Origin of the sequence: Sphaerisporangium perillae (assembly GCF_023276435.1) — a bacterium.
In the GTDB taxonomy this organism is placed as follows: Bacteria; Actinomycetota; Actinomycetes; order Streptosporangiales; family Streptosporangiaceae; genus Sphaerisporangium; species Sphaerisporangium perillae.
This window is the reverse complement of record NZ_JALLPO010000032.1, coordinates 1-56,489: the sequence shown is the minus strand read 5'-3', so window position 1 is coordinate 56,489 and position 56,489 is coordinate 1. Positions and strand designations below refer to the sequence as shown.

Below are 56,489 nucleotides of genomic sequence, written 5' to 3'. Positions count from 1 at the left end.
CGGCGCCCTCCTGGTCAGGTGATGGGGCTGGAGGACAACGGGACGACGCCCATGACGACTCCTCAAGAGATCGACACCAGTGCTATGCCCGACGAGGTCTGCACAGAATCTACATAACTCATGTGAGGCGTCAAGTGTCTGTAACAGGTCAAGACATTGACCATGCCCTGAACAGGGACGAAAGACGACAACCAGGGGATGCGGGCCACAGAAGGCCGACAATCAACCTACGCATCGATGGGTAATCGTCGTGAATACTGTACAACGGGACGGCAGGACCCGGTCGCGTCTTCGGCGGCCTTGGCATGTCGGGCAGCGAGGCGCCGCACGTACGCCTTGAGGGGGCGACTTGGAGCAGGCGCATCATCCTCGATGAGTCGGACCCTTCCTCAATATACTACTTTTATCTTCCGATACACGATGGATGTGTGGCATGTTTAAGGGGTGCGTGTGCATCGAGATGAGGAGTGCCGAGGAGTCCGGGTGGGTCACCAGAGGGGTCGCGGACGCTGCGGGAGGGTGCGATGACCCGGACCAGTGTCGAGTCCGGCAGCGAGCCTGCTGTCCTGCCGGACCACTGCGGGGTGGTGGGTGGCGGGCGGATGGGGGCCGGCTCGGTGTCCTGCTCGGGCTCTAGGCGATCCGCATGGTCGAGTCGGGCGTCGCCTCGGCTGAGGACATCGATGCGGCGATGACGCTGGGCTGCGGCCACCCGACCGGTCCGCTGCGGCTGACCGACCTGGTGGGCCTGGACGTGCGGCTGAGCATCGCGCGGTACCTCGAACGCGAGCTGGGCAGCCGGTTCGCACCACCGGATCTGCTGGTACGGCTCGTCCAGCAGGGCCATCTGGGGCGCAAGACAGGCAAGGGCTTCTACGACTGGAGTCAGACATGAACATCGCGAGGCTGCCGAGCTATCTGGAAGGCGTGTGGCGTACCGGTTCCGGCGAGGGGACCCCGGTCGCCGACGCGGTGACCGGGGAAACCGTCACCCGGGTCACCAGCGAGGGGCTCGATCTGGCCGCAGCCGTGGCGTACGCGCGCCGTACCGGTCTGGCCGGGCTTGGTGAGCTGACCTTCCCGCAGCGGGCCGCCGCGATCAAAGCCGCAGCCCTGGCGTTGCAGGAGCGCAGGCAGGAGCTGTACGAGCTGTCGGCGCGGGCGGGCGCGACGCAGCGCGACGCCGTGGTCGACGTGGACGGCGGCATCGGCACCGCGCTGGTGTACGCCAGCCTGGGCCGCAAGGGCCTGCCCGAGCACACGCTGATCGTCGAGGACGACCCGGTGGCACTGGGCAAGGGCGGCACGTTCGCGGGCCGGCACATCCTCACCACCCCGCACGGGATCTGCCTGCAGATCAACGCGTTCAACTTCCCGGTCTGGGGCATGCTGGAGAAGCTGGCGCCCGCGCTGCTCGCCGGGCTGCCCACCATCGTCAAGCCCGCGACGCCGACCGCGTACATCGCGGCACATGCCGTGCGCCTCATCGTCGAGTCGGGGGCATTGCCGCCTGGGGCTGTCCAGCTCGTCAGCGGGAGTGTCCCCGGCCTGCTGGATCTGCTGGGCGGGCAGGACCACATCGGGTTCACCGGGTCGGCGGCCACGGCGGACCGGCTGCGCTCCGACCCGGCGGTGACGCGGCGTTCGGCGCGGTTCAACGCCGAGGCCGACTCGCTGAACTGCTCGGTGCTCGGCCCGGACGCGGTGCCGGGCCGGCCGGAGTTCGAGTTGTTCGCCGACGCCCTGGTCACCGAGATGACGGTCAAGGCGGGGCAGAAGTGCACCGCGATCCGCCGGGCGTTCGTGCCGGCGGGTCTCATCGACGCGGTGTGTGAGGCGGTCCAGGCCAGGCTGGCGAAGGTCGTCGTGGGCGCGCCAGGCGCCGACGGTGTGACGATGGGGGCGCTGGTCGGCCTCGCGCAGCGTGCGGAGGTCCGGGGCGCGGCCGGGCGGCTGGCCGCGGCGGGTTCGATCGTGTACGGCGACCCACGCAAGGTCGAGGTGGTGGGCGCCGACGCCGAGCGCGGGGCGTTTTTGTCGCCGCTGCTGGTGCGCGTGGATGACGTGGCCCGTCCCGAGCCCCACCAGGTGGAGGCGTTCGGGCCGGTGAGCACGCTCATGCCCTACGGCGACGTCTCAGACCTGCTCGACCTGGTCGCCCGCGGCGCGGGGTCGCTGGCCGGCTCGGTCGTCTCCTACGACCGTGACTTCGTCCGGCAGGTGGTGCTCGGTGCGGCCGCCCACCACGGCCGAATCCTGGTGCTCGACCGCGACAGCGCGGCCGAGTCCACCGGTCACGGCATCCCGATGCCGCAACTGGTCCACGGCGGGCCCGGCCGCGCGGGCGGCGGCCAGGAGGAGGGCGGGCTGCGCGCCGTCTACGCCCACCTGCAGCGCACCGCATTACAGGGCGGACCGGCGACCCTCGACTCGATCATTCGGTAACGCAGACCTTCACGACCAGGAGAGCAGTGATGAGCATCGACTCCCGCACCGGCACGGCCCCTTTGGTGCCGGAGTACGAGTACGGCAAGTTCGCCGGCTGGATCGCCCCGCCCACGACCGGCATCAACGACCAGCCGGTCGAATTCGACTACGTACACCTGGCCGAGGAGGGGCTGGTCTGACCCGGTGTCAGTGGCGGGCGGCGGCGTCGGTGTCCATGCGGTCCCACTCGGCCTGGGCGCGCCGGTGCCACCGGTTGCGCAGGTTGTGGAAGACCGCCGCCGCCCGCGGCCCCGGCCAGTCGTGATCGAGCAGCTCGGCCGACAGATCGGGGTCGAGGAACGGGAAGCGCCGCCACTCCTGGATGAGCAGCACCTTGTTGACGAACGCCTCACGGTCGGCGGCGACCGTCAGCCGCTCGAACTGTTCGATGAAGCCCAGGTATCGCTTCTCCATGTCGCCGAGGTCCCATGCGTCGGCGATCAGCTTGGCGGTGTCGCCGATGTCTGCCGAGGGACCGGTCCAGGCGTACGCGCGGTCGTCGAGGCCGAGTTCCCGGATGACCTGCCGCACCGCGGCCTGCTTGGCGGCGTCGGGTGTCACCCACAGGCCGGGGGAGGGCGAGCCGAGACCGAGCCAGGTGAGCCTTGTGCGCAGCCGATGGCGTAACTGGCGCTGGGTCTCCGGCACCGCGGCGGTGAGGACCAGCCAGCGGCCGTCCCAGTCGTGCGGCTCGCGCATGAAGCGGTAGATGCGCTCGGTACCCTCGCGCAGCAGCCGGTTCCCGGCCGAGGTGAGGTTCCAGCGCACCTTGCGGCCGTACCGGACCGGCTCCAGCAGACCCTCGGCCGCGGCACGCGACAGTGCCTGGCGGGCCGACTTCTCCTCTACGCCCAGGGCGCCCAGCGCCTCGACCACGGTGCCCGTCCACACCTGGCCGCCGCGCGGCAGCACGAACTCGCCCAGGACCGTCAGCAGCAGCGAGCGGGCACTGGCGGATGCCCTCTCACGGGGGCGTTCCGCGACCTGGGCCGCCTCATCGCCGCTGTCCGTGCGCGGTTCGCGCGAGACCACCTGGCCCTCCCCCCGTTCGACATCTTCCTGACGCACATTTTGCCAGTTCGGGCATGCTCGCCGGTACACCACCCACCTTTGGGCACCTCCTGCGACAGTCCGACATAAATGCTACAAAAACTTGACGCTACATCCATAGGGCGTTGAGTATTGGGGGCCAAGGTCCCATGTTCACCGGAGCACACTTTGACTGTCACCGCTGAAACCCCCCATGGTCCGCTTCGCGACCTCACCAGATCGCTACCGCCACTGGACCCTTCAGGTGGACGTGCCGGTGGCCACCGTCACCCTGCGCGTGGACGAGCACGGCGGGCTCGTGCCCGGCTGCGAGCTGAAGATGAGCTCCTACGACCCGGGTGTGGACATCGAGGTGTCAGGCGAACAGCCGCGATTTCGAAAGCAGGTCAGCGATCATGCTGGAAGCGCAGGGCGTGAGTGTGCGCTACGGGCAAAGCGCGCCCGCGCTGCGATCACTGGACCTCCGGGCCGCGCCGGGCGAGGTCACGGCCGTCGTCGGCGGCAACGGCGCCGGCAAGTCGACGCTCATGAAGGCGATCTCCGGGATCCTCGCCTTCGACTCCGCCCGCGTGGTGGCGGGCGAGATCCGGTTCTGCGACGAGCCGATCCAGCGGTTGAGCCCGACGGCCCGCGTACGCCGCGGCATCGCCCATGTGCCCGAAGGACGCCGGGTGTTCGCCGATCTGAGTGTGGAGGAGAACCTGCGGGCGGGCGCGGCCACCGTCAAAGGACGCGTTCAGGACCGCCTCGACGAGGCGTACGAGATGTTCGACGTCCTGGCCGAGCGGCGCCGTCAGCGGGCGGTCCTACTGTCCGGTGGAGAGCAGCAGATGCTCGCCATCGCCCGAGGCCTGATGAGCGGGCCTCGCCTGCTGCTGCTGGACGAGCCTTCGCTGGGGCTCGCCCCCAAGGTCGTCGAGCGGATCGCGGAGATCATCCTGCGGATCCGCGATCGTGGAACGGCCGTCCTGGTGGTGGAGCAGAACGCGGCCATGGCACTCTCGGTCGCCGATCAGGGGTTCGTACTGGAGCAGGGACGGGTGGTGCTGTCGGGCAGCGGGCGCGAGTTACGGGCGACGGACGAGGTGCAGCAGCTCTATCTGGGCGGTTCGGGAACGGCCGACGAACTGTTGCAGTTCGCCGACCGGGCACCTCTCGCGCGGTGGTCGGCGTGAACGTCCTTAGACTGCAGCGAATCTCCCTCCGCTTCGGCGGCGTCCGGGCCCTCGACGACCTGAGCTTCACCGTGGAACCTGGAACCGTCCACGCGCTCATAGGTCCCAATGGCGCGGGCAAGTCCTCCTGCTTCAACGTCATCAGCGGGCACTATCACCCGGACGACGGATCGGTCTCCTTCGGCGACGAGGACATCACCCAGCTCTCCCCGCACCAGATCGCCCGCCGAGGAGTCGGCCGCGCCTTCCAGAACATCGCCCTGTCCGCCCACGAGACGGTTCTCGACAACCTCATGGTGGCCCGTCACCGGCTGACCCGGTCGGGCTTCGTCGCCACCTCACTCGGCCTGCCGCGTGTGCGCCACGAGGAGCGGCGGCATCGGGAGCGGGTCATGGAGATCGCCCGGTTCGTGGGACTCGGCGAGAAGTTCGACCGGCCCGCCGGGGCGCTGGCCTACGGCGACCGCAAGCGCGTCGAGCTGGCCCGGGCCCTGAGCAGCGAGCCGGAACTGCTGCTGCTCGACGAGCCCGCCGCGGGCATGCCCACCCACGAGAAGTGGGAGATCGCCCACCTGGTGGTCAGCGTGCGCGACGCCCTCGGCATCTCGGTGCTGCTGGTCGAGCATGACATGCCCATGGTGATGGCCATCGCCGACAGAGTCACCGTCCTGGATTTCGGCCGCCGCATCGCCGATGGGACACCGACCGAGGTGCAGCGCTCTCCGGAGGTCATCGCCGCCTACCTCGGCTCCTCCCCCGGCCCCGAAGAACCTGAGAACGCCGCCGCCCGGCGTACGCGGAGTGAGACGTCGTGAAAGCACTGCAGTTGCTGCTCCTGGGCCTGTCGCTGGGCTCGATCTACTCGCTCATCGCCCTGGGATTCGTGGCGATCTACAAGGGCACCAAAGTGATCAACATGGCGCACGGCTCGATCCTGCTGACGGGTGCGTATGTCGTCGCCATGCTCTCGCCCCATGTCGGCTTCCTGGCGGCCGCGGCGGCGGGCGTCGTGGCGGCGGCCGTCGGCGCGATCGTCGTCGAACGGCTGGTCTCCGCGGCCAGGACCACCGATCACCTGGTGCTGACGACCCTCACCATCGGGGTGGACGTCCTGCTGGCCACCGAGCTCACCCACCGTATCGGCTCCAGCGTCCTCACCATGGGCGACCCCTGGAAGGACCGGCAAACCGAGATCATGGGGACGGTGCTGCCACAGGCGCGGATCGGCGCGACCGCGGTCAGCGTCCTCATCATCGCCGCCTTCTTCCTGGTCTTCCACAAGACGAACTTCGGCGTGCGGATGCGGGCCTCGGCCGACGACCCGCGAACTGCGGCGCTGATGGGCATCGACCAGCGCCGAGTCGCCCTGGCCTCGTGGGCCATAGGCGGTGGCCTGGCATGCGTGGCAGGGATCTTCCTCGCCGCTTTCCCCAACCCGGGGCTGGACCAGACCGCCGGGCTGATCGCGCTCAACGCCATCCCCGCCATCATCATCGGCGGCCTCGACTCGACCGAGGGCGCCGTGCTGGGAGGCCTGATCGTCGGCGTGACCCAGACGCTCGTCGACGGCAACGCCTCCTCCCTGCATTTCCTCGGCGAGGGCTTTGGCACCGTCGCGCCTTACGTCGTGATGCTGCTGGTCCTGCTCTGGCGCCCATCCGGGCTTTTGGGCTCGAAGGAGCTGAACCGTGTCTGAGACGGCCACCGACCTCCTGCCCGGCGAGCCGAAACCGGCCCGCCGGCCCGTGCTGAACACATCTGGCCGAGTCGAACGCTTGCGGAAAATCGCGCTCTGGCTGTCCTTGTTGCCCTTGGCGGCCGTCCCGCTCTACCTGGACGGGTCCTGGCTCATCATCGGGATCCTGGGCATGGCCACCGCGATCGGCGCGATCGGCCTGACCCTCTTGGTGGGCACCGCTGGTCAGCTTTCCCTGGCTCACTCCTTCTTCGTGGCGGTCGGGGCGTACGCGTACGCCTACGCGGCGGGCGATCCGGCGGGAGGCGGCGTCGAAGGTCTTGGCCTGCCGAGCGCTCTTGCCGCCCTGATCGCGATCGTGGCCTCGGGGCTGGCCGGGTTGCTGTTCAGCCCGGTGTCGGCCCGGCTCAAGGGGGTCTATCTGGGAGTCGCCTCGCTCGCGCTGGTCTTCATCGGCGATCACGTGCTCAAGAACGCGACTCCCGTCACCGGCGGATACAACGGCCGGGAGGTGGCACCGCTGAGCGTCGGGGGCTTTGAGCTGAGCGGCGGCTCACCTGATCTGTGGGTGCTGGGCGTCCCGTACGGTGGCCGCGAACGGCTCTGGTACCTGGCCCTGGCCGTGCTGGTGCTGGCCGTGGTGGCGGCGAGCAGGATCGCCCGCAACCGGCCCGGCCGTGCTCTGCAGCTGATGCGGGACAACCCCGCCGCGGCTGGCTCCATGGGGGTGCCGGTGCAGCGCTACAAGGCGGCGGTCTTCACGTACTCGTCGGTGTTCGCCGGGACCGCAGGCGTGCTGACCGCCCTGGCGTTCGAGTTCATCGTGCCGCAGTACTTCACCCTCGAGCTGTCCATCAGCTACCTGACGATGACCATCATCGGCGGGCTCGGCTCCGTCGCCGGCGCCGTCGCGGGCGGCCTGTTCGTCACCGCGCTGCCCCTGCTGCTGGAGCGCTTCACCGGGTCGCTCGGTTTCCTGGCCGCTCCCGGATCCGGCGGGCTCGACGCCGCCATGCTCTCCCGCTTCGCCTTCGGTGCGCTCCTCGTTCTGGTCCTGATCTGCGAACCCGGCGGGCTGGCCGTGCTCAGCCGCCGCCTCCGTCGCCGCTCCTGATCTCTCACGCCCGGTCTTCCTCAGGCCAGGCCCCGCCCCCCAGCCGCCTCCGATGGCGTCTTCGAAAGGTCACTGTCATGTTCATCTCACCTGTCCTGCGCAGACTGGTCGCCGCCACAGTGCTCGCGCTGGCGGCCACCGCGTGCTCCACCCGCGCCCCCGGTGCCGAGACCAGTACAGCCGGCAGTGGTGCCGTCACCGTGAAAACCGGGCCGGGGGTCACGGCCGACACCATCACCCTCGGCGCGCTCAGCGACCTGTCCAACGTCTTCGGTCCGCAGGGCAAGACCCTGGTGCAGGGCAACGAGCTGTACTTCAAACAGCAGAACGCCAAGGGCGGCATCTGCGGACGCCAGGTGAAGCTGGAAGTCCGCGACCACGCCTACAACGTCCAGACGTCGGTCTCGCAGTTCTCCGCCCTCGAGCCCAAGGTCCTGGGCTTCGTTCAACTCCTCGGGTCACCGATGGTCGCGGCGCTGTCGCCCAAAATCGCCAGCACGAAGGCGGTCACGCTGGCGACCACCTGGTCGACGGTCTGGCTGAAGAAGGACGGACTGGTGGTGACAGGGAGTTCCTATCCTGTCGACATCATCAACGGGCTGCAGTACCTGCTCGACGGGGGCCTGATCAAGAAGGGCGACACGATCGGCCACGTCTACTTCGAAGGCGACTACGGCTCCAATGCCCTCCTCGGGTCCCAGCACGCCGCCGACGCACTCGGTCTCACGGTCAAGCCGGTCCAGGTCACGCCAACGGTGACAGACCTGACCGCCCAGTTCAACGAACTGCGCTCCGGCGGCACCGACCTCGCCGCGATCCTGGTGAGCGCCGGCCCCCGTCAGACGGCGTCCCTCGCCGGGCTGGCCTCCAGTTCCGGGCTCGATGTCCCGATCCTCGTCAACGGGCCGGGCTTCGATCCCGCGCTGCTCGACACACCGGTGGGAGACGCGCTGACCAAGCACTTGTACGTCAGCTCATCCTACGAGCCGTTCTCGGGCAAGAGCAGCGCAGCGCAGGCCATCGCCAAGGACTACGCCACCGCCTACCCGGACGGCAAGCCGACGATGGTCGTCAATTACGGATACGCCGCCGCCAGCGTAATGGGGCAGGCCCTGGACGCCGCATGTAAGAAGGGCGACCTGACCCGGGAAGGGCTGGCGTCGGCCATGCGGTCCCTCACCTCAGTGCAGACCGGCGTGATGCCGACGATGAATCTCTCCGACAACTCCAAGTACCCCTCAACCAGCTCCTACATCAGCCGCGTCGACGCCAAGGTCCCCGGCGGTCTCGTCGTGGCCAAGGAACCCTTCACCTCGCCCGTCGCCGAGACCTTCGCCGGCTGAGAAGACGGTGGCCGGTCCGACCGCCTCACTACCGGAGGGAACACGGCCACCGCCCAAACGACAGCGCCACCCTGGCCGCGCTGGCCTCGATCATCCCCGACCACATCCCGGAACGACAGCGAGCGCAGGTCTCCGGCCTGGTGGGCATGATGACCTCGGTCGCCATGGTCGCCGGCGCGTTCGTCGCCCAGGCCGTGGCGGGGACGCGCTGCTCACAGGCCGGCGCCGGTGACGGCGCTGCCGACGTGGGCGGCCGCCCGCCTGCTCGTCCGTGATAACCGCCGTGGCTGCCTCCTCGACCTTCGCGTATCCGAGGGTCGAGGAGGCAGCCGGATCGTGGTCTTGCCGGCGCCGGGGGTGCCGGTGAGGATGTAGCGCTTCATCGTCGTCTTGTTGCCTTTCTGATCGCACGTCGGAATGATCTGGTCGTGAGGCGTGGGGATCTGACCGAGTCACAGTGGGCGGTGCTGGAACCGTTGCTGCCAGGGGCAAGAAAGCGGATCGGCCACCGAAGTGGGCCGCCAAAGGCTCGGCCTGCGCAAGGTCTGCAGCTGGGACGTGGTAGCCGAGCTGTTCCAGGTAAGCCGCCGCACCAGCGGCAACGCCAGGATGTGGGTACGTCCGCTGCTGGAGCAGGACGGATACGCCATCACCCGTTCCGCGACGCGCTACTCCAGCGCCGCCGAACTCCCCACCGCCGTCACAGGCATCGAGGGTACTTCGGACACGCCATAACCATCATGTTGAATATTTACACCCGCCGAGCACTGGCAGCATCTGCGCACCACTAACCCGATCGAGTCCACCTTCGCCACGGTCCGGCACCGCGTCAAGGTCACCAAAGGGCCCGGGTCCCGAGCCGCCGGCCTGGCCATGGCCTTCAAAACTCATCGAGTCCGCCCAGGCCCGCTGGCGCGCGGTCAACGCACCCCACCTCGTCGCCATCGTCCGCGCCGGAGCCCGCTTCGAACGAGGCGTCCTCGTCGAACGCGAGCCGGCGACCGCAGCCTGACGTGCGGTGCTAAACAGAGACACCGTGAGAGAGGCAGCAATGGACCAAGGCACCCGCGGCGAGCTCATCAGTCGGCTGGCCGAGGCGATCAGGTCCGTCACGACCGCGCACCCGCTGCGGGTCGCCATCGACGGGCCGCCCGCCGCCGGCAAGACCACGCTGGCCGACGAGCTCGCCGTCGTCCTGCGCGCCCAGAACCGCGACGTCATCCGCGCGACCATCGACGACTTCCTCTTCCCCCGTGCACAGCGCTACCGACGCGGCCAGTACTCGGCCGAAGGCTGCTACTTCGACGCCCACGACCACGCCGCGCTGTGCCGGGTCCTGCTCGATCCGCTGGGCCCAGGCGGAGACCGAAGGTTCCAACACGCGGTCTACGACAGAGACACCGACACCCCATCGTCCCTGCCGGCCACGACCGCCCCCGCAGACGCCGTACTGCTCTTCGACGGCGTCTTCCTCCTGCGCCCAGAACTCATCGACCGGTGGGACCTGCGCATCTTCGTGTCCGTCCCATTCGAGCAGACGGTAGATCGCGCCCGGGACCGAGGCACAGCGCTGGCCGGATCCACCGCCGACACCGCCGAAATCGAACGGTCCTGGCGCAACCGCTATATCCCCTCCCAACAGCTCTACTTCGCCACAGCCCGCCCAACCGACCACGCCGACATCATCGTGTACAACGATCAGCTCCAACGGCCGACCTGGGAAGTCCGACCACACTCATCGATACACAGGATTTGACAATTGCTCCGTGGTGACCTCACCGATGATGAGTGGGCCTTGGTCGAGCCGTATCTGCCGCTGGGCGAGCGGGGGCCGATCCCGGATCTGCGGCGGCAGTTTGGCATTGCGGGCGTCCGATTTCGTGTGCTCCGCCTGTGCCGGAAGAAGGCCCCGGCCGATGAAAAGACGCGAAAGCCCATACCGTATTCTGTATCCGGCTTATGTTGATCTCTACTTGTCACCACGCCGGGGGCGACTCGTGCATGTTCTGCTGGTAGAGGATGATGAGCCCCTCGCAGAAGCACTGCGGGACGGTCTGGGCCGGTTCGGCTACCGGGTGGACTGGGTCGGCACCGGACGCGCCGCACTGGCCGCCGCACCGGTGGAAATGGTACTCCTCGACCTCGGTCTCCCCGACGGCGACGGCCTCGACGTTTGCCGCGCGCTGCGTCGCCGGGGCGACGTGCCGATCATTGTGATCAGTGGCCGTACCGACGAGACCGAGAGGATCGTCGGGCTTGAGATGGGCGCCGACGACTATGTCACCAAGCCGTTCGGCCTGCGCGAGGTGATCGCCCGCATGCGCGCGGTGGCGCGGCGCACCCGCGCCGGCGACGCATGGCCCCACGCGGCCGGGACCGGCCCAGGGGGGAACGGCGTCGGCCGCCCCGCCGTGCCCGGCGTCGACCGGCGCGGCAGGCTGGGCATCGACCGCCGCGCCCGCCGCGTGTACGTCGACGACCGTGAGATCCCGGTCACGCCCAAGGAGTACGACCTGCTGGCGTTCCTCGCCGAGGACGACGGGGCGCTGCTGACCAGGGAGACCATCATGCGGGCCGTGTGGGACGCCAACTGGTTCGGCCCCACCAAGACGCTGGACGCGCACGTCGGCGCGCTGCGCCGCAAGCTCGGCGACGTGGCGCGCATCGAAACCGTCCGCGGCGTCGGGTTCCGCCTGGTCGTCACGCCATGACCCGGGCGGGCGGCGCTGATGCGGACACTCGCCCGGGTACCTGTCCCTCTCGGTCAGTCACCCGGCGGCATAAGCGAAGAGTGGTGGCTGACGATCAGCCACTTGCCCTCGATGCGCTCGTAGACGAATGTGTAGCGCGCTTGCACGGTCTCCCTGACGCCCTGGGCGTTCTTAAGGGAGAACGCGTAGGTGCCGCTGTTGACCGCGCTCCGGTCGCCGAGGATCTCGATGATCGACTGCTTGACCGTGGCGTGCGGCTCCTTGGCGAGGAAGCCCGTGAAGTAGTCGATCATCCCCGCGTGGTCGGTCCGGACCTGGGCCGACAGGGTGGGCAGCAGTACGCCCTTGGGCGCGTACAGGTCGGCCACGCGGGCGGGGTCACGGGTTAGCAGCGTGTCGGCCCACGTGTTCAGCAGGGCGGCCACACTCGCCTTGGTTGGACGGCCGAACTCGGCGGCGTACGACCCGGCGGCGGACTGGGTGCGGACCGTCCCCTGCGTGCGCGTCTCGGCGCTCGCGGCGGTGCCGGCCAGAGGCGTAAGGGTCAGCAGGACCGTCAGGCCGGCCAGGCCGGCACGGCGGGCGGGGGGGAGCTTTGCCCACTTCGTAGAAGACATGGGTATCCCTGGGGGTGGGGCGCGGTGGATGGTCGTCCCCACCCTTGATCACCACGCCCAGCGTCCGGAAAGGACAAATACAGCAGAAGCATAATCTTCCCCCAAGAACTGGCTACCCGCCCCAGCCGCCTCACGGGCGGGCGCACCACACCCCCGCCCGCTCTACCACCCGGCGACACGCCCTCGGGCCGCTCAGCTCCTTCTCGGCGCGCACTATGTCGCCCACGGTCGGGGCGCGCCACACCAATCGCAGCCCGGCACCAATACCTCGGCTACCTCGGCTACCTCGGCTACCTCGGCTACCTCTGCAGCACGGCTTGCAGCGCGCGGCGGATGACGTCGTCGGCGTCGGCGGCTTTCAAAGACTCCAGCAACTCGAGCAGGGCAGACTGGTCCAGAGCCATCGTGTGGTGTCCTTCGCGAGAATCTTTGGTCGGATCTCGCTGACCGTCACACGATGGCTCGCCGCATGTCCGGGGCTTGCTTCAACAGGCTGGAGTTACACCACCGGACGGCTGCTCGTCGGTGTGGCCGGCGTAGCGGTGGGGCGCCCAGCCGGCGATCACCTTGGTCGTCAGGCCTGCACCGAGGCGTGTGTAGAACCGCTGGGCGGCCTCGTTGTCGCGGTGGACCTCCCACCGGATGACCAGCTGCTCCGGTGCGGCAAGGCGCGCCACTTCGGTCATCAGCATCTGGCCGACCCCGCCGTTGCGTGCCTGTGGGCGCACGTACAGGTCATCAAGCCCGAGGATGTCCCGGCAGGCCCAGAGGTTGAGGTGGCGCACAACGGACACGTACCCGACCGGCCGGCCGTCGTCGCATTCAGCGAGGAGCACGATGACGTCCTCACGGGAAAGCAGTTCGCGCCACCGGTTGACAGTCACAGCGACGTGCTGCAGCTGATCCTGATGTTCGGCCAGTTCCCGCAGGAGGGTCAGGACGGTGGTGGCGTCTTCCGGGCCGACGCGGCGGATGGTAACCGGTGGCGTGGGTCTGGTCATGGCGAGCTCCTCTATAGGTACAGGTGATTCGGTGCCGGTGATGTGGTCATGGGGTGGCGGCCAGTGCGGCGTGCCGGGGTAGCCGCCCAGTTGGGGAACGGGGCGGGCGGTGGCAGCCGTCGGTGCGGGGGTGTGCTCGGCATCGACGGCTGCCACAGGCCCGGTGGTGCGCCGTTCAATTAGGACGTGGCGATCGCGGTCAGCACGTCGAGCTTCGCGGCGCGGCGGGCGGGCAGCAGCCCGGCAAGTAGTCCGGCGAGGGCGGCCACGGCCACGACGAGCAGGAGTCGACCGGGGGGCACTACCAGGGCGAGCTCGGCCGTGCGCCCCAGGGCGGCTACTGTGCCGGCGGCGAAGGCGATGCCCAGGCTGACGCCGAGAGCGATCGCCAGGCCTGCGACGAGGACCGCTTCACCGCGGATCATCCAGCGCAGTTGGCCGCTGGTCATGCCAACGGCGCGCAGCAGCCCGATCTCGCGGGTCCGCTCGATGATGGACAGCGCGAGGGTGTTGGTGATGCCCATCAGGGCGATCAGGATGGTGAGCATCAGCAGGGCGGTCACCAGCCCGAGGACCTGGTCGATCATGAGGGTCCGTCCGGCGACGGCGGCGGCCTGGTCGCGCAGTTGCGCGGTCGGGGCGTCGGCGAGGGCTGCGTTGATCGCCTTTTTGGCGGCGGCGTCGCTCACCCCATCGGCGACCTTGACGAAGACGCTGGCGTCGACGTTCTCTTTGTAGTGCCGAGAGAAGGTGTCCAGCGAGATCACGTAGTTGGTGGACAGGGCTTGGGCGTCACGATCGCGCAGCAGGCCGACCACCGGAAGGCGCTGTGTCCCGGTGCGGGAGAACGTCATCGGCAGGCTGTCGCCGATGGCAAGGTGACGCTCCCGGGCGACCCGCTCGGCCAGGATGATGCCCCCGCCGGAGATGGCGTTCAGGTTGCCGGCGACCATGTGCAGCGAGGTGACCCGCGGCAAGGTCACCGGGTCGACGGCTGTGAGGGCATCGGTGGCCTGACCGTCCTTCCAGTGGCCATAGCGCAGGCGGGACGCTACAGCCACCTCGGGCAGTTCGCTGACATGGTGGTGCACGTGGTTCGGCAGGCCGCCGAGCATCTCGTTGCGGGCGCTCTCGATGACGTAGTCGGCGGAGATCACCTCGGTGTAGGTCTGCTGGACCGAGTCCTTGATGGAGGTGGCGAGCACTGTCATGAAGCTGATGAGAGCGAGGCCGAATGCGAGGGCCAGGGCGGTCGCGGCCGTGCGTCGCGGGGCCCGGGCGGCGGACTCGCGTGCCAGCCGGCCGGGGACTCCGGCAGCGTCCAGCGGTCGCCCCATGATCCGGGCCAGGCCCGGGGTGAGCGCCGGTCCCAGCAGGGTGAGTCCCACGACGCCGCTCAGGGCCGCGGCGCCGACCAGGGCCAGTGAGCCGGTCCCGGCGAGGACGGCGATCAGGGCTGTGACGCCGAGCGCGGTCACGATCCACCCGGTCACGGTTCGGATCCGCCCGCTGGGTGCGGCAGCAGACCTCATCGCCTCGACCGGTGCCACCGCGGCGGCACGGCGCGCCGGCCCGATCGCGGAGACGATCGTCACACCGACGCCGATGGCGAAGGCGACGATCGCGGTACGGGGTGCCACAACCAGGCCGCCGTCGGGAAGGGCGATGCCGAAGGCGCCGGCGAGGTTTCGCAGCCCGGCCGCGGTGGCGACGCCGAGTCCGGTTCCCGCGACCGAAGCAGTGACGCCGACCAGCAGCGCCTCCCCGAGCACGGACCCGAGAACCTGGGCGCCGGTCGCACCGGCGGCGCGCAGGACAGCGAGTTCACGGGTGCGCTGGGTGATGACGATCGAGAACGTGTTGGCGATGAGGAACGCGCCGACGAGCAGGGCCGCCGCCGCCAGGGCGAACAGCATCATCTGGAGGTAGTCGACCTGGGTCTTCGCCGCGGCTGCGCTTGACGCGGCGATGTCCCGGCTGGCGGACACCTCGTATCCGGGCCCGAGCACGGCGGAGACACGGCCTCGCAGTTGCTGGGTGTCGACGCCGTCCGCGGCGACGACGGCGACCTCGGACACGTCGCCACCCAGCTTGAGCAGGCGCTGCGCCGTGGGCAGGTTGACCAGGCCGACCGTGCTGTTGGGCAGCCCGGGGCCGTCGCCGAATCCGGCCAGCCCGACAATCCGCAGGCTCGTGGTCTGTTCCGCCCGTACGGTTACCGTGTCACCCAGGTCGATGTGGCGCCGGAGGGCGGTCTCGGCGTCGACGACCAACTCGTCGTCCGTCACCGGCGGATGGCCTGCGCGCAGGCTGAACGCCCCGACGGGGGCGGGCTCCCAGGAGGCGAGCACCGACGCACCCGACGGGACGATCGCCTTCCCGCCGACGCTGAGCAGCCCCTGGCCACGCACCAGGGGGCGGGCGGTCGCCACGCCGGGCACCGCACGGATCCGGTCGACGATCGTGGCGGGCAGCGGGTCACGCTCGACCTCGACGCCCATGGCCGAGTCGAAGGCGGCGGCGTCGCGGACGGTCAGGTCGACACCGGCGGTAGCCGTACGGAACTGGTCATCGAGCAGCCGCTGGGAGGTGTCGGTGAGTATCAGGCTGCCGGTCACGAAGGTGACCCCGAGGACGACAGCGAGCAGGGTCAGCGCCAGACGGGCGCGGCGCGCGAGAGTGTTGCGGATGGTCAGGCGCCACATCGAGATCACTTCTTCTTCCGGAGTGCGGGCGCGTCGAGGCTCGCCATGCGGGACAGGATGGTCGGGACGGTCGGCTCGGGGAGGTCGTCGACGACGCGCCCGTCGGCGAGGAACACCACGCGGTCGGCGTACGCTGCGGCGTTCGGGTCATGGGTGACCATCACGATGGTCTGGGCGAGCTCGTGGGCGGCGTGGCGCAGGAAGCCCAGCAGCGCTTCGCCGGCGCGGGAGTCGAGGTTGCCGGTCGGCTCGTCGGCGAACACGATCTCTGGCCGGGGAGCCAGGGCACGGGCCACCGCGACCCGCTGCTGCTGCCCACCCGACAGTTCGGTGGGGCGGTGGCGCAACCGGTCGGCCAGTCCGAGGGTGGCGACGAGCTCGTCGATCCAGGCCTGATCGGGCTGTCGTCCCGCGAGGGTCAGCGGCAGGACGATGTTCTCCACCGCGGACAGTGTCGGCACCAGATTGAAGCTCTGGAAGACGAAGCCGATGCGCTCGCGGCGCAGCAGCGTACGCTGCCGCTCGCCAAGCCGGCTCAGATCGGTGTCACCGAGCAGCACCTGTCCCGCGTCGACCGTGTCGAGGCCGGCCAGGGCGTGCATCAGGGTGGACTTTCCGGAGCCGGATGGCCCCATCACGGCGGTGAACCGTCCGGCTGGGATCGACAGGCTGGCGCCGTCCAGGGCGCGGACGGCCGTGTCGCCACGGCCGTAGATCTTGACGACGTCGCGCGCCTGCGCGGCGACGGCGGAGCGGGTCTGGGGAGGTTGGGTCGGCGCGATGCTGATGGTCATGAGGGGCTCCTGTTGGAAAGGGAGTGTCGGGCAGGGAGTGCCGGGGTCGCGGGCGGGACAGGTCAACGGGGATCCGGCCAGTCGCGTCGATGAGAGCTCCGGTGTCGCAGGCCGGTAACGGCGCGGGACCGGCGGGCAGCGGTGGTGGTGAGCCGGTGGTGCTCGGCGTCGCGCAACAGCTCGGCGTGCCTCAGCTGGATCAGCTTCAGGATGAGCATGGAGTGCACGGCGACCTCCTCGGTTGGAATTGGTGTCACAGCAGGAGCGTCGTCGGTCGGGCTGTCGGTGTGCTGGCCGGCCGCTGACCGTGGTGGCGCCGCCTGGCGGTCTCCGGACAGTGGGCGGACAGAGGACCGCCAGTGGGGCCGGACAACCTGCTCATATGGCAGAGGGGGGCCGTCAGGAGGCGGACGCGGGGGCAATGGGCACGGTGAACGTTTCCGTGCCGGCCATGCTGTGCCGAAGGTGTGTTCGTGTCGTCAGCCGTCGTGTCAGGGATGTACCGGGCGTCGTGTGGCTTGAAGTCGACGCGGCACGTGGTCTCGTGCAGGTCCGGGGGAATGTGGATCCGCAGGCGATCCTGGCCGCGCTGAGGTCGGCGGGCTTCGGCGTGGACGAGGCACCGGCCGTCGGCGACTGACCCCGTGTCCAGGTGCGCGCCCCCAGGTGACGCGCGGCTACGGAATGGCTGGAGTGGCCGTGGATTCCACGGTCATGGCTGTACGGCGTGCTCGCTCGCCTCGTCAGGAAGACCCGCGGTTTCGGCGCACTCGGCCATGAGCGACCACAGCCGGGCTCTGGCCCAGGGGAACTCACGCTCCTCCAGCAGTGCCAGTGCCCGGCGGCACTCGTCCGCGGCGAGCGTGGCGTCGCCGTGCGTGAGGGCGATGCGCGCTCGACCCCACGCCGCCCATGCCTGGCAGCGTGGATTGCGCGCACGGCGTGCGATCTGGTCCGCCTCGGCGAGCACGGCTGTCACTCCGTCCTCACCCATGTCGAGCCGCGTGTGGGCCAGGTGAACGAGGGCGAAGGCCAGTCCGTGCAGGGAACCCAGGTGGCGAGCCTCGTCGATGGACTCACGCAGAACGGTGAGGGCGTCCGGATGATGGCCGGCCTCGCGCAGGGCGACGCCGAGGTGCGCAAGGATCGCGCTGCCTATGATCCGGTCGCCTGTGGGGCGGGTCAGGTCAAGGCTGTGCCGCCATTGCGTGGCCGAGGTGTCGAACTCGCCCAGGCGCAGGCTCAGGAGGGCATCGAGGTAGTGGGTCATGGCCCGCCACCATCCACCGTCGGAGTCGCCCAGTTCGTCGCGGCTGTCCGCGACCATGAGACGGTACTGGCCGGCGTCTCCGCCGTACTGACCCACCCAGGCCACCACTAGCCGCGAGATCGCGGCGTTGCGGCTGTCGCCGATCTCCTCGAAGAGCGCGAGGCTCTCCAGGGCGGCGGCACGTGACTGCGGAGTGGGGTAATAGACGCTGAGCAGCCCAATGCCCTGCAGCGCACGGGCTCGGGCAGCGGGCGGCCCTCCGCCGGCCTCCAGGAGGGCGGTCAGCGCCCGCGTTCCCTCGTAGCGCAGTCCGTAGTTCCAGAACCACACGAGCGCGCCCATCAACCGGAGCCCGGTCTCGACGTCGGCATGGGCCCGATCGAGGGAGTGGTCCACCGCGGCGCGCAGGTTGTCATGCTCCTCGGTCAGGCGCGCCCAGGAGAGGCATCCGGAGCGGACGTGGGGGCCGTGCTCCTCCGCCAGCCGTACGTAGTGATCGAGAAAGCGGTCGCGGCACGCCGCGACCTCGCCGGCCTCCTCGAGTCGGGTCCATGCGTACTCGCGCACGCTGACGAGCAGCCGGAACCGCCCGGTGGCCGGGTCCGGCACCACGAGCGAGCGGTCGACCAGCCGGAACAGCAGGTCGAGCACCTCACCGCGCTCGATACCGGCGAAGCTGCACACCTCCTCGGCGGCGATAAGCGTCCAGCCACCCCGGAACACGGCGAGGCGGCGCAACAGACGGCGCTCGGCGTCAGACAGCAGGTCGTGGCTCCAGTCGAGCGTGGCGCGCAGCGTACGGTGACGCGCCTCGCTGGTGCGTGGTCCCGCGGTCAGCAGCGAGAACCTGTCCCGCAGCCGCGCCGCGATGTCGGCCACCGACAGTGCCTTCACCCTCGCCGCGGCCAACTCGATGGCCAGCGGCATGCCGTCGAGCCCGCGGCAGATGGACGCCACCACCGGCGCGGTCTCGGGGTCCAGGACGAAGGAGGGGCGCACCGCGCGAGCGCGGTCGAGGAATAGCCGCACCGCCGGCGTGTCGGGGATCGCCGCGGCATCGTCGGTCTCCCCGGGTACGGCAAGAGGGCTCACGGCCACCTGGATCTCGCCGGGGACGGCCAGTGCCTCCCGGCTGGTCGCCAGGACCCTCAGGTGGGGGCAGGACTCAACCAGCCGCTCCACCAGGCCGGCGACGTCGTCGATGACGTGCTCGCAGTTGTCGACCACGAGCAGGGCACGGCTGCGTGCGAGATGCTCGACCACGGCTTCGGCCGAAGCCGCGCCCGGCCCTCCGGTCATCAGACCGAGCTGAGCGGCGAAGGCCTCCGCGACATCCGCACCGGCCTCCAGCGGCGCCAGGCGGATCAGGCGAACGTGGTCGGCGAGTGTCTCGTCTGCTCGGCGCGCGACCTCCAAAGCCAGGGTGGTCTTGCCGACTCCACCTGGGCCGGTCAACGTCACCGCCCGCGCCTCGCGCAACCGCTGCAGCGCCGTCTCCAGGTCGTCGTGGCGGCCGATCACCGACGACAGCCGCTGGGGCAGCCTGTCGCCGCGTCGAGTCGCCGCCGCTCCGTCGGCCGGCACATCGGCCTGCCGTACGGATGACGGCTCGGCGGCGGCCCGTACGGGACGGTCGGATGGCCGGGGCGGCACCTGCTGGCGGAGGATGGCCTCGGCGAGCGCCTGGAGCTCCGGTGACGGGTCGATCCCGAGCTCGTCAGCCAGGTGGCGACGCAGCGCATGGTACGCGGCGAGCGCCTCCGCCTGACGTCCGCTGCGGTACAGAGCGAGCATCAGCAGGCGGTGCAGCCGCTCGCGCAGCGGGTTGTTCGCCACCGACCGCTCGAGATCGGCGACCGCTTCGGTGTGCCGGCCGGCTTCCAGCAGGAGTTCGAGCCGGTCTTCGACCGCACCCAGCCGCAGTTCTTCCAGGCGAGCGCTCTCGGTCAGCGCCCATTCTGTCCCTCCGACGTCGGCCAGCGCGGGGCCTCGCCACAGCCGCAGCGCCTCGTCTAGGTGCTCCAGCGCCGGGGCTACCCGGCCGGTGGAGGCGGCTTCGCGTGCCTGGCGCACCAGATGTTCGAACCAGTGGGCGTCGACGGACTCCGCCGGTACGGCGAGCTGGTAGCCCGGGGCCCGGGTGACGAGGACGTCACCGCCGATGCCGGCGGCCACGAGCGCGCGGCGGAGCTTGGACACCCGGATCTGCAGCGCGTTCGTGGCGTCGGACGGCAGGTGCTCGCCCCAGAGCGCGTCGGTCAAGCCGTCGACCGACACGACGCGACCTGAAGCGAGAACCAGCCGGGCCAGCAGGGCCCGCACGGACGGCGGTAGCGCGGCCGCGGCTCTGCCGGGCGCCAGCACCTCGACGGGCCCGAGGACCCGGAACGTCACGGCCGCCACATCTGGTCGGTGGGCGAGACCGCTGTGTGACATGTTGCTCCTCGTCAGTGCCCGGCTACGAAACTCGGGCCTTCCATGATGCCGAGGAGCCGCGCTTTACGGCCTCATGGTAGGTGTCCGTGGACATCATGACACCCGTGCGACCGGGGCCGCAGCGGTCAGCCGTTGGGCCAGAGCTTCCGCGTCTCTCCCGACCCATCCGAGGACCGCCGAGCCCCGATTACGTTGCCAGGGCAGTCCGAGGAAGTACAGGCCCGGCCAGGTCGTGACCCCCTCGTGATGCACCGGCGCGCCCAGGTCGTCCAGAACAGGCACCTGCAGCCACGGGTAGTCGGGGCGGAACCCGGTCGCCCACACGACGGCGTCCGGGCTGTGGCGGCTCCCGTCGGCGAGGATGACGTCCGGCCCGTCGGCGTCCATCGCGCGGTCCAGCCGGTTCACCCGCCGCATCAGCCGTTTCAGGTCGGTCCCGATGATCGTGCCGTCCGCCTTGAGGCGGCGTCCGATACGGCTGTCGCCGCTGACGCTCATCGTGCCGAGCCGGGAGAACCACCAGAAGATGTCCCGGCCCAGCCACCGCTGCGGCAGTGCCCAGCCGAGCGCGGAGGCCGACAACGAGACCCGCCGTCCATGATCCGCCAGTTCCTCGGCGATCTGCACGCCGGTGTTGCCGGCGCCGACGACAAAGATGTCGCCGGCGGGAAGTTGGGCCGGATCGCGGTAGCGGCTGCTGTGCAGCTGCACCACCTGCGGTGACAGCTTCCGTGCGAAGTTCGGTGTCCGCGGTGTGTGGAACGCGCCGGCCGCGACCACGACCTGGCTCGCGTTGAACGATCCGGTCGACGTCTCGACGGTGAATCCCGCCGGTCGGCAAGGCCGTACGGAGGTCACGTGACAGTTCAGACGCATCGGGAGGTCGAAGTGCGCCGCGTACCCTTCGAGGTAGTCGGCGGCCTCATCCTTGCCCGGGTGCCCGTCCGGGTCTCCCGGGAACGGCAGGCCCGGCAGGGCGTCGTATCGGCGCGGCGTGAACAGCGTCAGGGAGTCCCAGCGCTGCCGCCACGCCTCGCCCACCCGGGGATGGGCGTCGACGATGGCGAAACGGTGACCGGAGCGCCGCAGGTAGTAGCCGAGCGCCAGCCCGGCCTGCCCGCCTCCGATGATCAGTGTGTCCAGTGTGGTGTTCATTGCTCGGCTCCTCACGCCGGTGGGGCTCAGGCGGCCTCGTAGCCGGCCTCGGCGATGGCCGACCGGACCGCGGACGGATCGGCGGCGCCGGTGACCGTCACGGTCTTGGTCGTGAGGTCGACGTCCACGGCGCTGACGCCGGGGACCTCGCCGACGGACCCTGTGATGGCGTTCACGCAGTGGCCGCAGCTGATGTCAGGGACGGACAGGACGAGCTGGTTCACGGGATTGCTCCTTGTCGCCGACGGCGGGCCGCCGAATGCGGCCCGCCGGGAATGAGAGCAGCCTGCGCGGTGGTGCTGTCCGCTGCCTGTCCCCGGATCGCGGCAGGAGGATCGGATCGCGGCGCGTGCGTGAGCTTCGAACAGCGAACAGGCAGCGGCGGGAAAGTGACGGCTGGGAGTTTCGCGTCAACGGCCCGCGCCGCGGGCCCTGTCGACGAGGAGCTGAGCGATGGCGACAGCGACGACGGCTTCATGCACGCTGGATATCGGCGGCATGACCTGCGCGTCCTGCGTACGGCGGGTGGAGAGGGCCCTCACCGCGGTCGAGGGCGTCGAGGTGGCCGAGGTGAACCTCGCGACCGAGGTCGCCGCCGTCACCTACGACCCCGCCCGCGTCTCGGTCGAGACGCTGACGGACGCGGTCGGCAAGGCCGGATACACCGCCACCCTCCACAGTGAGCCGGGCACCGGTGAGAGGCCGTCGCCGCCCGCGGCCGTCGATGCCGACAGCGGAGGCCGCGACCGTGAGATCACCGACATGAAGCGGACATGGCAGGTCACCCTCGCCATCGGGCTGTCGATGATGGTGCTGATGTACCTGCCGCTGTCCATCGACGCGATGGACTGGCTGATGCCGCTGCTGCTGGTCGTCGCCACGGTCGTGCAATTCTGGGCGGGCCGGCCCTTCTACCGCGCGGCCTGGGCGGCGGGGCGCCACGGCGCGGTCAACATGAACACGCTCGTCGCCATGGGCACCACCGTGGCGTACGGCTACAGCGCGTTCGTCACCTTGTGGCCGGCCGTGGCCGAACGGTTCGGTTTGCCACTGCACGTGTACTTCGAGATCTCCGTCGTGGTCATCGCGCTCGTCCTGACGGGCCGGTGGATGGAAGCCCGTGCCAAGGGGCAGACGGCCACGGCGATCAAGACACTGATGGGTCTGCAGCCGAAGACCGCCCGTGTCCTGCGCGGGGACGCCGAGGTCGAGATCCCGGTCGAGGACGTCACCGCCGGCGACCCCATCCGTGTGCGCCCCGGCGAGAAGATCCCCGTCGACGGCGTCGTCGCCGACGGCGCCTCGACGGTCGACGAAAGCATGCTCACCGGCGAGAGCCAGCCGGTGAGCAAGGGCGTCGGCGACGTGCTGATCGGGTCGACCCTCAACCGCACCGGCTCGGTGGTCATGCGGGCCACCGCGGTGGGCAAGGACACCACCCTGGCCCAGATCGTCCGGCTCGTGGAAGACGCGCAGGGTTCGAAGGCGCCGATGCAGCGGCTGGCTGACACGGTGTCCGGCTGGTTCGTCCCCGCCGTCATCGGTATCGCCGCACTCACCTTCGCAGCCTGGGCCCTCTTCGGCCCCGACCAGGGACGGCTCACGTTCGGCATCGGCACGGCGATAGCCGTACTGATCATCGCGTGCCCCTGCGCGCTCGGCCTGGCCACACCCACGGCGATCATGGTGGGCACCGGGAAGGCCGCCGAGCTCGGGATCCTGATCTCCGGAGGCGTCGCGCTGGAGCAGGCCCGCCGGGTGACCACCGTCGTGCTGGACAAGACCGGCACCATCACCCGCGGCCACCCAGGCGTCACCCACGTCACGACCATCGCCGGGATGGACGCCGACGACCTCCTCGCGTATGCCGCTGCCGCCGAGACAGGGTCAGAGCATCCCCTCGGGGAGGCGATCGTCGCGCAGGCCCGAGGCCGCGGGCTCGACGTCCGCACCGTGGAGTCCTTCGTCGCCGTGCCCGGCCACGGTGTCGAGGCGCGCGTCGACGGCCGCGCCGTCCTCATCGGCAACGCCGCGCTGATGCGACGCCACGACGTCGGCACGGCCGGTATGACAGCGGCGGCTGACACGGTGGCGGCCCAGGGGGCGACCCCCATGTACGTCGCCCTCGATGGACTTCTCGCCGGCATGATCGGCGTGGCCGACACCGTCAAGCCCGAGTCTCGTGAAGCCGTCGAACAGCTCCAGGCGCTCGGCCTCGAGGTGTGGATGCTGACCGGCGACAACCAGGTCACCGCGGACGTCGTCGGCCGTCAGGTCGGCATCGACAGGGTCATCGCCGACGTGCGACCTGAGGACAAGGCCGCCCGCGTCGCCGCCCTTCAGAACAGTGGCGCCGTCGTCGCCATGGTCGGCGACGGGATCAACGACGCACCGGCGCTCGCGACAGCCGACCTCGGCATCGCGATCGGTACCGGAACCGATGTCGCCATCGCCGCCTCGGACATCACGCTTGTCGGCGGTGACCTGCGCGGGATCGTCTCGGCGATCGCCCTGTCCCGGCGCACCGTGACAACGATCAAACAGGGCCTGGTCTGGGCGTTCGCCTACAACGTGCTGCTGATCCCGGTCGCCGCCGGCCTGCTCTACCCGATCAACGGCGTCCTCCTCGACCCCTCCCTCGCCGCTGCCGCCATGGCCATGAGCTCGGTCAGCGTCGTCACCAACGCCCTGCGCCTTCGCCGCTTCCGGCGGACCGGCACCGCCGAGATGCTGCGCCCGCCGCTGCGCACCAGAATCGCGGACTCCGCCTACCTCACGGGCATCGCCGCTCTCGCGGTGTGCGTCGGCGCGGGCTTCACCGCGCTGAGCCGTACCGAGGGCGCCCAGCGCGGCATGAACGGCGTCCTCGCCTGGGTGGAGGGGACCGGAATGCCGATGCGCCCGGCCATGAGCGTCATGATGACCGCCGACACCCAACCTCGGCACGCCGACGACGCCGGCGTGAAGGTCGGCATCCAGCTTCCCCACGACGTCACCCCTGGGAAGCCGGCCACCGTCCGCATCCGCGTGACGCACGCCTCAACCGGCCGTCTCGTCGACGACATCGGGCGCAGCCACGAGGCCTGGATGCACTTCATCGCCACGAGGGACGACCTGGGTACCTTCGCGCACATTCACCCGCGACCGGACGGCCGGCCGGGTGAGTTCTCCACCCAGCTGACGTTCCCCACCGCGGGCCGGTACGTCGTTCACACCGAGTTCAGGCGGCGAGGCGAGATGACAGACGTCATCGAACGCCAGGAGGTCGTGGTCGGGGACCCGGCGCAGGTGACCCACGAGAAGCCGGCGCTGTCCCCACGGGAACAGGTCGTCGACGGTGTCCGCGTCACGCTCAGCGGCGACGCCGAGGCCGGGACGATGAGCCGCTTCACCTACCGCTTCACCGACGCCGCGACCGGCAGGCCCGTCGACGACCTCAGGCCGTACCTGGCCGCCGCCGGCCACGTGGTGGTCATGCCGCTTGATGGGAGTGGCTTCGCCCACGAGCACGCGGAGGTCGAAGATGACCAGGGCCGGCCCCTCTTCGCCCTGCCAGGCCAGACCTTCGGGCCCGAACTCGAACTGCACGCCGACTTCCCCCACCCTGGCCACTACCGGCTATGGGGACAGTTCCGCGACGCGAACGGGCACGTCCTCACGACAACCTTCACCGTCGAGGCTCGATAGAAAGCCGCGGCGTTGGCAACGAGGCGGCCTGCAGCCCGCTGGCGTACTGCGCCGCGAGATCAGGCCCGCGCGGCCTGCAGCGGCGGCTACCTGACCGGGTCGTCCGTGTGGCGCCAGGCCGCCACGCTGCGCGCCGCCCAGGTGACGCGTGTGGCCACCTCGGTGGCTAGTCGCTGGGCCGCCGGGGCCGCCGGGCCGCCGCCGACGTGGACGGTGACGGCGTGCACGCCGCGCACCCCGTGTGGATAGGGCGTCGCGCACGCCTCGTCCTGCCACTGCCCGGCCGACGTGCGGCAGCGCACGCGCAGCTCGTGCCGGCCGGGTGTGGCGTGCCAGGTGGCGTGCCAGGGCCGCCACGCGTCCGGACCGAGGTCGATCCCGAGGACGGCGTCTTGCCACGGCCCGCCGTCGGCCTGCACCTGCACGGCGTCCACGCTCACGGTCGGCGCCCAGGCGTAGCCGCGGACGGTGACCGTCCCGGGATCGACCCGCTGGTGCTGCGCGGGCACGTCGATCCGGGAGGCGGGGTGCACCGGATAGGTGCCGTCCCGCCATCCGCGTGCCCCCCAGTAGGACGGCGGCGGGATGGCGGTCACGGTCAGCCGCCGCAGCCACTTGACGTTGCCGTCCTGGCCGTGCCGGCCGGGGATGAGCAGCCGGGCGGGGCTGCCGTGCTCACGGGGCAGCGGCTGCCCGGCCATGCCGACGGCGAGGAAGCCGCGCCTGCGGGCTGTCTCGATGGGCAGGACGTTGCGGTAGCCGTCGACGGCCTCGGCGACCAGCCACGCGTCGTCGCCGGCGACGCCGGCCCGGTCGAGCAGGGCGCCGACGCCGACGCCGGTCCATCGGGCGCAGCCCATCCGGGAGCCGCCGACCGTGTTGTGGACGCAGATCATCATCAGGTCACGCTCCTCTAGGGGCAGCTGCAGCAGCTCTCGTAGCGTCAGGGACAGCGGCGTGGGCACGTCGCCGTCCACGGTCAGCCGCCAGGTGTCGAGGTCGACGCGCGGCTCGGGCACGGTGATGTCGATGACGCACAGCTGTCCGGGGGCCGCCAGCAGCGGGGCCAGCCCCGGTTGCGGTGCGGTGGCCTCGGCCGGGAGCGGCGGCAGCGGCCGCGCGGGCGTCGGCAGTTGGACGCGGCCGCGGAGGGCGGCGTCGCGCCGGCGGGCGAGCCGGTCGGCCACCACCACCGCGCCGGTGGCGGCTGCGGCGGCGGCGAGCAGGGTGCGCACGCGCACGGGCAGTGGAGCGACCGCCGTCGTCGAGATGAGGACCCCGGCGAGGGTCGCGGCGGCGGTGTCGCGGGCGGAGGCGTCGCGGCGCCGCAGGGCGAGGTACCCGCCCAGTGCGTGTGGTGCGCCGGCCGCGGCGACGCCCAGCAGCGGACGCCGCTCGGCCAGTCGGCCGCCGATGGCCGCGGCGAGACCGCTGGCCGTGGCCGCAAGGATGGCTAGCCCGGGCTTGTCGGCCCGCCCGACCAGGGCGACCCCGCCGTCGATGAGCATGGCCGGAGAGTGGTCGACGAGGGCGCGGGCCAGTCCCGAGGACGGCGACCGGCCCCGGCGGGTCGCCGACGCGGTCAGCTCTCCTGCGGCCGCGGCCAGCAGCCCGGCGAGGAAGCCGGCTCGGCGGCCGCCGCCGACCGGCGCGGAGCGGTGCCGCCGGGACGTGCGCCGGGAGGTCGTGACGAAGGCGTCGCTCATCGGGCGCTCCCGTGGGCCGCGGCGTGGTGGGCGTGCGAGTACTCGTCGCGGCGCCACAGCATCAGACCGAGCATGCACTGCCAGAGCGAGTGAAGGGCGACCATGCCGACGGTCATCGTCACGACCATCTCCAGAAAGTGGCGGACGAACGGACGCCAGCCGCTGCGGCGAGGGTTGCCGGGGCAGTCGGTTTCGGCCGGGTGGTGGGTGGTGCTGGTCATCGGGTGCTCCTCGGATGGGGGACGTTCGGTCGGATACGGAGCAGCGTCGCGGTAGGGGTCACGGGCCGACGGTCAGCAGCGCGGCCGCGATGATCAGATCCGAGACCAGGCAGGTCTCGGCGTACCAGCGGGGGACCACCCGGTTGGCGCGGTGGTGGGCGATGTCCCAGGCGGCGTGGGCGAGCCAGCCAGCGGCCAGCACGTAGCGGGCCACTGTCGGGTCGGTGGCGACCGCGGCGATCGCGATCGCGCCGAAGCCGAGCACGGCGGCGGTCTGCAAGCTCAGCAGCCGCCGGGAGGCGAGGTCGCCGCGGGCGGTGCCCCAGGTGAGGTAGATGACTGCGGCGAGCAGGACGCACCAGGCACTGACGTAGGTCTGCACCCGTTCGGGCAGCGGCGCCAGCACCGAAAGGCTCGCGGCAGTGGCGGCGACGCCGGCCCCGGTCGCCCAGCGTCGGACGAACGCGCCGGACAGGCCGGCACGTCGATCGGTGGCGGCCGTGGTGTCTGGGGTGGTGGCGGTGCTGGTCATGAGGGGACTCCCATCGGGCCGGGCTTGGTCTGCACCGGACGTTAGGAGCGGGGCACCGGCGTCACGCCGGGAAAATCGCCAGGTTCTGCGCCGCAGATGCGGTCTGCGGTGGCTAGTCGAGTTGCAGCGCGGCGAGCCCGGCGCGAGAGGTGACGCCGAGTTTGCTGAACACGTTCCGCAGGTGGAAGTCGACGGTGCGCGGGCTCAGGAACAGCTGGGCGGCGGCGTCGCGGTTGGACAGCCCCTGCCGGACAAGGGTGGCCACCTGCCGCTCCTGCGGCGTCAGCTCGGTCGCGGTGGACGGGGCGCGGCGGCGGGCGGTTTCGCCGGAGGCCCGCAGCTCCTGCGCGGCGCGGTCGGCCCACCGGGCGGCGCCGAGCTCGTCGAAGAGCGCCAGGGCGGTGCGCAGGTGCTCGCGAGAGTCGACGCGTCGCCGGGCGCGGCGGAGGTACTCGCCGAAGGCCAGCTCGGTGCGGGCCCGGTTCGGCAGGCGCGGGGACTCGGCGTGCGCGGCGAGGGCGCGCCGGAAGTGCGCCTCGGCGTCGGTGCCGTCGGCAAGCAGGGCGTGACCGTGTTCGGTGACGGCGACCGCCGAGGCCGCGCCGGTTCCCGCGGCGAACTCCTCCAGCTCGCCCAGCCAGGTGCGGGCGAGATCCTGGTGCCCGCCGCGGACGGCAGTCTCGAGCCGGTCGAGCGCGGCCAGGCGGCGCAGCCCCGGCTGGCTGATCTGCTCCAGATGATGCAGCGCGGTCGCGGGCGGCGCGGCGGCGCGCAGCCCGCGCGCCCAGTGCGCGAGGTCGACGACGAGGGGGTCGGTGATCCCGACCGGATACGCCTCCCGGATCGCGGTGACCTCGGTGAGGTGGCGGTCGGCGGCGTCGTCCCCGCGCAGGGCCGCCAGCACGGCGAGCTCGGCGGTCGGCAGCGCGGTCAGACCGGCATGGCCGGTGCTCGCGGCCAGCGGGAGCGCTTCGGCGGCGGCGCCCGCGGCCTTCGACCAGGCACCGGTCGCGATCTGGAAGAGCACGCCGCGGGTCTGCGCGTGTTCGGCCATGCTCAGGGCCCCGGCGCGGCGGGCGGCGGTCAGCTGCTGGTCGTGCAGCCGCAGCCCGCGCGCGTCGTCGTCGAGGTACATCGCCGCGATGCCGAGGTTGGGCTGCAGGACGTGGTCGCCGGCGAGGGGGTCGCCGGCGAGGGGGTCGCCGTCGGTCAGGGTGAACGCGCACCGAATGCGCTGCGCGGCGTCGGCCCAGTCCCGGCGGGCGACGGCGACGAATCCGTGCAGCAGGTGGAAGGCGGCCAGCACCCGAGCGGGCGCGTCCGAAGGAGGCTCGGTCATCAGCGCCGCCGGGTCGACGGTGCGCGTGGAGTGCGCACCGAACGCCGACAGCGACGCGGCCAGCATGGCCAGCTGGTGCGCTAGCGCCTCGTCGACGCTGGCGGCGACCTGGGCGGCCTGCAGGATGAGGTCGTAACCGTCGTTGAGCGACCGGGTGTTCCACTCGATCTGTCCCTGCAGGGTCAGCAGCTGTGCGCGAAGCAGGGGGTTGGCCGCGTCTACCGTCGCGGCCGCCGCAAGCGCCGCCGCCCGTGACGGGTGCGCGCCCAGCCAGCTGGACGACGCCGCGGAGTACAGCCGATGAGCCCGCGACTCCCCGGCCGCGGTGAGCTCCGCAGCGCGGGCCCAGGCCGCGGCCGCCGCCTCGTGGCCGCCGCGGCCTGCGGCGCGCTCGGCGACCGCGTCGAGCGCCGCGACGACCGTGTCGTCCGGCCGGTCGGCGGCGGCGGCCAGATGCCACGCCCGCCGGTCGGCATCGGCGCCCAGCGCGTCGGCCAGCGCGCGGTGCACGGCCCGCCGCTGGGCGCTGGTGGCCGCCCGGTAGACCGCGGAGCGCACCAGCGGGTGGTAGAGGGAGAGCACGTCGCCGTCGACGTGCAGCAGACCGGCCCGCTCCACCTCGTCGAGGGCGTCGTCGCCGACGTCGAGGCGCTCGGCAGCGTCCCGCACCACGGTCAGCCGGGCGGTGTCGTCGGCTGCGGTGACCAGCAGGAACCGCTGCGCAGGCTCGTGCAGCCGCCGATAGCGGTCCAGGAACGCGCGCTCGACACCGCCGGTGAGTGGCAGTTGCGCGGGCAACGGCTCCCGGCCGGCCAGCTGCTCGCCGGTCAGGACACCCGCCAGCTCCGCCAGCGCGAGCGGGTTCCCGCCGGTGCCGGCCACCAGCCGGTCCCGCACCGCGGGATCGACGTCGCCAGCTGCGTACGCGCGCAGCAGGGCGTCCGCGACGTCGCCGCTCACCCCGCCCAGAGCGATCACCGGCAGGTCCTCGCTGTCGAACCGGCGCTCGCTCCCGTCACGGGCGGCGAACAGCAGCGCGACCCGTTCGGCCTGTAGCCGGCGGGCCACGAACATCAGTGCGGCCGCCGACGCGTCGTCGAGCCAGTGCGCATCGTCGATGACGGCCAGCACCGGAGAGTCCTCCGCGGCGTCGGCGAGCAGGCTTAGCGTGCCGAGGAAGGTTAGGAACCGGTCGCCCTCGCCCTCGGCCTCGCCGAGCGCGGCGCGCAGCGCGGCCCGCTGGGGGGCGGGCAGCGTCTCGAACCGGGTGCGCAGCGGCCACAGCAGCCGCTGTAGCGCCGCGAACGCCAGCGGGGACTCCGACTCCACACCCTGGGTGCGCAGCACCCGCATGTCGGTGGCGGTGCCGACGGCATCAGCCAGCAGGGTCGACTTGCCGGACCCGGCCACACCGCGAACCACCAGCGCGCCCCCGTTCGAATGGCGCGCCGCGTCGAGCAGCGCGGCGATCGCCGCGCGTTCGGTGTCTCGTCCGGCCAGCACGCGCCTGACTGTACTTACCACCGACGACAAGGTCGAGGATCGCATCCAGGTGAAATCACCGGCGCGAGTGATCTCCCCGGCGGCGAATGGTGGGAGTCACACCCACCCCTGGGACCCTCGAGGAGAAGATATGTCCGCCCATCCCGTCCCCGCCGTCCACTCGGCGGCGCAGGCCCACCGGCACGCGCACCAGCCGCCGCACCCGCATGGCAACGAGCCGCCCGCTCCGGCCGGGGAGGAGCCGCGCCGGCCGTGGACCGTCTTCGCGCTGATGATCGCCGCCCAGTTCATGGTCATCCTCGACGTCTCCGTGGTGAACGTCGCGCTGCCCAGCATCAGCCGCGGACTGCGCCTGAGCGCCGCGGACTACCAGTGGGCGATCAGCGCCTACGTGCTGCTCAGCGGCGGCCTGCTGCTGCTCGGCGGGCGCATCGCAGACCTGCTGGACCGGCGGCGGGCGTTCCTCGCCGGCGTCGGCCTGTTCATCGCCGCCTCCCTGGTTAGCGGGCTCGCGCAGACACCGCTGACGCTCATCGCCGCCCGCGCCGCGCAGGGGGCCGGCGCCGCGCTGCTCACCCCCGCCGCGCTGTCGATCATCATGACCACGTACGCCGGACGGCAGCGGCAGACCGCGCTCGCCATTTGGGGCGCGATCGGCAGCACCGGCATCGCCGCCGGCGTGCTCTTCGGCGGCGCGCTGACCAGCGCCCTGGGCTGGCGCGCCGTGTTCTTCATCAACGTGCCGATCGGCGCCGCGGTCCTGATCGCCACCGTCCGGACGGTCACCCGCGGCGTGTGGCAGCAGCGGGCGCTGCGCCGGCTCGACCTGCCCGGCGCCCTGACCCTGGTGAGCGGGCTACTGTCGCTGGTGTTCGGCATCGAAGCCACCCACTCGGCCGGCTGGACGGCGCCGCGCACCTGGATCGCGCTCGCCGCCGCCGCAGCTCTGCTGGCCACCTTCGCCCGTCTCGAGCGCCGCAGCGGCAACCCGCTGGTGCCGCCGTCGACCTGGCGGATCCGGTCGCTGGTCTCCGCCTCGGCGGTGATGGCCGGCGTCACCGGCGTCGTCGTCGGCGCAATCTTCCTGTCCTCGCTGTACCTGCAGGCCATCGTCGGCGCCTCCCCGGTCATCGCCGGGCTGGAGTTCCTGCCGCTGGCCGCCGCGATCACCCTCGCCGCCACCGCAGCGTCCAAGCTCATCGGCCGGCTCGGCGCCCGCCCGCTGATCCTCGGCGGCCTGGTCGTCATGACCGCCGGCGTGCTGCTGCTGGCCGCGAACGCAGGCGGCACCTCCTACGTGGCCGACGTGCTGCCCGGCTTCCTGCTCGTCGGCGCTGGGGTCGGCCCGATGTTCGTCGCTATCTCCATCGCCGCGATGAGTGACGTGCCCGCCGACCGGTCGGGGCTCGCCTCCGGGCTGATGATGACCGGCCACGAGATCGGCGCTGCGCTCGGCGTCGCCGGGCTCACCGCCGTCGCTGGCGAGCTGGCCACGCACGCCGGCCTCATCACCGGCTACGCCCGCGCATTCGACGCCACTGCCGGCATCCTCGCCGCCCTGTTCGTGCTGACCCTGCTCGCCGTCCCCGGCGGCAAAGCCCAGCCCGGCTCCGCCGGGCACGGCCACGGCGGCCACCACTGACCCCGATCCCGGCGAAAAACTGGCGAAATCGCCGGCCCGAACACCCCGCCGCCGTGGCGACCTTCCTATCGACCGACGCACCAGCCTTCGAGGAGTTCCCATGCTGTCCGGCACGCCCCGCGCCTTCATCGGCTCGACCACCTTCCAGGTGACCGGCATGACCTGCGCCCACTGCCAGCGCGCGGTCACCGAGGAGATCTCCCGCATCGACGGCGTCGAGTCTGTGACCGTCGATCTGCCCAGCGGCACCGTCACCGTCACCGCCGCCCGGCCGGTCGACCGTGCCGACATCGCCCAGGCGATCGACGAGGCCGGTTACACCCTCGTCCCGTGACGGCCGGACCCGCGTGCTCCCGCACGCGGGCGGACCTCCTGCTTGCAGAAGGAGAGCGCGCATGGCTTGGGTGGAGAAACGCGGGCCTTGGTATCGGGTTCGCTGGCGTGACGGCGAGGGTGGGGTGCACACCACTCCCGACAAGTTCCGTACGAAGAAGGAGGCGCTGGCCAGCGCGGAGGAGATCGACACCGATCAACGCCGTGGGCTGTTCATCGATCCTGTTGCCGGTCGGACCACGCTGGCTGAGTGGGTGGCCCAGTGGAGGCAGGCTCATCGGGTCGCTCCCTCGACCAAGGCCAAGTACGACCAATACCTGGACAACCACATCCTGCCGGCGTTCGGCGAGGTCGGCTTGGACGGGATCCGGCGGATCGTGGTCAAGCAGTGGGCCAACCAGCTGGCCGACCGGTACGCCCCCTCCACCGTCGGCGGGATCGTCACGTTGTTGTCGGTGACCCTGACCGCGGCGGTCGAGGAACGCATGCTGGCCATCAACCCGGTTCAAGGATTACGCCTGAGCAGTTCCCACCACACCGCGCAGGCGGGCAGATCGCGGCGTCGGCGGCCAGTGCCTGATGGGGGGCAGGTCAAGCAGATCGCGGAGCGGATTCGGCGTGAGCATGGACTCAACGCGTATGTGATCGCGGCCGCGTTCACCGGGATGCGGTGGGGTGAGCTGGCCGGCCTGGCCAAGGGCAACTGTCATGTCGCACAAGGGTTCTTGCTCGTTGATCCCGATCGGGGTGGGTCGCGCCGACGGTGGCCGTCGTCGAGAAACGGTGACATGCGGCGGACAACGCGCGCACATTCGGCGCCAATCGTGGTTCGTCATGAACGAGCCACGCACGATCCCACCTCGGCCCCGTGACCGGCTGTATGCCGCGGTCACGCTGGTGCTCGCCGTGCTCCTGCTGCCCGCGGCGTTCGTCCGGCATCCCGGCCGTGCCTGCGAACTGGCCTGCCGCTGGGCGTTGCGGATGCGATTCCCCGCCGAGGACCTCACCGGGCTCACCGACGGCGCCCTGGCGGCGTTCACCGCGGCGCGCACCCAGGCGCTCTGGCGTCACGGCCAGCTCATCGGCCTCACCTCGGGATACCGCGATCCCCATGTCCAGCAACGGATGTTCGACGAGGAGGTGCGCCGCTCCGGCTCCCCAGCGTTGGCGCGCATGCTCGTGCTGCCACCGGCGGAATCCTGCCACGTCAAGGGCATCGCGTTGGACGTGCGCCCCCATGAAGGCGCGCGCTGGCTGGAGGAACACGGCGCCCGCTACGACCTGTACCGCATCTACGACAACGAGTGGTGGCACTTCGAGTACCGCCCAGACAGCGGCGGCAGGCCGCCACGACGACGGCCCCACCCCGGCGTGGGCTACGTCAGCGAGTACACGGACCAGCTATAGCCCAGTCCGGGTCCGCCCATGGGTGCGATTCGGGGAAGTTGAACCGGTAATCCGGCCAGCGCACCCCAGGGTTCGGGCCCGGGTAGTCGACAGCGGTATCGACCGGGCGTTGGGAAAGGGGTCCTTGAAGTGTGATCCTTTCTGAGTGATGGAGAGCCCGCGTCGAGGCTGACGTACTCACCAGGCAGCCTCCAAGGACGGCTCGTGTTGATCGATTCCGGGTTCCACGACGGCGCCAGCAGGCAGCCGCCGGAGACCGCGCGGTCCACTGGCCAGATCGGCAACCTGCCCACGAGCGATCCATCCCGCTCGACACCCGGCCGCGCCGCCGCCAGACGGCCCAAGGCCACCCGCGCCAGCGCCACGATCGCCGCCAGCGCGTCGCGCAACGGGGTGCCGGCGGTGGACTACCTGGCGGGTCGGGGTGGAGACGTTCCTCGATGACACGGGCGACATCAAACGCACCGCGGCGAGCCTGCGCATCCACCATGCGAGCCTGCACCACCGGCTGTGCAGGATCGAGGAGATCGCCGCTGTCGAGCTGTCCAGCGGGGACGACCGGCTCGCTCTGCATCTGGGACTGAAGGTCGCCAGGCTCATCGAGTTGAGATGACGGCGGTCGGCGCGGCCGTGACACAACGATGACACGGCGCTGACGAGGCGGGGATACGGTCGGCGGACAGTGGATGGGGTTCACCGGCGCCTGTTCCCTAGCGGTGGGTCCGGCTGTCTCCGTGCCACTGAGGAAGGCTGATTGATCGTGACTGAACGCGTACGCGTGGCTGTGCTGGCGGGTGGGCCATCCGCAGAGCATGAGGTGTCGCTACAGTCGGCGCAGGCTGTGCTCAATGCTCTGCCGAGGGATCTGTACGAGCCCGTCGCCGTCATCATCGACCGGCAGGGCAGGTGGCCGGTGGAACTGCGACGCGATCTGGCGGACGTGGTCTTCCCCGTGCTGCACGGGCCGTTCGGCGAGGACGGCGTCGTCCAGGGTCACCTGGAGACGTTGGGCATCCCGTACGTGGGCTGCGGCGTCATGGCCTCTGCCGTGGCCATGAACAAGGTCGCGATGCGGCGCACGTTCTTGGCAGAGGACATTCCGGTCACCCCACATGTGTGGTTCACCGAGCACGAATGGGGCACCACCACCGACTCCTGGGGTCTGGTGAAGTCGCTCGACTGGCCGATGTACGTCAAACCGGCCAACATGGGCTCCTCCATCGGCATCTCACGTGTCACCTCCATGGAGGAGCTGCGCGCGGGCGTAGATCTGGCGCTGGCCTACGACCGGGTGGTCATCGTCGAGCAGGGCGTGACCGCGCGCGAGGTCATCTGCGGCGTGCTCGGCGGCTATGACACGCCGGATGCTTCGGTGCCCGGCGAGCTCATCGTGCCCGGCGACTGGCTCGACTATGAGGCCAAGTACCTCAGCCAGGCCGAGATCGCCATCATCCCTGCCGTGCTGCCAGAACGGGTGGCCGAGGACGTGCGCGAGCTGGCCCTGCGCGCCTTCCGGGCGATCGGTGGCTACGGCCTGTCCCGTGTCGACTTCCTCTATGAGGAGGACACGGGACGCCTGTACGTGCTGGAGATCAACACCATGCCCGGCTTCACCTCCCGTTCCGTCTACGCCAGGGCGTGGGCCGAAAGCGGTGTCCCGTACCCGGACCTGCTGCGCCGCCTCATCGACCTCGCGTTCGCCAGGAGCGGCTCATGATCCCCATGACGCTGAATAAGATCGCGCAGGTCGTCGGCGCAAGCCTGTATGACGTGCGCGACCCGCAGGCGCTGGTGACGGCGCCCTCGGCGGTCGACTCCCGCGAGGTGGTGCCTGGCGGCCTGTTCGCCGCGACGGTCGGCGCCCGTGTTGACGGTCACGACTACGCGGCCGGTGCCATCGCGGGCGGCGCCGTCGCCGTGCTGGCCTCAAGGCCCGTCGGCGTGCCCGCCCTCGTGGTCGAGGACGTCCAGCTCGCGATCGGCCTGCTGGCCAGGCACCTGCTCGAACACATCGGCCCGACCGTGATCGGCCTGACCGGCTCCGTGGGCAAGACCACGACCAAGGACCTGCTGGCCCAGGTGCTCGAACGGCACGCCGCGACGGTCGCCACCGACAGGTCGTTCAACAACGAGCTCGGGCTGCCGCTCACCGTACTGCGTGCCGATGCCACCACCCGATACCTGGTGCTGGAAATGGGTGCAGGCCGGAAGGGCGACCTGACGTACCTGGCCGGGCTCGCACCGCCCCAGGTCGGGCTGGTGCTCAATGTCGGCACCGCACATGTGGAGCGTATGGGAGTCGGGCCGGCCGACGTGGCCGAGGCCAAGGGCGAGCTGGTCGAGGCACTTCCGGCGGACGGGTTCGCACTGCTCAACGCCGACGACCGGTACGTCATGGGCATGGCCGGCCGCACCAGGGCCCAGATCCTGTTGTACGGCGGGTCGGCGGAGGCGCAGGTGCGAGCCGAAGATGTGCGGATGGCCGACCGCGCTCGACCCGCGTTCGAGTTGGTGACGCCCTCCGGCCGCGCCCCGGTCGAGCTCGACCTCATAGGCGAGCACCAGGTGAGCAACGCCTTGGCCGCCGCCGCCGTCGCCACCGCGCTCGGCCTGGGCGTCGCCGAGATCGCCGATGGGCTGAACGCCGCACGGCGGCGCTCCGCGGGCCGGCTGGAGATCGTCGAACGACCTGACGGCGTCACCATCGTCGACGACGCCTACAACGCCAGCCCCGAATCCATGCGGGCCGGGCTGCGGGCGGTGAAGTCCCTGGCCGGCACCCGTCGTACCGTCGCCGTGCTCGGCGCGATGGGGCAGCAGGCGGACGCCTCCCGCGCCCGGCACGCGGAGATGGGCCGGCTCGTCGCCGCCCTCCGCTTCGACGTGCTGATCGCGGTCGGAGCAGGGGATCCGCTCGCGATGGCGGAGGCAGCGCAGTCCTCGAACCAGGGCGTGGCCGTCCACACCGCCGAGGACGTGGCCGGGGCCCTCAGGCTGGCCACCGCGCTTCTCGAACCGGGAGACGTGGTGTTCGTCAAGGCCTCCAGCGAGATCGGGCTCGGTGCCTGCGCCCGTGCGCTGGCCGGCGCCTGACCGTTGGCGCATCGCCGAGGGGCCGAGCGGATCAGGCAAGTCCATGCTGATGCACTGCCTGGCCGGACTCGACCAGGCCAGTGGCGGCACCGTCGCCGTGGCTGGCACCGACCAGCCTGCCGGCACAAGCTATCGAAACGGAGTTCCATGCGCACTATCGGTCTCATCGGCGGGTTGAGCTGGGAATCGACGGTGATCTACTACCAGATCATCAACCAGCGAGTACGCGAGCGACTCGGCGGCAGCCATTCCGCCAACAGCCTCATCTGGTCGGTCGACTACACGACCGTCGAGGACCTCATCTTCGCCGACCGCTGGGACGAGGTGAGTACGCTGCTGGCCGATGCCGGCAGGAAACTGGAGGATCTCGGCGCCGAGGTCCTGCTCGTCTGCAGCAACACTTTCAGCCGGGTGAGCGACGACGTGGCGCGGGCCGCGAGCGTGCCCGTGCTGCACATCGCCGACGCCGTGGGCGCGGAGGTCCGCGCCAGGGGGATGCGCAAGGTCGGTCTGCTGGGCACTCGCTTCACCATGGAGCAGCCCTTCTACCGGGATCGGCTGGCCGCCCACGGCTTCGACGTGGTCGTCCCGCGGCGCGAGCAGCGGGAACTGGTCCATCGCGTGATCTTCGACGAGCTGGTGCGCGGGGTGCTCCGGGGATCCTCCAGGGACGCGTACGCCCAGATCATCGCCGATCTCGCAGCCGATGGAGCCGAAGGCGTCATCCTCGGCTGCACGGAGATCGAGCTCCTGATCACTGAGAAGAACACCGCCATCCCGCTACTGCCGAGCGCTCGGCTGCACGCGGAGGCGGCGGCCGGCTTCGCGCTGGCCGGCTGACGCACCCTCGGTCGCGTTACCGCCAGCCGCACGTTCCACTCAATCTCCCCAAGACCACGGCGATCTGCCCAAAGTAGAGGATGGGTCTCTACCGTTACTCCGGGCACTTCTGGGGGCCGACGCTCTGCCCAGCACCGACGACGGTGACCTGGGCAGGGTTTACCGGCGCCGTGGCGGCGGCCGTGCACACGATCTGCTCGACGGCCAGTGTGGACAGTTCGCCGGCCGGAGTGGACAGGGTCACCACCAAGTGGCCGGCCGGCTTGGCGGTCACCGAGAACGGGCCGGCTTCGGGCGGGACGTCGGTGGTGAGTCCGTGCGCCTTTTCCCTCGCGGTGGGTCCGGCTGCCAGCAGCGCGAGCGTGTCCGCCTTGAACAGTGGGCGACCACCGGGCCCGGGTCGCGTCACCGCGTTGAGTCGGCCGTTCTTCACCAGGTAGAGGGTGATCGTCGTGGTCGGTGCGACGGCTCCGCTCGGCGGGTCGCCGGCGACGATGACGTCGCTGGGTTGCACGCCGCAGCCGGCCACGGTGACGAGCGATACGAGGCCCGCGGCGAGCACGCGGCGGGCGAGCCCGGTCCTCACTCGGGGCCTCCGTCCGGATCGTGTGCCCGGCGTGGCAGGCGCAGCGTGAAGATGGCGCCGCCGTCCGAGGCGTTGGTGACGGTGAGGTCGCCTCGGTGCAGGCGCGCGTTCTCCCGCGCGATGGCGAGGCCGAGGCCGCTGCCCTCGGACCTGGCCCTGGCCGCGCTGGCCTTGTAGAACCGGTCGAACACGTGCGGCAGCACCGCTTCGTCCAGCCCCGGTCCGTGGTCGCGGACCTCGAGAGCGATCCAGTGCGGGTCGGCGGAAAGCCGTACCGACATCGGTGGCTCGCCGTGCCGCAGGGCGTTGCCGACCAGGTTCGCGAGGATGACGTCCACTCGGCGCGGGTCCAGCCGTGCCGTCACCGCGGGTGGAAGCTCGGTGTGCACCGACTCCGACCAGCCCCGGGCACGCAGGGTCGAGCGCACCAGCTCGGCCACGTCGACCTCGTTCAGCACGAGGGCCGCGACGCCGGAGTCGAACCTGCTGATCTCGATGAGGTCGTTCACCAGCCCGGTGAGGTTGAGCGTCTCCTGGCTGACCAGCCTGGCGGCCCTGCCGGCGGGCTCGGGCAGCCCGGCCGCCTCCTCGTCGAGGACGTCGGCGACCGCGGCGAGCGCGGCCAGCGGGGTGCGCAGCTCGTGGGACACGTCGGCCACGAACCGGCGGGCATCGGCCTCCATCTCGCGGAGCTGCTTGACGAGCCGTTCCAGCTCCGCAGCGGTGTTGTTGAACGTGCGCGCCACGTCGGCCAGCTCATCGGAGCCGCGCACCGCGATCCTGGTCCGCATCTCGCCCTGGCCCAGCAGGCGTGCCGCCCGGCCGAGCTCGCGCACCGGGCCCAGCACGCCACGGGTGGCCAGCAACGCCAGGACGACCGCGAACGCCAGGGCCGCCCCGCCGATGGGCCAGGCGCGTGCGGCGAGCGCGTCGATGCTGCGCTGTTCGGGAAGCAGGCTGCGCGCGGTGTAGACCTCGATGCCGGACACCCGCGTCGTCCGGTCCTGCTCGGTGATCAGCAACGGCGTGCCGATGATCAGGTTGGGCTCGCCCTGCCACACCACACGTTGCCACGCGGTACGGCCGCCGGCCACCACCTGCCGCAACTCCGGTGAGATCACCCCGAGGTCCAAGATCCGGGCCCTCCCGTCCGGCCTCCAGCGCCCCGGCGCCGGGGGCGGGGGCGGGGGGACCGGCGAGTGCATCTCGCGGTAGACGGCAACCGCAAAGCTATTCTGGTCGGCCGCGGCCGCGGCGATCTCGCCGAGCTCGTCCGGGCCCGGCGCCGCGCTCCGCAACGGGTAGAGCGCCTTCAGGCGGCTGGTCATCGCCTGCACCGCGGCATCCTGGGTCCTCTGCAGGATGGCGTTGCGGGCCTCGACATAGATCCCGCCGGTCACCGCCGCCGCGGTGACCACGCACAGCAGTGCGAAGGCGAACAACAGCCGGGCACGCAGCCCCAGGCTCGGCCGAGGTGTCACCGGCGGCTCACACCGGCCCGAACCGGTACCCGAACCCACGCACCGTCTGCACGTAGACGGGCGCCGCCGAGTCGTCCTCGATCTTCGCGCGCAACCGCTGCACGCACGCGTCCACCAGACGCGAGTCGCCGAAATACCCGTGCTCCCACACCGATTCCAGCAGCTGCTGGCGGCTGTGCACCCGGCCCGGCGTGCCGGAGAGCTCGAGCAGCAGGCGCAGCTCGGTCGGGGCGAGGTCCACCGGCACGCCGCGTTTGGCGACCACGATCCCGGCCCGATCGATGGTCAGGTCCCCGTGCCGCTCCAGCTCCGCCTGGTCCCGGCCGATCCGCCGGAGCACGGCGCCAATGCGTGCCTCGAGCACCCTGGGCTGCACCGGCTTGACCACGTAGTCGTCGGCGCCCGCCTCCAACCCGGCCACCACGTCCATGTCATCGCCGCGCGCGGTCAGCATGATGATCGGTACCTGGCCGGCGGCCCGGATGCGGCGGCAGACCTCGAACCCGTCCATGCCAGGCAACATCAGATCGAGCACGACGACGTCGGGAAGGTCCGTACGCAGCCGGTCCAGCCCCTGCTCGCCGGACTCCACCGCGCGCACCCGGTGCCCATGCCGGGTCAGGGCCAGCTCAAGACCCTCCCGCACGGCCGGGTCATCCTCGATCAACAACACTCGCGACACGCCCCCGAGTTTCACAGCACGCCCCCGTAACTCGTCCGCCGGTCAACCCCATCCACTGTCGGCCGGCCGTGTGCCCGCCTCGTCTTCGCCGTGTCATGGTTGTGTCACGGCCTTGCCGACGGTCGCGCCGACGGTGGCCGCCGTCGACAAACGGTGACATGCGGCGGACAACGCGCGCACATTCGGCGCCAATCGTAGTTCGTCATGAACGAGCCACGCACGATCCCTCGGCCCCGTGACCGGCTGTGCGCCGTGCTCCTGCTGCCCGCGGCGTTCGTTCGCCATCCCGGCCGTGCCCGCGAACTGGCCTGCCGCTGGGCGTTGGGGATGCGCTTCCCCGCCGAGGACCTACGCACGATCCAAGCGGGCGCGAGAAGCGCGCCCCGGTCTCCCGGAGGTGAAGAGCCCTTGCCGTCTGGTCTTTCTCCCACTACGCGGGTGCTCGGCGTCGCCATATCCGCGGTCCTCGCCGCCGGGGGCTGGCTGGTCGACAGCGGCGCGCAGGCCCGGCCGGCGTTGTTGTCGAGCTCCAGGCCGGCGCACCGCCGCCCTGGACGCGGCCGGATGCCGCTGGCAGCCGATCCTTCAACAGCCACCGGGGCAAGCCTCCCTGCACACCGAGCCCCTGGGCGTTAGCTTCACCTTTCGCAGCGACGCCGGGCTGCTTGTCGCCGCTGCAGTCATCATCGAGTGGCGTGAGCGGCGCAGCCAATCCGGCCAGGCTGCCGAGCCGGACCGGTCGGCCGGTTGGCTGGCCGGGCAGGTCCGCCAGCAGTGGGAACACGAGGCGGTGTTGCGCCGCCTGCACGACCCGATGCCGCTGCAGGTGCGCTGGTGCTCAACCCGGCGGCCGGTGGCCGCTGACCGCGCTCTGGTTCGACGGCCCGGCGGGGGCGGGCTGGGATCTGCTGCCGCTGCGCGGGGAGGCCGCCGAGATCGTGGACGCCTTCCTGCGGCTGCCGCATGGGAGGCTGGTAGTGCTGGGCGAGCCGGGCGCGGGCAAGAGCGTGCTGGCGGTGCTGCTCACGTTGGGTCTGCTCCAGCACCGCCAGATCCTCTCGCCCGAGGAGCGTGAGCGGGCGCCAGTGCCGGTCCTGCTGCCCATGGCTTCCTGGAACCCCCAGGCCGAAGGCTTGGAGCTGTTCCTGGCCCGCCGTTTGGGGCAGGAGTACCCGCGGCTGCGGCGGCAGGCCGGCGAGGGCGAGCCGGATCTCTCCGCGGCGCTGGTGGCTGACCGACGGATCCTGCCCATCCTGGACGGCTTGGACGAGCTGCCCACACCGCTGCATGCGCGCGCGGTTGGGGAGCTCAACGCCTACGCCGGCACCGGGCAGGGCCTGGTGGTGACCTGCCGCAGCCGTGAATACGAGCAGGCCATCAGCACACGCGGGGCGGAGCTGGCCCGGGCGGCCGTGGTCGAGCTCCAGCCGGTCGCGCTTGAGCAGGTCATCGCGTTCCTGTCGCAACCGGCGATCGCCCGGCCCCGCTGGAAGCCGGCGGGAAAGGCCAAAGCCCAAGTCCGGCGACAAGCGCGGCAGCGGCGTTTCCTACGGAATCCTCGGCATCGACCGGCTGTCGGGTGGCCGGTTCGGTCAACCCGAGGCCGACCCCGTCGCGAGGCCTCCGCTTTTCGTCATCTCGGTGAAGGCGGGAAGCCCCGCCGCCGAGCACGGTGTGCGGCCGGGTGACGAGATCGTCTCGATCGACGGACTGGGCCCGTTCGTGAACGACAAGGTCTCCTCCCACATCCTCGCCTTGATCTACGAGGAGCGCCCGCAGACCCGGACCTGGCGGCTGAAGCTACGGCGCCCGTCCACCGGCCGCACCCGGACGGAAACGATCAAGCCAGGCCGCGTCAATGAGACTCCCGAGTCTCGCCGGGCCGTCTCCAAAAGGCTGCTGACCGGCGACGTCGCCTACAACAAGCTGCCCGAGTTCGGCCGTGACGCAGCGGATCACGTCACGACAGCCGTCAACGGCCTGCGCGACGGCAGGACGTTGCACGGGGTCATCCTCGACCTGCGCGGCAACGGAGGCGGCGACCCGGAGCAGGTCACAAGACTGCTGGGGGCCTTCGCCCACGGCAAGACCACGAGCTACTTCTGCGACGTGCACGGCAACTGCACCACCGGCCACACCGACGACACCGTCCCGCTGCTCAACCTGCCCCTGGTCGTGCTCACCGACCGCGGCTGCGGCTCGGCCTGCGAGGACTTCAGCACCGCGGTCAAGGATCTCAAACTGGGTCCACTGGTCGGCACCCGCACCGCGGGCGAGGTCGCCGGTCCCTCGGGCCCCCTGCTGCTGGACGACAACAGCCTGCTGATCCTGCCTCCCAAGCACTACTTCGGGACCAACAAGGAGATCATCGACACGATCGGCGTCGCCCCTGACCACTACGTCCCGATGACGGCCGACGCCCTGTCCGCCGGGAAGGATCCCGCTCTCGCGAAGGCGCTGAGCCTGCTATGACCAGGACACTGTGACAAGAACGCCGGCCCCCGGCGTCAGGGGCCCACGATCTCTTCTGGGTGCAGGGTGGCGAGCGTCTGCAGGGCGCGTAGGAAACCTTGCCGGTCTTCGGGGGAAAGGCGGGCCAGCAGGCGTTCTTCGTTGCGCTGAAACTGGAACACCCCGGGGACGACTACTCATATGGCATGTTCTACCTGTCTCGATGGCGCTGGGCGTGGGCTGGGGCATCAACCTCGCGGTCGCTGAGTACGTCATCCGCCGGCGGATCAGCAGCCGCCGAACCAGCAGGGCGAGGACGAAGGTGGCGGCCTGATGGCCCAGTCGCCCAGACGACAGCCGCCGGCCTGCTACCAGCTTCGGGTCGACGGGCACCTCGACCACCACTGGTCTGCCTGGTTCGACGACCTCACCCTGACCCACGAAAGCGACGGCACGACCAGCCTTAGCGGTCTCGTCTCGGACCGCCCGCCGGGGATGGAGACGGTGAGGCCGATGCCGTCTCCGAAGATCTCAGCGGGGGGAACGCCGGACTCAGGTTAGGGCGTCTTGGGGATGCTGGCAGTTGCCGCTTCGACCTGTCGGCGCCGGTAGCTTTTCGCCTTGGACTTGTTACCGCAGGTGGCCATGTTGCACCAACGTCCGGTCTTGTTGCGGGCGTGGTCGTAGAACGCCCACTGACAGTCCGGATTGCTGCAGACCTTGAGGCGCTCCCAGCAAGGCGTCCCTGCGTGCTCGGCTACAGCAGCGACGATGCGGGCGAGTGCGCGAGGGACTCCGCTGCGGGTGGAAACCAGCTTGATGACCAGGTCCGGTGAGATCTCGACCTGCAAGGGGGCAGCCGACTGGGCGGCCATGTTGAACGCCGCCGCAGCGGCCGAGGCCCGACTTGGGTCGGACCTGTCTCGTAGTACGGCGCGGATCGCCTCCCGCAGCCTGACGGCTTTCGCGACGTCGGCCTGGTCGACCGTTTCGCCTGCGCGGAGAAGCTCATGTGATTGGAGCCATGTCGCCAGATGGGTGGCTTCGTCAAGTTCGTCGAACTCTGCTTCAAGATCTCGGGTGTTCATGAAGAGGCGAAGCACCTCCAAGCCCTCAGGGGCCACATCGGGCTTGCCGTTTTGCTCTCTCGTCACCATTCACATCTTTTAACTGGTCGCTGTCGTCACCGTTCTCGCTACTTGACAGGTTACCCCATATCGATAGAAGCTCAAGGCGACGGGAAGTGATCCGGCCATGCGGCTCAAGTTCAACGCAGACGGAACCGAAGAGCACACGGTGCGGCGACGCCGGTATGGCGTGGGCTTGAACGCGAGAGCGCTCCGATCCACCACACGAGCTCGGTCGGACCGAGCGCCTCGGATGACTGGTCCCAATCAGTCGGCGCGTGCGGTGTTCGGGGTGTCTCTCATCTTGGCCTCGGCCACCTGCTTCGGCGCTATGGCGATCTTCGCGAAGGTCGCCTACGCAAGCGGCGCCGATGTCCACGGGGTGTTGCTGGTGCGTTTCGGCGTTGCCGCTGTCGCCCTGCTGGCCCTGATGGCCCTCACATCGTCGTCATGGCCGCGCGGGCGTGATCTTCAACTTCTGGTGGCGATGGGGGCAGTCGGCTATGTCGGGCAGTCCCTGACCTACTTCACCGCGCTGACCCGGATACCCGCTGGGCTGGTGGCCGTGCTCTTCTACACCTATCCGGTGCTGGTGGCGATCTCCGCCGCCGTTCTCGGCCGCCGCATGCCAACCATGGTCATCCTCGCCGCCTCTGGCGCGGCGACCTTGGGCGTCGCCCTTGTCGCCGGACCGAGGTTGGAGGGCGATCTGCTCGGCATCGTTCTTGCCGTCGCCGCCGCGGTCATCTACACCGGGTACATCCTGGCGGGCGGCCGGCTGTCAGGCGGCACCGGACCGCTCGCGTCGACCACCATCGTCTGCCTGGCAGCGACGTTCGTCTACGGCGGCGCCTGGCTCGCCCATACCCCATCGTTCCCAAGCGGGGTCACGGGTTGGTCGGCAGCGGTGGCGACCGCCGTGGTCTCCACGGTCATCGCTATCGTGGCCTTTTTCGCCGGTCTCCGTCTGCTGGGCGCCGCTCCATCGGCAGCGGTTTCCAGCGCCGAGCCGGTGGTCACGAGCGTGCTGGCGTTCCTTGTGTTCGGGGAACGCCTGACGTCGCTGCAGGTCTTCGGTGCCGCACTCGTGTGCGCGTCGGTTCTGGGGGTTGCCGCTACGAGCGGGCGCACCTCGGCGCCGCCTCCACCGTCCCAGCCTGACCTCGGCTCGCTCGGGGGACAGAACCGCCCGGCCGCTTCTGCCGGCGCGAGTTGACCATCGGTTCATCGGGCGACCGAGCAGCACACCCACACAGGGCGCCACTTCGCCATGCCGAATCATGCCAACGGAAGAAGATGACATGCCCGCCGTCCTCGAACGTTCTGTCGCCAGATACGACCCCATTGGAATCACCGGAACCGGCGCCTACCTCCCCTCGAGCGTTTTGACCAACGCCGAGCTTTCGGATCGGATGGCCATCAACCCCGACTGGATCGAGGACCGTACCGGAGTATACGAACGGCGCGTCGCCGCTGCCGGCGAAGCGACATCGGACCTGGCCTCGGTCGCCGCACGACGTGCCATGCGCGCCGCCGGAATCGGGGCGGACGAAGTAGATCTGATCATCGTGGCGACCTCGACACCGGACAAGCCGATGCCGGCGACCGCATGCATCGTGCAGGCGAACCTCGGTCTCGGCCATTGCCCGGCGTTCGACGTCGATGCCGTCTGCACGGGGTTTGTATACGCGTTGGAGGTTGCCCGCTCGATGATGTCGGCCGATCCACGGCTTCGTCACGCGGTGGTCATCGGCGCTGACATCTACTCACGCATCCTCGACTACACCGACCGCCGCACCGCGAGCCTGTTCGGAGACGGAGCGGGCGCGGTCATCCTGTCGCGGGTACCCGCCGAGTTCGGCATCAAGGATGTCGAGCTTGGTGCGGACGGATCCAAGGCTGACTACGTGAGCGTTCCCGCAGGCGGCAGTCGTGCACCCGCCACCGCCGAGACCCTGGATTCCGGTGACCACTTCTTCAAAATGGACGGCCGAGCGGTACGCAAGTTCGCTGAGAACATCTTCGAGTTGGCGATCGACGGGGTGCTCGATCGGTGCGAGATGACCGTAGGCGAGCTCGACCTGGTTGTGCCCCATCAGGCGAATGTGCGTCTTCTCGAAGACTGCGCGAAGAAGTCAGGGCTACACGCTCCTCACCGCCGCCGAGCTGGTCGAAGCGCTCTACCGGGGCCTGGCCGGCAACTGCGGGATCTGCGGGATCTGCGGGTGGGGCATCCGTTGACGACGCAGGCTGCGCGCCCGGTGGCGTCGGCGAGTATGTCTTATAGCTATGGGACAACTGACGTTTTATCCGCCGATTGAGCCGTACGAGACCGGGATGCTCGAGGTGGGCGACGGGAACGAGATCTATTGGGAGGTCTGCGGCAACCCCGGCGGCAAACCTGTCGTCTTTCTCCACGGCGGTCCCGGCGGCGGGTTGCTGCCGAGGCAACGGCGGTTCTTCGATCCCGAGGCGTACCGGATCGTCCTGTTCGACCAGCGCAACTGCGGGCGCAGTCGGCCGCATGCGGCGGACCCTGGGGTGTCGCTGGAGGCCAACACGACGTGGCACCTCGTGGCGGACATCGAGCGGCTCAGGCAGCGGCTCGGCGTCGAGCGCTGGCAGGTGTTCGGCGGCTCATGGGGGACGACGCTGGCGCTGGCCTACGCGCGGCGGTACCCGAAGCGTGTGAGCGAGCTGGTGCTGCGCGGCATCTACTTGGCGAGCAAGGCTGATGACGCGTGGGCGTTCACCGGCACCGGGGTGGCCCGGCTGTTCCCACGAGAGTGGGCGGCCTTTCGCGACTTCATCCCGGAGGCGGAGCGGGACGACTTGGTCGCCGCTTACCATCGCAGGTTGTTCGACCCGGACCCGGAGGTGCACGTCCCGGCCGCGCGGGCGTGGGCAGCCTGGGAGTTGTCGGCGAACACGCTGCTCCCTGTCTCGCCACCACCTCTGGACGACCGGGAGCTGGTGGGCTTCTCACGCATCGAGGCGCACTACTTCAGCCAGGGGTGTTTCCTGCAAGAGGGTGAGCTGCTCGACGTGGCTGCGATCAGGCACATCCCGGGCGTGATCGTGAACGGTCGCTATGACATGAAGACGCCGCCGGACGCGGCGTGGGACCTGCATCTGGCCTGGCCGGAGGCGGAGCTGCGGATCGTCGAGGATGCCGGCCACGCGGGCGCCGAGCCCCGTACGCTGCACGAGCTCATCGCGGCCACCGACGGTTACCGGGACAGCTGGCCCGCCTCCTGACCCGCGAAGACGAGGTCGGCCGCTGAGCTTCTGGTCACCATCCGAACAGAAAGGATTGGCCATGCGTATGCGTGCGCACCGAGGCTGCGCCGCCCTGGCCTGGTACCCGCAACCCACGATCACGAGCCAGCCGCCAAGCACTACGTGATCGTGAACCGGACTACGGGGCGTTCCCACGTGGTCATCGCAGGCCAAGATCCCGGTTCGGGCCGGAAGGGATCGCCCGTCCGCCCATGATGGTCGAGGAGCGGCGACCTGGCTTCTGAGCACGGCGAGTTGATGTCGGAGTACCGGGATCTCTGCGTCTTTAGACGCCTGTGATCGGGCGAGCAGCGCGATCCAGCCGAATACCCGTAAGACGACGATCAAGTACAGCAGGCGCAGAGCCATCCTGCGGTCCTGCCGGAGCCGAGCAATCGAGCACAGGCTCGTCATGCGGAGGTCTGCTTCGGCCTGGTCTCTTCGCCGTCGCTGTTGGCTTCGGCTCGGGTGACCCTGCCATCGGCGTGCACCAGTAGCCGCCGCACCGCCGGATATGCCTCGTGCGCTTCCGTCGCTTGAGGCCGGCGGCCCGGGTGATCGGCGTCATCCGCTGTACCTGGTTTCGGTGACCCCGATGGCCCGGATCCAGCTCACGATCGCCTGCCACTCGGCCCCGTACCCGACCGCCCCAGAAGGTGGAACGACCCGCCTATGCGAGCGCGGTCAGCTCGGCGACCTCTTCGTCCGACAGCTCGACCAAAGCGGCGGCGAGGTTGTCCTCCAGGTGCGAGACCTTTGACGTGCCAGGGATCGGCAGCATCACCGGGGACTTGTGCAGCAGCCATGCCAGGGCCAGCTGCGCGGGTGTGGCACTGTGCTCCTTGGCGGCCGTGTCCAGCAGGCTGCCGGGCCGTGCCAGCTCCCCGAGGGCCAGCGGGAACCACGGGATGAACCCGAGGCCCTCCGCCGTGCAGTACTCCAGGACCTCCTCCGACTGCCGGTTGGTGAGGTTGTAGAGGTTCTGCACACTCACCACCTCGGTCAGCTCCCTGGCCCGCTTGATCTCGGCCACGCTCACCTCGGACAGACCGATGTGGCGGATCTTGCCCTCGGAGCGCAGTTCCTCCAGCACGCCGAGCTGATCCTCGACGGGGACCTGCGCGTCGATGCGGTGGAGCTGGTAGAGGTCGATGCGCTCCAGCTTGAGACGGCGCAGGCTCATCTCGACGCACTGCCGCAGGTATTCCGGGCGTCCCACCGGCGCCCAGATGTCCGGGCCGGGCCTGGTCAGCCCGCCCTTGGTGGCGATGACAAGATCCTCCGGGTATGGATGCAGCGCCTCGGCGATCAGGGTCTCGCTGACATACGGCCCATAGGAGTCGGCGGTGTCGATCAGCGTGACACCGAGTTCGACGGCCCGGCGGAGCACCGCGATCGCCTCCTGGCGGTCGGCCGGCTCTCCCCAGATGCCAGGACCGGTGATCCGCATCGCACCGAAGCCCAGCCGATGGACCGGCAGGTCGCCGCCGATGTCGAAGGAACCACTCCGCACGGCCGGACGACCAGTGATCTCAGGCATGAATTCGTCTCCTCGTCTGGCGAGTCTCAAAGAGGGATCCACCGGTCTGCGAAGCCGGCGATCGCTCACGCAGAGCAATAACTCCGAATATTTAGGTGATATTCCCTGGCACGGCGGCTGCGCGCCGTGATCACTGGATGGTCACGGCAATCATTCCGTGATCACGGCGAGGCCGTGAGGGTCACTTGCACGGACAGCCGGCAGGAGGGGTTCGATGGTGCAGGTGCGCAGATCACCCGGGACGAAGAGTTGTCATCGGCGGGTTGCGCCGCCGGCCTCAGCCATCCCACAGCGCCCGACCCATCCGAGCCGCCGGGCGGCGTACCGCACGCGGGGTTCCAGATCCAGTCGGGTCACGGGGCCTCCGGCGGTGCGAGGTTGAGCACCAGGTCGTCCATGCGGTCCCCGCAACGGGGAAGATCTAGATCAAGGCATGTGGCTCATGGCTCGGTCGGGAGCAAGCCCACGGGCTGGGGCCGTTCACATGTGCTCGTGATGGTCACCGCCGTCCCGGAGTGCGCCGAGGACAGCAGTGATTCCATGACGTCGAGCACGTGGTACGCGAGCGCTCCGCTCGCGCGGGACTCCTGGCCCGCTGGGGTCGTGGCGAGATCCGCCAGGCCCACTCCGCGCCCGGCCTCGATGTAGCCGGCTGTGGCGGGAACGGTCTGCCACCCCTCCTCGCCCACCCTCGCCAGCAGGACGGGGCCGTCGAAGTGGTTCGGATCGGGGACGACGAGCGAGCCTCGTTCGCCGTGCACTTCGATGTTGGGCGCACTGGTGGCCGCCCCGTCGAAGCTCATCACCAGCGTGGACAGCGCCCTGGACGCGTGTACGAGCACGCCGGTGACGTGGGTGTCGACAGCGACCGGGATCTCCTCGCCGCGGCGGGGGCCCGAGCCGATGGCCCGCTCGGCCCGCGTACGGCTGGCGGCGCCGATGACCGTCGTCACCGGCCCGAGCAGGGTGACCAGGCTGGTGATGTAGTACGGGCCCATGTCCAGGAGCGGGCCGCCGCCGGGGGCATAGTAGAAGTCGGGATTCGGGTGCCAGCGTTCGTGACCGGGCGTCATCATGGTCGCGGTCGCCGCGACCGGCCTGCCGATCAGGCCGTCATCGATCGCCTTGCGGGCCGTCTGCGTACCGGTGCCTAACACCGTGTCCGGCGCGCAGCCCACCCGCACCCCAGCGGCGGCGGCCGCGCGCAGCACCCGCGCGGCATCGGCGGCGGTCGCGGCAAGGGGCTTCTCGCAATAGACATCCTTGCCGGCCGCGATGGCCTGCAACGCGATTTCGGCGTGCGCGGAGGGGATGGTCAGGTTGAGTACGACGTCAATGCGCGGATCCGCCATTAGCTCCGCCACACTCAGCACCTCGACGCCCGCATACGGCCGCACCGCCTCCCTGGCCCGTTCAAGATCCAGATCGGCCACGGCCACCAGCCGCAGCTCCGGCAGCCGTTCGATGCTCTGGCGATACTGGGCGAAAATGACGCCACACCCGACAACGCCGACGTTCACCGGCTGGCCCACAACATTCCCCTCTCGATGATGGTGCGCACGCTGTCGTTACGCAGGACGTCGAGGCTGTGCCCCGGGGTCGTGACGAAGATCTTTCCGCTGCCCCATCTGCGGGTCCAGATCACTGGCGAGGTGACCTCCCGGTGCCAGGGGTCCCACGGGCGGACCTTCTGCGTCGTGGTGGCCAGCACGTCGACGTAATCGTCGGTTAGCACCCAGTACTGCTCGGTGACCAGGTCGAAGTCCGCGATGCCCGCGGTGATGGGATGGGTGCTCGCCTCGGGCAGCATGGTGATGGTGTAGGGGACGAAAAGGAAGAGGTCGGTGGCCGCCACCGGCGCGTGCCCTTCCCAGCCGCCCCGCATCACCAGAGCCCTACGGCCATGATCACCTGTCATGCCTTCACCTATCACTCAAGGGGCAAACGACGCCAATCGTCACATTTCGAGCCGCTGAGCGCCAATGTGCAACTCCTCGCGTACGTGCGCCGGCACGCTGAACTCATCGGTCGAATCACGGCGTTGGAGGGGGACGGCCAAGATAAGCCGGAAAGGGGAAACATCCTGTTCAGAGAGGTGCTCAGTGGGGGAGGGCGGGGTGTCGCCGGGTCGTGTTCGGCGGTGATGCGGGCCGAGGTCTTCTCATCCAGCTTGACGTAGAAGCCGAGGCTGCCCAGGTGGGCGCTGCCGATGAGTCGACCGCCACATGAACCCGAAGGGCGAGGACGCCACGACCGGCGGGCCGTGCAGAAGTGCACGCCGGGCTCTTCGGAAGCCGAGGGATGTTCCAAACCCGCAGAACCTTATAGAAATGCCCCGAGAATTCCGGACATGGATGTAGATGACCGATGATCCAGTTAAGGAGACCGGATGGGATCCGATCCCCGTAGCCGGTTCGTGGAGATCTACGAATCCGCCTACGAACCCATACTCGGGTACGTCCTGCGCCGCTGCCCGCACCCGGAGGACGCCGCCGACGTGGTGGCCGAGACGTTCACCGTCGCGTGGCGGCGCATCGAGGAGGTGCCCGAGGGCGACGAGGCGAGGCTGTGGCTGTACGGCGTGGCGCGCCGGGTCCTCGCCAACCATCGGCGTGGCGAGCGGCGCCACGAGCAGCGTACGACGGCCCTGCGCGAGCGGCTTGCCGCCTCCCCCGCGCTGGCCCGCCCGCCGGAGGACGAGATGTCGCAGATGGGGCGGGTCTTCCGCGACCTGCCGGACGACGACCGGGAACTGCTCTGCCTGGTCGCCTGGGAGAAGCTCGACCACGGGCAGATCGCCCGCATGCTCGGCATCTCCCGCAACGCGGTGCGGATCAGGCTCTACCGCGCCCGCAAGCGTTTCGCTCGGGGCCTGGCGAAAGCCGGGATCGACCATCCTCGTGCCGTCGCCCTGGAAGGGAGCTCGTTGTGAACCTCGCCGATCTCGCCCGCGTGCGCGACAAGGACCTCGCCGGAGAGGCGTCCGCGCCGGAGACGCGGGCGCTCATGCACGCGATCATGTCCGAGGAGCGGGAGCCGCTCACCGTGACACGGCCCGGCCGCAAGGTCCGCCGGGGGCTGGTGCTGGGCCTCGCGGCCATGGCGACGGCCGCGGCGGTCGCCGTCGGCACCGGCCTGGTCGGCGGCCCTGTAACCAGTTACGCCAACGCGGCCGTCTCCATCAAGAAGACGGGCGAGTACTTCAGCGTGAACATCACCGACCCCACGGCCGACCACCACCGCTTCGAGGAGGCGTTCCGGGCGGTCGGGCTGAGGGTGACGGTCAAGGTGGTCCCGGTGGCGCCGTCCGACGTGGGGAAGCTGATCGGCCCCATCGTCCCGGGCGGCTTCAAGTGGCACGGCAGCATCGGCACTCAGAGGATCACGCCGTGCTCGTCGGCGTTCTGCGCGAAGGTGTGGATGCCGGCCGACTTTCCCGGACGGGTGGTGTTCGGCGTCGGCCGCCCCGCCAAGCCGGGCGAGCCGTACGTCGACGAGGGTCCCGTCGACCCGGAGGGTGATGAGGCCCTGTCCGGGTACACCAGCCACGGCAAGACGGTCGCGGACGTACGGGCCGAGCTGAGCCGGCGCGGGCTGAAGCTCGGCTACCGGCTGCTCTGGAAGTACGAGGACGACGGCGACGGCGGCATCTCGTGGTTCGACGAGGCCGTGCCGGAGAGCCGGATCAAGGACGACTGGATCGTGGCGTCCACCCGCTTCCACAGCTCCGACACCGTCACCCTGTACGTGACCCCCGGCAAGGACGCGGGCCCCGCCCCCAGCCCCCACCCCGAACCACAGTGGTACGACATGCCGGACTGAGCCCGCAGCAGGGGGCGGCGCCCGGTTCCAGCCAGGGCGTTGCCCCTTTCCGGTCTATCTCGGTTGTCCCTCTTGGAGTCCGGGGGCGAGGAACCGGCGGACAGCCGTTGGCGCTGAGAAGGATCTTGATTGCAGCGAGCGAGGCTGCTCCTGGTCGTGAGGATCCCTCAGCGCGTACCCCGGTGCCGGCGTGCGGCGCGGATTAGGCCCAGGCTCGACCCAGAGGGTCTGCCTGCATCGGACCGCCAGGTGGCGGTGACCCCGCCCACCCTGGCTCGCTAACGCCACTGGCCGTTCGGTTGCTGCTCACCGCCCCGTGGCGGCGTATGGCGGGCGGTGGATCTGCTGGAAGGAACCGCGGCGGTGCCGTGCTGTCCCGTGAAGCCGTGGCGAGCTGCTGGTGCTGGTGCTCTCGCGCTTGGCAGTCAGGATGGCTGAACTTCGTCGAAGAGGGCGAGGGCTTCGGTGGGGTCCGGGCTCACGAGGCGTTCCAGACCGGCCGTCGTGATCTTCGCCCACCTGCCGGCCCGTGCCCACATCTGTTCCTCGAAGGCGCGGACGGCCTCGTCCAGATCGCCAGGGCCGGGGGCGGCGGCGACGGACTCGGCGAGTTCGGCGCCTTCCAGCATCGCGAGGTTCGCGCCCACCCCCAATGGGGGCATCAGGTGGGCGGCGTCGCCCAGTAGCGTCACCCCGGGGACGTGGGCCCAGGTGTGGGACACGGGCAGGACGTAGAGGGGGCGGTGGACGAAAGCGGTGCCGTGGCGGAGGAGGTCGAGGACGGGAGCGGCCCAGCCATCGAACAGAGCCAGCAGGCTTGATCGCACGGCCTCGACGTCGGCCAGGTCCAGGCCCGCGTCCATGCCTGCGTCCATGCCTGCGTCCATGCCTGCCTCCATGCCTGCGTCCAGGCCCGCGCGCCGGTTCAGGCCCATATGCCGGTCCAGGTTCGTGTGCCAGTCCAGCGGCGCGCGGAACTGGGCGTACACCTTGACGTGGCCGCCGCTGTTGCGCTGGGCGACTAGGGCGCGGTTCACGCCGTACACAGCCATGGAACCGTCGCCGATCAGCCGGGCGAGGTCGGGGTGGCGGGTGTCGACGTCGTCCAGGGAGGTCTCGACCAAGGTGACGCCGGTGTAGTGCGGCGTCGCGGACGAGATTGCCGGGCGGACCCGGGACCAGGCGCCGTCCGCGCCGATCACGAGGTCGAACGTCTCCTGTCGCCCGTCCGCGAAACGGACCAGCACGCCGTCCCGCGTCCCCGGCACTACCTCCGTCACGCCCCGCCCCCACTGAACGTCGAGGGGGCCGAGCAGCAGGTCACGGAGTTGCCCCCGGTCGATCTCGGGATTGGCCCGGTCACCCGGACGGGGTTGCCAGTCGCGGAGGACGGTCCCGTCCGCGTCCAGGATGCGCATGGCCTGCCCCTCGGGACGGGACAGCGCCTGGAACTCCGCCAGCAGCCCCGCCTTGCCCAGCGCGAGCTGGCCCATCCCTTCGTGCAGGTCGAGCGTGCCGCCCGGGGGACGGGCGTCGGGGGCGGGATCGCGTTCGAGGATGGTGACGGGGTGACCGTGGCGGTGCAGGACGCAGGCGAAGGTGAGGCCGGCGGGGCCGGCCCCAATCACGGCGATACCATGTCTCATGGCGATATACTGTATTGAACTATTACGATGTATCGCAAGAGTACGATGTAACCATGACTGTGTGGGACCGGCCGGAGCCGCCGACTCGCCCCGTGCCGCTCGACCGGGAGCGAATCGTTGCCGCCGCCATCGCGCTGGCCGACGAGGGCGGGCTGGAGGCGGTGTCGTTGCGCAAGGTCGCCGCCCGGCTGGACGCCGGCCCGATGCGGCTGTACGGATACATCTCCACCAAGGAGGAGCTGTTCGACCTCATGGTGGACGAGGTCCACGCCGAGATCCTCCCCGAGGAGCAGCCCGGCGACTGGCGGGAGGTGCTGCGCATCCGCGCCCACCGCACCAGGCAGGCCACCCGCCGTCACGAATGGCTGGCCGACCTGCTCGGCGGCCGTCCGGCCCTGGGCCCAAACGCCCTCGCCGTGACTGAGGCCACGCTGGCCGCCCTCGACGGCCTCGCCGACCTCGACACCGTCCTGCGCGCCGTGGAGACTGTCAGCGCCTACTTCACTGGCGCGATCAGGCGCGAGATCGCGAACCTGCGGGCCGAGCGCGCCACGGGCCTGTCCAAGCGCGACTGGCAGCGCGCCTCCGGCCCGCATCTGAGGAGGATGCTGGCCACGGGCCGCTTCCCGGCACTGGCCAAGGCCGTGCACGACGGCACGGAGGTGGACGCCGAGGCGTCCTTCGCGACCGGCCTGGACTGGGTCCTCGACGCCGTGGCCGCCAAACTCGCCCAGCCGCCGGCGTGACGCTCAGGATTTCCAGGTGACATCCGTGGCACCGCATGACGCCGCCAGACTGCGCACCTACCACCGGCACGACAGGCCTGTTCCTCATCAACACCCTGAGCTTCTTCGCCGTGATCGCCGCAGTGCTCGGCATGCGCCGCAGCGAGCTGCACGTCCTGGCGCGCGCCGGGAAATCCACGGATCTCGGCGTGCGCGGGAGCGTCCGGTACGTGCTGCGAACTCCCTGGCTCCTGGTGCTGCTCGCGCTCGCCTTCGTCCTCGGCAGCCTGGGCCGCAACTACCAGGTGACCATGGCCGCGATGAGCGCAGGCCCGCTTGAGATCTTCAAAGGCTTCGACACAGGGTGTGCCGGGGTGCGTACGGTCAGGCACAGCCCATTTGGTGTTATCGGGGGTCACCGCATCTGATCGGTGAGGGCGTTGTGCTGAAACTTACATCGACTATGTCTCGCCCCGGCGTGACGAGACCGCAAAGTTTCAGGAGGCCGGGACAGAGGTTGGAACATGCGCGAGGCGTGTACGCCGGGCGGAACAACCGAAACTTTCAGGATGGCCTTGACAGGTTTCGGGGAGGTTTCCACACTGAGTCCCCAAGGCGTGCTCCTTCTGCCAGATCGGTGGTGCGCAGCAGGGGCCGCCGTCCGCGACGCCCTGGTGGTGTGCCTCCCCGGTAATGGGGCGCGGCGTCGCATTCGCGGGGTGTCCCCGTGTTTCCGCTTTCCCGTGATTCAGTTATGGAGGCTCAGGCATGGGCGCAAATGCCATACCCCCGCCCGGAACCCGGCGACCCTTCAGCGGCCTGCGCCGGGCCCTGATCGCCGGCGCCCTCGGCGTACTCGGCACGATCACGGCGCTGACGGTGCCGGTTCCCTCCGCCGCCGCGGCGAGCACGCTCGGCGCGGCGGCGGCGCAGAGCGGGCGGTACTTCGGCACCGCGATCGCCGCGGGCAAGCTCGGCGACTCGGCGTACACCACGATCGCCAACCGCGAGTTCAACATGGTGACGGCCGAGAACGAGATGAAGATCGACGCCACCGAGCCGAACCGGGGCCAGTTCAACTTCACCAACGGCGACCGCGTCTACAACTGGGCCGTGCAGAACGGCAAGCGGGTCCGCGGGCACACCCTGGCCTGGCACTCCCAGCAGCCCGGCTGGATGCAGTCCCTGTCCGGCAGCGCGCTGCGCCAGGCGATGATCGACCACATCAACGGCGTGATGGCCCACTACAAGGGCAAGATCTACGCCTGGGACGTGGTCAACGAGGCGTTCGAC

General features: G+C 70.2%; 54 protein-coding genes and 4 pseudogenes. 36 read left to right on the top strand and 22 right to left on the bottom strand.

Annotated features, from left to right (window positions below; genetic code table 11):
* Positions 1-610 precede the first annotated feature (610 nt).
* From MYF83_RS28625 to MYF83_RS28615, 3 genes and pseudogenes are all read left to right on the top strand, one after another.
* Positions 611-895, top strand: a pseudogene (locus MYF83_RS28625) (3-hydroxyacyl-CoA dehydrogenase family protein); the annotation flags it as partial.
* Positions 892-2,445, top strand: coding sequence for a phenylacetic acid degradation bifunctional protein PaaZ (gene paaZ, locus MYF83_RS28620; RefSeq protein WP_248963835.1), 1,554 nt, complete (start codon positions 892-894; stop codon positions 2,443-2,445). The pseudogene MYF83_RS28625 and the gene paaZ, both read left to right, overlap by 4 nt.
* 29 nt (positions 2,446-2,474) lie before the next feature.
* Positions 2,475-2,627: a hypothetical protein gene (locus MYF83_RS28615; RefSeq protein WP_248963834.1), complete on the top strand. Its 153-nt coding sequence runs from the start codon at positions 2,475-2,477 to the stop codon at positions 2,625-2,627.
* Positions 2,628-2,634: 7 nt separating this feature from the next.
* On the opposite strand, the gene MYF83_RS28610 is transcribed toward MYF83_RS28615, so the two are convergent.
* Positions 2,635-3,519, bottom strand: coding sequence for a PaaX family transcriptional regulator (locus MYF83_RS28610; protein WP_248963833.1), 885 nt, complete (start codon positions 3,517-3,519; stop codon positions 2,635-2,637).
* 413 nt (positions 3,520-3,932) lie between these two features.
* Here MYF83_RS28610 and MYF83_RS28605 point away from each other — a divergent pair, with 413 nt between their 5' ends.
* The 10 genes and pseudogenes from MYF83_RS28605 (at position 3,933) to MYF83_RS28565 (ending at position 11,576) form a co-directional block, all read left to right on the top strand.
* Entirely contained in the window at positions 3,933-4,712 is a 780-nt protein-coding gene (locus tag MYF83_RS28605; RefSeq protein WP_248963832.1) for an ABC transporter ATP-binding protein, read from the top strand.
* Complete coding sequence (locus MYF83_RS28600) at positions 4,709-5,527, top strand: ABC transporter ATP-binding protein (protein WP_248963831.1); 819 nt, start codon at positions 4,709-4,711, stop codon at positions 5,525-5,527. Before MYF83_RS28605 ends, MYF83_RS28600 begins: the two co-directional genes overlap by 4 nt.
* Positions 5,524-6,408: a branched-chain amino acid ABC transporter permease gene (locus MYF83_RS28595; protein WP_248963830.1), complete on the top strand. Its 885-nt coding sequence runs from the start codon at positions 5,524-5,526 to the stop codon at positions 6,406-6,408. Before MYF83_RS28600 ends, MYF83_RS28595 begins: the two co-directional genes overlap by 4 nt.
* Positions 6,401-7,522, top strand: a complete 1,122-nt coding sequence (locus MYF83_RS28590) for a branched-chain amino acid ABC transporter permease (protein WP_248963829.1) — start codon at positions 6,401-6,403, stop codon at positions 7,520-7,522. Before MYF83_RS28595 ends, MYF83_RS28590 begins: the two co-directional genes overlap by 8 nt.
* 77 nt (positions 7,523-7,599) lie before the next feature.
* Positions 7,600-8,865: an ABC transporter substrate-binding protein gene (locus tag MYF83_RS28585; protein WP_248963828.1), complete on the top strand. Its 1,266-nt coding sequence runs from the start codon at positions 7,600-7,602 to the stop codon at positions 8,863-8,865.
* 140 nt (positions 8,866-9,005) lie between these two features.
* The gene (locus MYF83_RS43110) at positions 9,006-9,140 is read left to right on the top strand and encodes a hypothetical protein (RefSeq protein ID WP_279340169.1); all 135 of its coding nucleotides are present in this window, start codon (positions 9,006-9,008) and stop codon (positions 9,138-9,140) included.
* Between the two features lie 253 nt (positions 9,141-9,393).
* A pseudogene (locus MYF83_RS28580) lies at positions 9,394-9,600 on the top strand (hypothetical protein); the annotation flags it as partial.
* A gap of 21 nt (positions 9,601-9,621) precedes the next feature.
* Positions 9,622-9,877 (top strand): annotated as a pseudogene (locus MYF83_RS28575) (IS256 family transposase); the annotation flags it as partial.
* 39 nt (positions 9,878-9,916) lie between these two features.
* Positions 9,917-10,621, top strand: coding sequence for a cytidylate kinase family protein (locus tag MYF83_RS28570; RefSeq protein ID WP_248963826.1), 705 nt, complete (start codon positions 9,917-9,919; stop codon positions 10,619-10,621).
* 241 nt (positions 10,622-10,862) lie between these two features.
* Positions 10,863-11,576, top strand: coding sequence for a response regulator transcription factor (locus tag MYF83_RS28565; RefSeq protein WP_248963825.1), 714 nt, complete (start codon positions 10,863-10,865; stop codon positions 11,574-11,576).
* A 53-nt stretch (positions 11,577-11,629) separates the two neighbouring features.
* Here MYF83_RS28565 and MYF83_RS28560 read toward each other — a convergent pair whose 3' ends face one another.
* The 5 genes from MYF83_RS28560 to MYF83_RS28540 form a co-directional block, all read right to left on the bottom strand.
* On the bottom strand, positions 11,630-12,193 hold the full coding sequence (locus MYF83_RS28560) for an SgcJ/EcaC family oxidoreductase (RefSeq protein WP_248963824.1): 564 nt from the start codon (positions 12,191-12,193) through the stop codon (positions 11,630-11,632).
* 485 nt (positions 12,194-12,678) lie between these two features.
* On the bottom strand, positions 12,679-13,194 hold the full coding sequence (locus MYF83_RS28555) for a GNAT family N-acetyltransferase (protein ID WP_248963823.1): 516 nt from the start codon (positions 13,192-13,194) through the stop codon (positions 12,679-12,681).
* 179 nt (positions 13,195-13,373) lie between these two features.
* Positions 13,374-15,899 carry an FtsX-like permease family protein gene (locus MYF83_RS28550; RefSeq protein ID WP_248963822.1) on the bottom strand — a complete coding sequence of 842 codons (2,526 nt, stop codon included), beginning with the start codon at positions 15,897-15,899 and terminating at the stop codon, positions 13,374-13,376.
* A 5-nt stretch (positions 15,900-15,904) separates the two neighbouring features.
* Positions 15,905-16,693 carry an ABC transporter ATP-binding protein gene (locus MYF83_RS28545; protein ID WP_248963821.1) on the bottom strand — a complete coding sequence of 263 codons (789 nt, stop codon included), beginning with the start codon at positions 16,691-16,693 and terminating at the stop codon, positions 15,905-15,907.
* A 62-nt stretch (positions 16,694-16,755) separates the two neighbouring features.
* A complete protein-coding gene (locus tag MYF83_RS28540) occupies positions 16,756-16,920 on the bottom strand; it encodes a hypothetical protein (RefSeq protein ID WP_248963820.1) in 165 nt (54 codons plus the stop codon).
* Between the two features lie 194 nt (positions 16,921-17,114).
* Between MYF83_RS28540 and MYF83_RS28535 the strand changes: the two genes are divergently transcribed.
* A complete protein-coding gene (locus tag MYF83_RS28535) occupies positions 17,115-17,333 on the top strand; it encodes a cation transporter (RefSeq protein ID WP_248963819.1) in 219 nt (72 codons plus the stop codon).
* Positions 17,334-17,405: 72 nt separating this feature from the next.
* On the opposite strand, the gene MYF83_RS28530 is transcribed toward MYF83_RS28535, so the two are convergent.
* The 3 genes from MYF83_RS28530 to MYF83_RS28520 all read right to left on the bottom strand — a co-directional run bounded on the left by MYF83_RS28530 (position 17,406) and on the right by MYF83_RS28520 (position 21,778).
* Complete coding sequence (locus MYF83_RS28530) at positions 17,406-20,399, bottom strand: AfsR/SARP family transcriptional regulator (protein WP_248963818.1); 2,994 nt, start codon at positions 20,397-20,399, stop codon at positions 17,406-17,408.
* Positions 20,400-20,492: 93 nt separating this feature from the next.
* Positions 20,493-21,554 (bottom strand): flavin-containing monooxygenase, encoded by a 1,062-nt coding sequence (locus MYF83_RS28525; RefSeq protein ID WP_248963817.1) that lies wholly within the window; start codon positions 21,552-21,554, stop codon positions 20,493-20,495.
* Between the two features lie 26 nt (positions 21,555-21,580).
* The gene (locus MYF83_RS28520; RefSeq protein WP_248963816.1) at positions 21,581-21,778 is read right to left on the bottom strand and encodes a heavy-metal-associated domain-containing protein; all 198 of its coding nucleotides are present in this window, start codon (positions 21,776-21,778) and stop codon (positions 21,581-21,583) included.
* A 229-nt stretch (positions 21,779-22,007) separates the two neighbouring features.
* On the opposite strand from MYF83_RS28520, the gene MYF83_RS28515 reads away from it, so the two are divergent.
* Positions 22,008-25,241: a heavy metal translocating P-type ATPase gene (locus tag MYF83_RS28515; RefSeq protein ID WP_248963815.1), complete on the top strand. Its 3,234-nt coding sequence runs from the start codon at positions 22,008-22,010 to the stop codon at positions 25,239-25,241.
* A gap of 86 nt (positions 25,242-25,327) precedes the next feature.
* On the opposite strand, the gene MYF83_RS28510 is transcribed toward MYF83_RS28515, so the two are convergent.
* From MYF83_RS28510 to MYF83_RS28495, 4 genes are all read right to left on the bottom strand, one after another.
* The gene (locus MYF83_RS28510) at positions 25,328-26,947 is read right to left on the bottom strand and encodes a molybdopterin-dependent oxidoreductase (RefSeq protein WP_248963814.1); all 1,620 of its coding nucleotides are present in this window, start codon (positions 26,945-26,947) and stop codon (positions 25,328-25,330) included.
* Complete coding sequence (locus tag MYF83_RS28505) at positions 26,944-27,168, bottom strand: hypothetical protein (protein WP_248963813.1); 225 nt, start codon at positions 27,166-27,168, stop codon at positions 26,944-26,946. The genes MYF83_RS28510 and MYF83_RS28505 overlap by 4 nt, the downstream gene beginning before the upstream one ends.
* A gap of 58 nt (positions 27,169-27,226) precedes the next feature.
* Positions 27,227-27,700, bottom strand: a complete 474-nt coding sequence (locus MYF83_RS28500) for a DUF6010 family protein (RefSeq protein WP_248963812.1) — start codon at positions 27,698-27,700, stop codon at positions 27,227-27,229.
* Positions 27,701-27,812: 112 nt separating this feature from the next.
* Entirely contained in the window at positions 27,813-30,542 is a 2,730-nt protein-coding gene (locus tag MYF83_RS28495; protein WP_248963811.1) for an AAA family ATPase, read from the bottom strand.
* Positions 30,543-30,672: 130 nt separating this feature from the next.
* Between MYF83_RS28495 and MYF83_RS28490 the strand changes: the two genes are divergently transcribed.
* The 10 genes and pseudogenes from MYF83_RS28490 (at position 30,673) to MYF83_RS28445 (ending at position 37,857) form a co-directional block, all read left to right on the top strand.
* Entirely contained in the window at positions 30,673-32,184 is a 1,512-nt protein-coding gene (locus MYF83_RS28490) for an MFS transporter (protein WP_248963810.1), read from the top strand.
* Between the two features lie 100 nt (positions 32,185-32,284).
* Positions 32,285-32,518 carry a heavy-metal-associated domain-containing protein gene (locus tag MYF83_RS28485; RefSeq protein WP_248963809.1) on the top strand — a complete coding sequence of 78 codons (234 nt, stop codon included), beginning with the start codon at positions 32,285-32,287 and terminating at the stop codon, positions 32,516-32,518.
* A gap of 61 nt (positions 32,519-32,579) precedes the next feature.
* Entirely contained in the window at positions 32,580-33,389 is an 810-nt protein-coding gene (locus MYF83_RS28480; RefSeq protein ID WP_248963808.1) for a tyrosine-type recombinase/integrase, read from the top strand.
* On the top strand, positions 33,352-33,924 hold the full coding sequence (gene vanY-N, locus MYF83_RS28475; protein WP_248963807.1) for a D,D-peptidase/D,D-carboxypeptidase VanY-N: 573 nt from the start codon (positions 33,352-33,354) through the stop codon (positions 33,922-33,924). Before MYF83_RS28480 ends, vanY-N begins: the two co-directional genes overlap by 38 nt.
* Before the next feature lie 204 nt (positions 33,925-34,128).
* Entirely contained in the window at positions 34,129-34,368 is a 240-nt protein-coding gene (locus MYF83_RS28470; RefSeq protein ID WP_248963806.1) for a hypothetical protein, read from the top strand.
* The gene (locus MYF83_RS28465) at positions 34,349-34,537 is read left to right on the top strand and encodes a helix-turn-helix domain-containing protein (protein WP_248963805.1); all 189 of its coding nucleotides are present in this window, start codon (positions 34,349-34,351) and stop codon (positions 34,535-34,537) included. Before MYF83_RS28470 ends, MYF83_RS28465 begins: the two co-directional genes overlap by 20 nt.
* A 147-nt stretch (positions 34,538-34,684) precedes the next feature.
* The gene (locus MYF83_RS28460; protein ID WP_308201513.1) at positions 34,685-35,641 is read left to right on the top strand and encodes a D-alanine--D-alanine ligase family protein; all 957 of its coding nucleotides are present in this window, start codon (positions 34,685-34,687) and stop codon (positions 35,639-35,641) included.
* A gap of 5 nt (positions 35,642-35,646) precedes the next feature.
* Entirely contained in the window at positions 35,647-37,017 is a 1,371-nt protein-coding gene (locus tag MYF83_RS28455) for a UDP-N-acetylmuramoyl-tripeptide--D-alanyl-D-alanine ligase (protein WP_248963803.1), read from the top strand.
* A gap of 19 nt (positions 37,018-37,036) precedes the next feature.
* Positions 37,037-37,129, top strand: a pseudogene (locus MYF83_RS28450) (ATP-binding cassette domain-containing protein); the annotation flags it as partial.
* 35 nt (positions 37,130-37,164) lie between these two features.
* Positions 37,165-37,857, top strand: a complete 693-nt coding sequence (locus tag MYF83_RS28445; RefSeq protein WP_248963802.1) for an aspartate/glutamate racemase family protein — start codon at positions 37,165-37,167, stop codon at positions 37,855-37,857.
* A 94-nt stretch (positions 37,858-37,951) separates the two neighbouring features.
* On the opposite strand, the gene MYF83_RS28440 is transcribed toward MYF83_RS28445, so the two are convergent.
* Genes MYF83_RS28440 through MYF83_RS28430 form a run of 3 tightly spaced genes read right to left on the bottom strand, consistent with a single transcriptional unit; the run spans position 37,952 to position 40,606 of the window.
* Positions 37,952-38,443: a GerMN domain-containing protein gene (locus MYF83_RS28440; protein WP_248963801.1), complete on the bottom strand. Its 492-nt coding sequence runs from the start codon at positions 38,441-38,443 to the stop codon at positions 37,952-37,954.
* Positions 38,440-39,924, bottom strand: a complete 1,485-nt coding sequence (locus MYF83_RS28435) for an ATP-binding protein (protein ID WP_248963800.1) — start codon at positions 39,922-39,924, stop codon at positions 38,440-38,442. The genes MYF83_RS28440 and MYF83_RS28435 overlap by 4 nt, the downstream gene beginning before the upstream one ends.
* Positions 39,925-39,931: 7 nt before the next feature.
* On the bottom strand, positions 39,932-40,606 hold the full coding sequence (locus MYF83_RS28430; RefSeq protein WP_248963799.1) for a response regulator: 675 nt from the start codon (positions 40,604-40,606) through the stop codon (positions 39,932-39,934).
* A 938-nt stretch (positions 40,607-41,544) separates the two neighbouring features.
* Here MYF83_RS28430 and MYF83_RS28425 point away from each other — a divergent pair.
* A complete protein-coding gene (locus tag MYF83_RS28425) occupies positions 41,545-42,294 on the top strand; it encodes an NACHT domain-containing protein (RefSeq protein ID WP_248963798.1) in 750 nt (249 codons plus the stop codon).
* A complete protein-coding gene (locus MYF83_RS28420) occupies positions 42,248-43,078 on the top strand; it encodes a S41 family peptidase (protein WP_372500262.1) in 831 nt (276 codons plus the stop codon). Before MYF83_RS28425 ends, MYF83_RS28420 begins: the two co-directional genes overlap by 47 nt.
* Positions 43,079-43,113: 35 nt before the next feature.
* Here MYF83_RS28420 and MYF83_RS43105 read toward each other — a convergent pair whose 3' ends face one another.
* The gene (locus MYF83_RS43105) at positions 43,114-43,239 is read right to left on the bottom strand and encodes a hypothetical protein (protein WP_279340166.1); all 126 of its coding nucleotides are present in this window, start codon (positions 43,237-43,239) and stop codon (positions 43,114-43,116) included.
* Between the two features lie 151 nt (positions 43,240-43,390).
* On the opposite strand from MYF83_RS43105, the gene MYF83_RS44885 reads away from it, so the two are divergent.
* A complete protein-coding gene (locus MYF83_RS44885; protein WP_504974764.1) occupies positions 43,391-43,618 on the top strand; it encodes a DUF8691 family protein in 228 nt (75 codons plus the stop codon).
* Here MYF83_RS44885 and MYF83_RS28415 read toward each other — a convergent pair.
* Positions 43,615-44,214 carry a CGNR zinc finger domain-containing protein gene (locus MYF83_RS28415; RefSeq protein ID WP_248963796.1) on the bottom strand — a complete coding sequence of 200 codons (600 nt, stop codon included), beginning with the start codon at positions 44,212-44,214 and terminating at the stop codon, positions 43,615-43,617. The two genes, MYF83_RS44885 and MYF83_RS28415, sit on opposite strands and share 4 nt — an antisense overlap.
* Before the next feature lie 262 nt (positions 44,215-44,476).
* Here MYF83_RS28415 and MYF83_RS28410 point away from each other — a divergent pair, with 262 nt between their 5' ends.
* From MYF83_RS28410 to pip, 3 genes are all read left to right on the top strand, one after another.
* Positions 44,477-45,400, top strand: a complete 924-nt coding sequence (locus MYF83_RS28410; RefSeq protein WP_248963795.1) for a DMT family transporter — start codon at positions 44,477-44,479, stop codon at positions 45,398-45,400.
* A gap of 85 nt (positions 45,401-45,485) precedes the next feature.
* Positions 45,486-46,505 (top strand): 3-oxoacyl-ACP synthase III family protein, encoded by a 1,020-nt coding sequence (locus MYF83_RS28405; protein ID WP_248963794.1) that lies wholly within the window; start codon positions 45,486-45,488, stop codon positions 46,503-46,505.
* Positions 46,474-47,442 carry a prolyl aminopeptidase gene (gene pip / locus MYF83_RS28400; protein ID WP_248963793.1) on the top strand — a complete coding sequence of 323 codons (969 nt, stop codon included), beginning with the start codon at positions 46,474-46,476 and terminating at the stop codon, positions 47,440-47,442. Before MYF83_RS28405 ends, pip begins: the two co-directional genes overlap by 32 nt.
* A 691-nt stretch (positions 47,443-48,133) precedes the next feature.
* On the opposite strand, the gene MYF83_RS28395 is transcribed toward pip, so the two are convergent.
* The 3 genes from MYF83_RS28395 to MYF83_RS28385 all read right to left on the bottom strand — a co-directional run bounded on the left by MYF83_RS28395 (position 48,134) and on the right by MYF83_RS28385 (position 50,921).
* Positions 48,134-49,003, bottom strand: a complete 870-nt coding sequence (locus tag MYF83_RS28395; RefSeq protein ID WP_248963792.1) for an aldo/keto reductase — start codon at positions 49,001-49,003, stop codon at positions 48,134-48,136.
* A 440-nt stretch (positions 49,004-49,443) separates the two neighbouring features.
* Complete coding sequence (locus MYF83_RS28390; RefSeq protein WP_248963791.1) at positions 49,444-50,523, bottom strand: Gfo/Idh/MocA family protein; 1,080 nt, start codon at positions 50,521-50,523, stop codon at positions 49,444-49,446.
* Positions 50,520-50,921, bottom strand: coding sequence for a ThuA domain-containing protein (locus MYF83_RS28385; protein ID WP_248963790.1), 402 nt, complete (start codon positions 50,919-50,921; stop codon positions 50,520-50,522). The genes MYF83_RS28390 and MYF83_RS28385 overlap by 4 nt, the downstream gene beginning before the upstream one ends.
* 471 nt (positions 50,922-51,392) lie before the next feature.
* Here MYF83_RS28385 and MYF83_RS28380 point away from each other — a divergent pair, with 471 nt between their 5' ends.
* The gene (locus MYF83_RS28380; protein WP_248963789.1) at positions 51,393-51,935 is read left to right on the top strand and encodes an RNA polymerase sigma factor; all 543 of its coding nucleotides are present in this window, start codon (positions 51,393-51,395) and stop codon (positions 51,933-51,935) included.
* The gene (locus MYF83_RS28375) at positions 51,932-52,825 is read left to right on the top strand and encodes a hypothetical protein (RefSeq protein ID WP_248963788.1); all 894 of its coding nucleotides are present in this window, start codon (positions 51,932-51,934) and stop codon (positions 52,823-52,825) included. Before MYF83_RS28380 ends, MYF83_RS28375 begins: the two co-directional genes overlap by 4 nt.
* Positions 52,826-53,250: 425 nt before the next feature.
* On the opposite strand, the gene MYF83_RS28370 is transcribed toward MYF83_RS28375, so the two are convergent.
* A complete protein-coding gene (locus MYF83_RS28370) occupies positions 53,251-54,471 on the bottom strand; it encodes an FAD-dependent oxidoreductase (protein ID WP_248963787.1) in 1,221 nt (406 codons plus the stop codon).
* A gap of 53 nt (positions 54,472-54,524) precedes the next feature.
* Between MYF83_RS28370 and MYF83_RS28365 the strand changes: the two genes are divergently transcribed.
* From MYF83_RS28365 to MYF83_RS28355, 3 genes are all read left to right on the top strand, one after another.
* On the top strand, positions 54,525-55,217 hold the full coding sequence (locus MYF83_RS28365) for a TetR/AcrR family transcriptional regulator (protein ID WP_248963786.1): 693 nt from the start codon (positions 54,525-54,527) through the stop codon (positions 55,215-55,217).
* A 35-nt stretch (positions 55,218-55,252) separates the two neighbouring features.
* Positions 55,253-55,624: a hypothetical protein gene (locus MYF83_RS28360; protein WP_248963785.1), complete on the top strand. Its 372-nt coding sequence runs from the start codon at positions 55,253-55,255 to the stop codon at positions 55,622-55,624.
* 340 nt (positions 55,625-55,964) lie between these two features.
* A partial coding sequence (locus tag MYF83_RS28355; RefSeq protein ID WP_248963784.1) for an endo-1,4-beta-xylanase occupies positions 55,965-56,489 on the top strand: 525 nt, incomplete at its 3' end.

What these genes read in the sequence shown, in the direction of transcription:
- paaZ (WP_248963835.1), top strand. Translation starts at nt 892, where the DNA reads ATGAACATCGCGAGGCTGCCGAGCTATCTGGAAGGCGTGTGGCGTACC.
- MYF83_RS28615 (WP_248963834.1), top strand. Translation starts at nt 2,475, where the DNA reads ATGAGCATCGACTCCCGCACCGGCACGGCCCCTTTGGTGCCGGAGTAC.
- MYF83_RS28605 (WP_248963832.1), top strand. Translation starts at nt 3,933, where the DNA reads ATGCTGGAAGCGCAGGGCGTGAGTGTGCGCTACGGGCAAAGCGCGCCC.
- MYF83_RS28585 (WP_248963828.1), top strand. Translation starts at nt 7,600, where the DNA reads ATGTTCATCTCACCTGTCCTGCGCAGACTGGTCGCCGCCACAGTGCTC.
- MYF83_RS28570 (WP_248963826.1), top strand. Translation starts at nt 9,917, where the DNA reads ATGGACCAAGGCACCCGCGGCGAGCTCATCAGTCGGCTGGCCGAGGCG.
- MYF83_RS28560 (WP_248963824.1), bottom strand. Translation starts at nt 12,193, where the DNA reads ATGTCTTCTACGAAGTGGGCAAAGCTCCCCCCCGCCCGCCGTGCCGGC.
- MYF83_RS28555 (WP_248963823.1), bottom strand. Translation starts at nt 13,194, where the DNA reads ATGACCAGACCCACGCCACCGGTTACCATCCGCCGCGTCGGCCCGGAA.
- MYF83_RS28550 (WP_248963822.1), bottom strand. Translation starts at nt 15,899, where the DNA reads ATGTGGCGCCTGACCATCCGCAACACTCTCGCGCGCCGCGCCCGTCTG.
- MYF83_RS28545 (WP_248963821.1), bottom strand. Translation starts at nt 16,693, where the DNA reads ATGACCATCAGCATCGCGCCGACCCAACCTCCCCAGACCCGCTCCGCC.
- MYF83_RS28535 (WP_248963819.1), top strand. Translation starts at nt 17,115, where the DNA reads ATGGGCACGGTGAACGTTTCCGTGCCGGCCATGCTGTGCCGAAGGTGT.
- MYF83_RS28530 (WP_248963818.1), bottom strand. Translation starts at nt 20,399, where the DNA reads ATGTCACACAGCGGTCTCGCCCACCGACCAGATGTGGCGGCCGTGACG.
- MYF83_RS28525 (WP_248963817.1), bottom strand. Translation starts at nt 21,554, where the DNA reads ATGAACACCACACTGGACACACTGATCATCGGAGGCGGGCAGGCCGGG.
- MYF83_RS28515 (WP_248963815.1), top strand. Translation starts at nt 22,008, where the DNA reads ATGGCGACAGCGACGACGGCTTCATGCACGCTGGATATCGGCGGCATG.
- MYF83_RS28510 (WP_248963814.1), bottom strand. Translation starts at nt 26,947, where the DNA reads ATGAGCGACGCCTTCGTCACGACCTCCCGGCGCACGTCCCGGCGGCAC.
- MYF83_RS28505 (WP_248963813.1), bottom strand. Translation starts at nt 27,168, where the DNA reads ATGACCAGCACCACCCACCACCCGGCCGAAACCGACTGCCCCGGCAAC.
- MYF83_RS28500 (WP_248963812.1), bottom strand. Translation starts at nt 27,700, where the DNA reads ATGACCAGCACCGCCACCACCCCAGACACCACGGCCGCCACCGATCGA.
- MYF83_RS28490 (WP_248963810.1), top strand. Translation starts at nt 30,673, where the DNA reads ATGTCCGCCCATCCCGTCCCCGCCGTCCACTCGGCGGCGCAGGCCCAC.
- MYF83_RS28485 (WP_248963809.1), top strand. Translation starts at nt 32,285, where the DNA reads ATGCTGTCCGGCACGCCCCGCGCCTTCATCGGCTCGACCACCTTCCAG.
- MYF83_RS28480 (WP_248963808.1), top strand. Translation starts at nt 32,580, where the DNA reads ATGGCTTGGGTGGAGAAACGCGGGCCTTGGTATCGGGTTCGCTGGCGT.
- vanY-N (WP_248963807.1), top strand. Translation starts at nt 33,352, where the DNA reads ATGAACGAGCCACGCACGATCCCACCTCGGCCCCGTGACCGGCTGTAT.
- MYF83_RS28455 (WP_248963803.1), top strand. Translation starts at nt 35,647, where the DNA reads ATGACGCTGAATAAGATCGCGCAGGTCGTCGGCGCAAGCCTGTATGAC.
- MYF83_RS28445 (WP_248963802.1), top strand. Translation starts at nt 37,165, where the DNA reads ATGCGCACTATCGGTCTCATCGGCGGGTTGAGCTGGGAATCGACGGTG.
- MYF83_RS44885 (WP_504974764.1), top strand. Translation starts at nt 43,391, where the DNA reads ATGGCCCAGTCGCCCAGACGACAGCCGCCGGCCTGCTACCAGCTTCGG.
- MYF83_RS28415 (WP_248963796.1), bottom strand. Translation starts at nt 44,214, where the DNA reads ATGGTGACGAGAGAGCAAAACGGCAAGCCCGATGTGGCCCCTGAGGGC.
- MYF83_RS28405 (WP_248963794.1), top strand. Translation starts at nt 45,486, where the DNA reads ATGCCCGCCGTCCTCGAACGTTCTGTCGCCAGATACGACCCCATTGGA.
- pip (WP_248963793.1), top strand. Translation starts at nt 46,474, where the DNA reads ATGGGACAACTGACGTTTTATCCGCCGATTGAGCCGTACGAGACCGGG.
- MYF83_RS28395 (WP_248963792.1), bottom strand. Translation starts at nt 49,003, where the DNA reads ATGCCTGAGATCACTGGTCGTCCGGCCGTGCGGAGTGGTTCCTTCGAC.
- MYF83_RS28385 (WP_248963790.1), bottom strand. Translation starts at nt 50,921, where the DNA reads ATGACAGGTGATCATGGCCGTAGGGCTCTGGTGATGCGGGGCGGCTGG.
- MYF83_RS28380 (WP_248963789.1), top strand. Translation starts at nt 51,393, where the DNA reads ATGGGATCCGATCCCCGTAGCCGGTTCGTGGAGATCTACGAATCCGCC.
- MYF83_RS28370 (WP_248963787.1), bottom strand. Translation starts at nt 54,471, where the DNA reads ATGAGACATGGTATCGCCGTGATTGGGGCCGGCCCCGCCGGCCTCACC.
- MYF83_RS28365 (WP_248963786.1), top strand. Translation starts at nt 54,525, where the DNA reads ATGACTGTGTGGGACCGGCCGGAGCCGCCGACTCGCCCCGTGCCGCTC.
- MYF83_RS28360 (WP_248963785.1), top strand. Translation starts at nt 55,253, where the DNA reads ATGACGCCGCCAGACTGCGCACCTACCACCGGCACGACAGGCCTGTTC.